The 45,547-nt window shown below is 38.8% G+C and carries 42 protein-coding genes, 1 tRNA gene and 1 pseudogene; 31 read left to right on the forward strand and 13 right to left on the reverse strand.

Annotated features, from left to right (window positions below; all coding sequences use genetic code 11):
- Positions 1 to 402: 402 nt before the first annotated feature.
- From trxA to PN497_RS17020, 3 genes and pseudogenes are all read left to right on the forward strand, one after another.
- Positions 403 to 741, forward strand: a pseudogene (gene trxA, locus PN497_RS17010) (thioredoxin); the annotation flags it as partial.
- Positions 742 to 1,006: 265 nt separating this feature from the next.
- Positions 1,007 to 2,077 carry an LOG family protein gene (locus PN497_RS17015; protein ID WP_096566729.1) on the forward strand — a complete coding sequence of 357 codons (1,071 nt, stop codon included), beginning with the start codon at positions 1,007 to 1,009 and terminating at the stop codon, positions 2,075 to 2,077.
- A 292-nt stretch (positions 2,078 to 2,369) separates the two neighbouring features.
- On the forward strand, positions 2,370 to 3,692 hold the full coding sequence (locus tag PN497_RS17020; RefSeq protein WP_096566730.1) for a D-alanyl-D-alanine carboxypeptidase: 1,323 nt from the start codon (positions 2,370 to 2,372) through the stop codon (positions 3,690 to 3,692).
- 86 nt (positions 3,693 to 3,778) lie between these two features.
- Here PN497_RS17020 and lptC read toward each other — a convergent pair whose 3' ends face one another.
- From lptC to metG, 3 genes are all read right to left on the reverse strand, one after another.
- On the reverse strand, positions 3,779 to 5,020 hold the full coding sequence (lptC, locus tag PN497_RS17025) for an LPS export ABC transporter periplasmic protein LptC (RefSeq protein ID WP_096566732.1): 1,242 nt from the start codon (positions 5,018 to 5,020) through the stop codon (positions 3,779 to 3,781).
- On the reverse strand, positions 5,020 to 5,649 hold the full coding sequence (locus PN497_RS17030; RefSeq protein WP_096572612.1) for a LabA-like NYN domain-containing protein: 630 nt from the start codon (positions 5,647 to 5,649) through the stop codon (positions 5,020 to 5,022). Before PN497_RS17030 ends, lptC begins: the two co-directional genes overlap by 1 nt.
- 150 nt (positions 5,650 to 5,799) lie before the next feature.
- Complete coding sequence (gene metG / locus PN497_RS17035) at positions 5,800 to 7,401, reverse strand: methionine--tRNA ligase (RefSeq protein WP_096566734.1); 1,602 nt, start codon at positions 7,399 to 7,401, stop codon at positions 5,800 to 5,802.
- Positions 7,402 to 8,387: 986 nt separating this feature from the next.
- Here metG and PN497_RS17040 point away from each other — a divergent pair.
- The gene (locus tag PN497_RS17040) at positions 8,388 to 8,711 is read left to right on the forward strand and encodes a DUF1825 family protein (RefSeq protein ID WP_096565025.1); all 324 of its coding nucleotides are present in this window, start codon (positions 8,388 to 8,390) and stop codon (positions 8,709 to 8,711) included.
- Positions 8,712 to 8,875: 164 nt separating this feature from the next.
- On the opposite strand, the gene PN497_RS17045 is transcribed toward PN497_RS17040, so the two are convergent.
- Positions 8,876 to 10,798, reverse strand: a complete 1,923-nt coding sequence (locus PN497_RS17045) for a transglycosylase domain-containing protein (protein ID WP_096565027.1) — start codon at positions 10,796 to 10,798, stop codon at positions 8,876 to 8,878.
- Positions 10,799 to 10,980: 182 nt separating this feature from the next.
- Between PN497_RS17045 and tyrS the strand changes: the two genes are divergently transcribed.
- The 4 genes from tyrS (at position 10,981) to PN497_RS17065 (ending at position 14,948) form a co-directional block, all read left to right on the forward strand.
- Positions 10,981 to 12,177 (forward strand): tyrosine--tRNA ligase, encoded by a 1,197-nt coding sequence (gene tyrS / locus PN497_RS17050; protein ID WP_272110721.1) that lies wholly within the window; start codon positions 10,981 to 10,983, stop codon positions 12,175 to 12,177.
- Between the two features lie 100 nt (positions 12,178 to 12,277).
- Positions 12,278 to 12,898 carry a Uma2 family endonuclease gene (locus tag PN497_RS17055; RefSeq protein ID WP_096565029.1) on the forward strand — a complete coding sequence of 207 codons (621 nt, stop codon included), beginning with the start codon at positions 12,278 to 12,280 and terminating at the stop codon, positions 12,896 to 12,898.
- A 443-nt stretch (positions 12,899 to 13,341) separates the two neighbouring features.
- Positions 13,342 to 14,055 carry an orotidine-5'-phosphate decarboxylase gene (gene pyrF / locus PN497_RS17060; RefSeq protein ID WP_096565031.1) on the forward strand — a complete coding sequence of 238 codons (714 nt, stop codon included), beginning with the start codon at positions 13,342 to 13,344 and terminating at the stop codon, positions 14,053 to 14,055.
- Positions 14,056 to 14,261: 206 nt separating this feature from the next.
- Entirely contained in the window at positions 14,262 to 14,948 is a 687-nt protein-coding gene (locus PN497_RS17065) for a hypothetical protein (RefSeq protein ID WP_272110722.1), read from the forward strand.
- On the opposite strand, the gene glgB is transcribed toward PN497_RS17065, so the two are convergent.
- On the reverse strand, positions 14,908 to 17,199 hold the full coding sequence (glgB, locus tag PN497_RS17070) for a 1,4-alpha-glucan branching enzyme (RefSeq protein ID WP_096565033.1): 2,292 nt from the start codon (positions 17,197 to 17,199) through the stop codon (positions 14,908 to 14,910). The genes PN497_RS17065 and glgB overlap by 41 nt on opposite strands.
- A gap of 730 nt (positions 17,200 to 17,929) precedes the next feature.
- Between glgB and PN497_RS17075 the strand changes: the two genes are divergently transcribed.
- Positions 17,930 to 18,478, forward strand: a complete 549-nt coding sequence (locus PN497_RS17075; RefSeq protein ID WP_096565035.1) for a peptidoglycan-binding domain-containing protein — start codon at positions 17,930 to 17,932, stop codon at positions 18,476 to 18,478.
- 350 nt (positions 18,479 to 18,828) lie between these two features.
- Here the strand turns inward: PN497_RS17075 and PN497_RS17080 are convergent.
- A tRNA-His gene (locus tag PN497_RS17080) sits at positions 18,829 to 18,901 on the reverse strand.
- 117 nt (positions 18,902 to 19,018) lie between these two features.
- Here PN497_RS17080 and PN497_RS17085 point away from each other — a divergent pair.
- Positions 19,019 to 19,399: a DUF4359 domain-containing protein gene (locus PN497_RS17085; protein ID WP_096565037.1), complete on the forward strand. Its 381-nt coding sequence runs from the start codon at positions 19,019 to 19,021 to the stop codon at positions 19,397 to 19,399.
- A gap of 102 nt (positions 19,400 to 19,501) precedes the next feature.
- Here PN497_RS17085 and PN497_RS17090 read toward each other — a convergent pair whose 3' ends face one another.
- Positions 19,502 to 19,690 (reverse strand): hypothetical protein, encoded by a 189-nt coding sequence (locus PN497_RS17090; RefSeq protein ID WP_096565039.1) that lies wholly within the window; start codon positions 19,688 to 19,690, stop codon positions 19,502 to 19,504.
- A 48-nt stretch (positions 19,691 to 19,738) separates the two neighbouring features.
- On the opposite strand from PN497_RS17090, the gene PN497_RS17095 reads away from it, so the two are divergent.
- Together PN497_RS17095 and cobA are read left to right on the forward strand one after the other, a co-directional pair.
- The gene (locus PN497_RS17095) at positions 19,739 to 20,470 is read left to right on the forward strand and encodes a sirohydrochlorin chelatase (RefSeq protein WP_096565041.1); all 732 of its coding nucleotides are present in this window, start codon (positions 19,739 to 19,741) and stop codon (positions 20,468 to 20,470) included.
- Complete coding sequence (gene cobA / locus PN497_RS17100) at positions 20,463 to 21,209, forward strand: uroporphyrinogen-III C-methyltransferase (protein WP_096565043.1); 747 nt, start codon at positions 20,463 to 20,465, stop codon at positions 21,207 to 21,209. The genes PN497_RS17095 and cobA overlap by 8 nt, the downstream gene beginning before the upstream one ends.
- Positions 21,210 to 21,268: 59 nt before the next feature.
- Here cobA and PN497_RS17105 read toward each other — a convergent pair whose 3' ends face one another.
- The gene (locus tag PN497_RS17105) at positions 21,269 to 22,348 is read right to left on the reverse strand and encodes a response regulator (protein WP_096565045.1); all 1,080 of its coding nucleotides are present in this window, start codon (positions 22,346 to 22,348) and stop codon (positions 21,269 to 21,271) included.
- A gap of 1,068 nt (positions 22,349 to 23,416) precedes the next feature.
- Here PN497_RS17105 and PN497_RS17110 point away from each other — a divergent pair.
- The 15 genes from PN497_RS17110 to PN497_RS17180 all read left to right on the forward strand — a co-directional run bounded on the left by PN497_RS17110 (position 23,417) and on the right by PN497_RS17180 (position 37,318).
- Complete coding sequence (locus PN497_RS17110) at positions 23,417 to 24,337, forward strand: RluA family pseudouridine synthase (protein ID WP_096565047.1); 921 nt, start codon at positions 23,417 to 23,419, stop codon at positions 24,335 to 24,337.
- Between the two features lie 672 nt (positions 24,338 to 25,009).
- Entirely contained in the window at positions 25,010 to 25,531 is a 522-nt protein-coding gene (locus tag PN497_RS17115; RefSeq protein WP_096565049.1) for a phycocyanin subunit beta, read from the forward strand.
- A gap of 103 nt (positions 25,532 to 25,634) precedes the next feature.
- Entirely contained in the window at positions 25,635 to 26,123 is a 489-nt protein-coding gene (gene cpcA, locus PN497_RS17120) for a phycocyanin subunit alpha (RefSeq protein ID WP_096565051.1), read from the forward strand.
- Positions 26,124 to 26,472: 349 nt separating this feature from the next.
- Positions 26,473 to 27,333, forward strand: coding sequence for a phycobilisome linker polypeptide (locus tag PN497_RS17125; RefSeq protein ID WP_096565053.1), 861 nt, complete (start codon positions 26,473 to 26,475; stop codon positions 27,331 to 27,333).
- Positions 27,334 to 27,383: 50 nt separating this feature from the next.
- Entirely contained in the window at positions 27,384 to 27,626 is a 243-nt protein-coding gene (locus PN497_RS17130) for a phycobilisome linker polypeptide (RefSeq protein ID WP_096565055.1), read from the forward strand.
- Positions 27,627 to 27,636: 10 nt separating this feature from the next.
- Entirely contained in the window at positions 27,637 to 28,461 is an 825-nt protein-coding gene (locus PN497_RS17135; RefSeq protein ID WP_096565057.1) for a HEAT repeat domain-containing protein, read from the forward strand.
- A gap of 109 nt (positions 28,462 to 28,570) precedes the next feature.
- Complete coding sequence (locus tag PN497_RS17140) at positions 28,571 to 29,179, forward strand: HEAT repeat domain-containing protein (RefSeq protein ID WP_096565059.1); 609 nt, start codon at positions 28,571 to 28,573, stop codon at positions 29,177 to 29,179.
- A 187-nt stretch (positions 29,180 to 29,366) separates the two neighbouring features.
- On the forward strand, positions 29,367 to 30,206 hold the full coding sequence (locus PN497_RS17145; RefSeq protein WP_096565061.1) for a phycobilisome rod-core linker polypeptide: 840 nt from the start codon (positions 29,367 to 29,369) through the stop codon (positions 30,204 to 30,206).
- 7 nt (positions 30,207 to 30,213) lie between these two features.
- Positions 30,214 to 30,336: a hypothetical protein gene (locus tag PN497_RS17150; RefSeq protein WP_272110720.1), complete on the forward strand. Its 123-nt coding sequence runs from the start codon at positions 30,214 to 30,216 to the stop codon at positions 30,334 to 30,336.
- Complete coding sequence (locus tag PN497_RS17155; RefSeq protein ID WP_096565063.1) at positions 30,318 to 31,061, forward strand: phycobilisome rod-core linker polypeptide; 744 nt, start codon at positions 30,318 to 30,320, stop codon at positions 31,059 to 31,061. The genes PN497_RS17150 and PN497_RS17155 overlap by 19 nt, the downstream gene beginning before the upstream one ends.
- 147 nt (positions 31,062 to 31,208) lie before the next feature.
- Positions 31,209 to 31,970 (forward strand): phycobilisome rod-core linker polypeptide, encoded by a 762-nt coding sequence (locus tag PN497_RS17160; RefSeq protein WP_096565065.1) that lies wholly within the window; start codon positions 31,209 to 31,211, stop codon positions 31,968 to 31,970.
- 464 nt (positions 31,971 to 32,434) lie between these two features.
- Complete coding sequence (locus PN497_RS17165) at positions 32,435 to 33,052, forward strand: DUF3859 domain-containing protein (protein WP_096565067.1); 618 nt, start codon at positions 32,435 to 32,437, stop codon at positions 33,050 to 33,052.
- A gap of 2 nt (positions 33,053 to 33,054) precedes the next feature.
- Entirely contained in the window at positions 33,055 to 34,770 is a 1,716-nt protein-coding gene (locus tag PN497_RS17170) for an asparagine synthetase B family protein (RefSeq protein WP_096565069.1), read from the forward strand.
- Positions 34,737 to 35,972: a diaminopimelate decarboxylase family protein gene (locus PN497_RS17175; RefSeq protein ID WP_096565071.1), complete on the forward strand. Its 1,236-nt coding sequence runs from the start codon at positions 34,737 to 34,739 to the stop codon at positions 35,970 to 35,972. Before PN497_RS17170 ends, PN497_RS17175 begins: the two co-directional genes overlap by 34 nt.
- A 47-nt stretch (positions 35,973 to 36,019) precedes the next feature.
- The gene (locus PN497_RS17180) at positions 36,020 to 37,318 is read left to right on the forward strand and encodes a toprim domain-containing protein (RefSeq protein WP_096565073.1); all 1,299 of its coding nucleotides are present in this window, start codon (positions 36,020 to 36,022) and stop codon (positions 37,316 to 37,318) included.
- On the opposite strand, the gene PN497_RS17185 is transcribed toward PN497_RS17180, so the two are convergent.
- A complete protein-coding gene (locus tag PN497_RS17185) occupies positions 37,315 to 39,054 on the reverse strand; it encodes an asparagine synthetase B family protein (protein WP_096565074.1) in 1,740 nt (579 codons plus the stop codon). The genes PN497_RS17180 and PN497_RS17185 overlap by 4 nt on opposite strands.
- 279 nt (positions 39,055 to 39,333) lie before the next feature.
- Here PN497_RS17185 and PN497_RS17190 point away from each other — a divergent pair, with 279 nt between their 5' ends.
- Positions 39,334 to 40,014, forward strand: a complete 681-nt coding sequence (locus PN497_RS17190) for a 5'-methylthioadenosine/S-adenosylhomocysteine nucleosidase family protein (RefSeq protein WP_096565076.1) — start codon at positions 39,334 to 39,336, stop codon at positions 40,012 to 40,014.
- A gap of 209 nt (positions 40,015 to 40,223) precedes the next feature.
- Here PN497_RS17190 and PN497_RS17195 read toward each other — a convergent pair whose 3' ends face one another.
- A complete protein-coding gene (locus PN497_RS17195) occupies positions 40,224 to 40,460 on the reverse strand; it encodes a hypothetical protein (protein ID WP_096565078.1) in 237 nt (78 codons plus the stop codon).
- A 394-nt stretch (positions 40,461 to 40,854) separates the two neighbouring features.
- On the opposite strand from PN497_RS17195, the gene PN497_RS17200 reads away from it, so the two are divergent.
- Positions 40,855 to 41,853, forward strand: a complete 999-nt coding sequence (locus PN497_RS17200) for a cyanophycin synthetase (RefSeq protein ID WP_096565080.1) — start codon at positions 40,855 to 40,857, stop codon at positions 41,851 to 41,853.
- An 80-nt stretch (positions 41,854 to 41,933) separates the two neighbouring features.
- Here PN497_RS17200 and PN497_RS17205 read toward each other — a convergent pair whose 3' ends face one another.
- Entirely contained in the window at positions 41,934 to 42,284 is a 351-nt protein-coding gene (locus PN497_RS17205) for a hypothetical protein (protein WP_096565082.1), read from the reverse strand.
- A 306-nt stretch (positions 42,285 to 42,590) separates the two neighbouring features.
- On the opposite strand from PN497_RS17205, the gene PN497_RS17210 reads away from it, so the two are divergent.
- Positions 42,591 to 43,526: a DMT family transporter gene (locus PN497_RS17210; RefSeq protein ID WP_096565084.1), complete on the forward strand. Its 936-nt coding sequence runs from the start codon at positions 42,591 to 42,593 to the stop codon at positions 43,524 to 43,526.
- 311 nt (positions 43,527 to 43,837) lie between these two features.
- On the opposite strand, the gene PN497_RS17215 is transcribed toward PN497_RS17210, so the two are convergent.
- On the reverse strand, positions 43,838 to 44,341 hold the full coding sequence (locus PN497_RS17215) for a pentapeptide repeat-containing protein (protein WP_096565086.1): 504 nt from the start codon (positions 44,339 to 44,341) through the stop codon (positions 43,838 to 43,840).
- Between the two features lie 29 nt (positions 44,342 to 44,370).
- Between PN497_RS17215 and PN497_RS17220 the strand changes: the two genes are divergently transcribed.
- Positions 44,371 to 44,877 carry a YraN family protein gene (locus tag PN497_RS17220; protein WP_096565088.1) on the forward strand — a complete coding sequence of 169 codons (507 nt, stop codon included), beginning with the start codon at positions 44,371 to 44,373 and terminating at the stop codon, positions 44,875 to 44,877.
- Positions 44,878 to 44,964: 87 nt separating this feature from the next.
- Here the strand turns inward: PN497_RS17220 and PN497_RS17225 are convergent, their stop codons facing one another.
- Entirely contained in the window at positions 44,965 to 45,354 is a 390-nt protein-coding gene (locus tag PN497_RS17225; protein ID WP_096565090.1) for a hypothetical protein, read from the reverse strand.
- Positions 45,355 to 45,547: the final 193 nt, after the last annotated feature.

Genomic DNA, 45,547 nt, shown 5'->3' on the forward strand with positions numbered 1-45,547 from the left:
ACTGGGGACTGGGGACTGGGGACTGGGGACTGGTGACTGGTGATTGGTGACTGGTGACTGGTGACTGGGAAGAATAATATGTTACTTCCTATTCCCTGTTCCCTGTTCCCTGTTCCCTGTTCCCTGTTCCCTGTTCCCTGTTCCCTGTTCCCTCAAACAAAAATTTTTTCCCAGCAAACCTAAACAATCACTGGAAAAATCCCAACTGTAGCCTACAATAGAAATAGCGGAGACAAATGTTTCCGTTCACTCCTCACACCACACTCCGCCCGGACTACTGTTCGGGCGGTTCCTTATAATTATCCATAAATTCCATAGCTTCTTTGCAAATGTACATCCTTCACTCCCAAGCTGATGTTTTTGCTATGGTAGAATTTTCACTAAACTCATAAATATAATAGGCAAAGGTTGTTAGGAATGTCAGCAGCAGCACAAGTTACAGATTCTAGTTTTAAGCAGGAAGTACTAGATAGCGAAGTACCCGTTTTAGTTGACTTCTGGGCTCCCTGGTGCGGTCCTTGTCGCATGGTGGCTCCTGTGGTTGAGGAAATCGCCAGTCAGTATGAAGGTCAACTCAAGGTAGTGAAAGTTAACACTGATGAAAACCCTCAAGTTGCCAGTCAGTATGGTATCCGCAGCATTCCCACATTAATGATTTTTAAAGATGGACAAAAAGTGGATATGGTAGTTGGTGCTGTGCCTAAATCTACCTTGGCTACCACTTTGGAAAAACATCTTTAAACCTCAACTGCTTACAAATTTAATTGATTTGTCGTGTTTTAGGTAAGTATTTGTTAATTGGTTTCTGAGGCGCAAAGTTTGCGTCTCTAGAAAACTTTCTGCACAACAAGACAGACAATTTGCAATTAATGATTTTTGGGGAACCCGGAAAAATCTTGACCCTATGACCACCTAAATTATACAAACCCCTTTTGGGTAAATGTTTCCGCTTGCGGCAGCGTAGGTAGTTCACATAAAATATAATGCCATTGTTGTGGCAGTTCTCATGACCTCTCAAGAGTCCTTTGAAATACTAGAGTCCCTCCAAGCTGATATTGCTGAATTAATAGATCGTCTACCGACCTTAAAACATCGGCAATTTATCCAGCAGGCACTTGCTACCATAGTTCGTTTAGCTGATAGTGAAATTGATCGTCTTGATTGGAAGATACTATCTGCGGCTTTAGCAGATATGGAAAGAGGCTTTCAACTCTTTTATGATTATCGACACACTCGCAAAGTTACTATCTTTGGTTCTGCTCGTTTAGCACCAGAAACCCCTGATTACCAAATGGCAGTTCAATTTGCTCGCGCTGTATCTCAACTAGGATTTATGGTGATGACAGGTGGTGGTGGTGGTATCATGCAAGCTGGCCAAGAAGGTGCAGGAAGAAACAATTCTTTTGGTTTAAATATTCAGTTACCTTTTGAGCAACAGGCTAACCCTTTTATTGAAGGTGATCCTAAACTCATTCACTTTAAATATTTCTTTACCCGCAAACTCTTTTTGCTCAAAGAAAGTGATGCTGTAGCTTTGTTTCCCGGTGGTTTTGGCACTCAAGATGAAGCTTTTGAATGTATGACATTAAGCCAAACAGGTAAATTCGGTCCTGTTCCTGTGGTTCTCATCGATCCTCCTGGTGGTGATTATTGGCACTCTTGGAGTAAATATATTGATGAGCAATTGGTGGCAAAAGGTCTTGTGAGTCCAGAAGATCCTAGTCTGTACACAGTTACAGATAATCTAGAGGTGGCTTGCAATGCCATTACCCGTTTTTACCAAGTTTATCACTCTAGCCGCTACGTAGGTGATCTATTGGTGATTCGTCTCAGACACGAGTTATCAAATGAATTGGTGGAACAATTAAATAATGAATTTAAAGACATTCTGGTTCAAGGCAAAATTGAAAAAAGTCAGGTATTACCTCAAGAAGGTCAAGATGAAACCTCTGATTTACCCCGCCTTGTTTTATACTTCAATCAAAGAGATTTGGGGCGTTTGTATCAGATGATTGCAGCGATTAATAAGTTAGGTATTCCTACCCCAGAGGAAACAGCCCATCCAGAAAGAAAGTAATTTGGTGATTGGTGATTGGTGATTGGGGACACTTCAACAAGCTCAGTGCATCGCTGGGGACTGGTGATTGGGGACTGGTGATTGGATAAAAATAACTAATAACTAATGACTAATAACTAATGACTAATGACTAATGACTAATGACTAATGACTAATGACTAATGACAACTGTTAATGATTGAGTTTTCCTGGTGGCAAGTTTTCCAGATAGTAAGAAGTGGAATTAAAAGGCATAATATGCCAACACTGCAAACAATTATTAGATATCTGAAAAAAGATAGAGGAATTAAATATGCTGGAATTATTAGGTTCAGGTTTGGTTTCACTTTGGCTCGATATGGCTGGAGTCAAAATCCAACCTGTAAATGCTTTACAAGCATTGGCTTGGCAAAGTAGTCCTGGCTTTGTTATTGCACCTGATCCCAACCCAGCCGGAGCTATGACAGTACAGGAATATCTCAAGGAGTTGATGACTTCTAAGCTGGTAACGGAAAATCTGATCCAGCAACAGGGAGTTTGGTTGCAGTCGGGTCCGATGTTAATGGCTAATCACCAAGGTACAATTCCTCTACCCGCAGCATCTTTAACTAAGGTGGCCACTTCATTAGCAACTTTTACAATTTTGGGACCAAACCATCAATTTGAAACTTTGATTAGTGCTACAGGTCCTATAGTTAATGGGGTAGTACAGGGTGATTTGGTGATTACTGCTGGTGGTGATCCGATGTTTGTCGGAGAGGAAGCGATCGCTGTTGGTAATGCTCTCAATAAAATCGGTATTAAGCAAGTCAAGGGAAATTTGGTAATTACTGGCAATTTTGCCATGAATTTCTATACTAATCCTACCGCAGCAGGTCAATTACTCAAACAAGCTTTAAACCACAAAAGTTGGAATCGTTCAGTAATTTACCAATATTCCCGAATGCCCAAGGGAACACCTAAACCCCAAGTAGTAATTAATGGTACGGTGCAGGTGACAGCACAACCTAACTCTAAACAAACTTTACTGGTACGTCATCTTTCTTTACCCCTACATCAACTCATTAAAGAGATGAATGTTTACAGTAACAACGACATAGCTGAGATGTTAGCTCAATCAGTGGGAGGGGCAAATGTAGTTAAATCTACTGCTGCTCAACTAGCTATGGTTCCACAGTCGGAAATTCAATTAATTAATGGTTCTGGTTTAGGAAGAGAAAATAAAATTTCCCCTAGAGCCGTCTGTGCTATGTTTATGGCACTACAACGCCAAGCATCCGCCCATAATTTGACCTTAGCTGATTTGTTCCCTACCTCTGGCTTTGATAATCGTGGCACAATGCAGTTTAGAAGTATGCCCTCGGCAACTGTGATGAAAACTGGAACTCTCAGCGATGTCAGTGCTTTAGCAGGAGTTTTACCCACACGCGATCGCGGTTTAGTCTGGTTTGCTATTATCAATCGCGGTTACAATGTCCCCAGTTTTCGCTCTGAACAAGATCAGCTTTTACAACATCTGGTGAAACAATTACAAGTATATACTGGTGTTCCTACAGCCCTGACTCCCCATTCACCTAAAAATTCTTTACCAAAATTAGGTGTACCCAGTCGTAATGAAATTGTTTATAGAGGTTAGTCATTGGTAATTGGTAATTGGTAATTGGTAATTGGTAATTGGTAATTGGGAAAAATAAAATTGATTACCCAGTCCCCAGTCCCCAGTCACCAGTCCCCAGTTTGGGGAATAATTTCTGTGATGACTCTATTACCCGAACCACCACCTTTAACAACAATATTTTCTGTTTCCAGATTACCGACTGCTGTTGTACCTTGAAAGTTTAATGGTGGTTCAACTTGACGATAAACTACATTTCCCTGTGCTTCTAATAATTTTTTCTCTAAATACCAAGTGAGTTGATTTGATTTTAAAGATTGACTCTTTTTGCCCACGGCATTTACATTGCCTGTTAAATAAACTGTTTTTTCTGGTATTTTCATTTCTGCTTTATTGCCAGTTACAGTGACATTTTCAGCTTGATGAACCACACGCACAGGGGCATTTGTTCTCACTATTTCTTGGTTAATATTCCAAGTCATTGAGTTACTAATTATCTGCATCGGTGGATTTAGTAACTGTAATTGGCCTTGGGGTTTAAGAGTAGCAACTTTAGTTTTTAGGTTGACTTCAGCACCATTTCCTCTACCACGATCAGTTATTTTATTATCTTGATAACGGTCAATTTCGATAGGGCGATCGCTAATTAATTTTTCTTCTTTAAGAAGCCAAACTAACTGCTCAGTTCGCATTTGTAATTGCGGATCACCTGATATAGCAACGACTTTTCCCGAAAATTCTATTCGCTGTTCACGGGTTTTTACTCTTGCTTCCTGTGCTGTGGCTTTTAATTGTTTATGATTACCATTAAATTGATTACGAACAATCAATAAATCTTCTTCAGGTCGCCATTCTAATTCATTACCTTGTAATACTACTCCATTCCGTGGATCTATAGCCAGAATTTTACCTTTGAGTAACAGTTGTTTACCATCTTGCTTAATATCGGCTGTTTCGGCTTTAATTGTATAAACTATTTGGCCATCTTGATAAAGTTCGCCTTGGGGATTTTGGGCTTCACCAATTTCTGTTTCTTTGGTATACTTGGCTTGTTGAGCTTGGACTTTCCAAATAGGTCTACCTTCTTCATCAAACTGTTCTAAAGCCACACCGAAAAAAGTTAACTTACTATCTGTATTTTGGTTAGCTGAACTTTCCTGTTCTGGTTTTACAGAAGATGGATTTCCGCAAGAATATAAGCCAAGTAACAATAATAAAATTAAAGACAGATAAGAGAAATTTCTCAGCATTTGTAAAATATAAGAATAGAAGCGGGGGGAGTGAGATTTACTTCCCCTCTGAAGTTGTGAACATTCTCTCCGCTGATTCCCGCCTTGTGGATTTTGCATTATTCTGGAATTTCTAAATGTCCTTGACTATCTCTAGGATCGTCCAAGAATCCCATACTAGATAATGGTCGATAGGGATAACCTGGACGGGGTGTTTTTTGAATATCTTCCTTGATAGCTTCTAAATCAATATAGCGATCGCTCACATTAATTAAGCTATCACTGGTCATCGATCTTAAACTCACCACTTCAACCCTGACACCCCGATAACTGACAGAATTTACAGCATAAGCCAAATCGCCGTCACCACTCACCAAAACTGCGGTATCATAGGAATCGACTAACGCCATCATATCCACAGCTATTTCCACATCTAGGTTAGCTTTTTTTGAGCCATCCGGTAACTGCACCAAATCCTTAGCAATGACTCGATAACCATTGCGACGCATCCACAACAAAAATCCCTGCTGTTTCTCATTTGTGCGGTCTACACCAGTGTAGAAAAAAGCCCGCAATAGTCGAGAACCTCCAGTTAATCGACACAGAAGCTTAGTATAATCAATTTCGATTCCTAACTGTAAAGCCGCATAAAATAAATTCGAGCCATCAATAAATATCGCCACCCGACCCCGATTTTCTAAAACCTGTTCCGGCGAAAAAATCGAGTCATTTTCCAAATTATTCAACATCATTGTCATACCTCGGTTGTTATCCATGTTATTGCCGATAGAAATCATTAACTTTTACACTCTTGCTAGATTGGCTTATGATAAATTCCGGGGACAACAAACAAAGTAGGCCCCCGATTCGGTTTTTACACTCAATCAAAATGGAAAGTGTTAATTGTTTTTTGGTAGTTCTATCCGTTTAAAAATTGGTTGAGGTGTACCCAACTGTTGTTTATCTGATAGTACGCCCCATGTTGCATGGGTAGTAAAAGGCGCAACCATTGAACTTTCTTTTTGATTGTTAAAATTGATTCCCCAGCCTAGTTGCTGATAAATATCGCTGCTAATGTTGGGAATAATTGGGGAAAGGAGATAAGCTGCTAGTCTTACTGATTCAAGAACCGTATACAGCACCGCTTCCACTTCTTCCTGTTTTCCCTGTTTATATAATGTCCAAGGTGCTTGTTCATCTATAAACTTATTGCTGGCTTGAACTAATGACAACACAACGTGGCAAGCTTCATTGAAAGCTAAAGCTGTATAAGATTGTTTCACCTGTTCCCCCAGCCCTAAACCAATCGCTTTTAAAGCATTCTCAGTGGGAATAACTTCTGGAGCGATTGATGGAACTTTACCAGCGCAGTATTTCTTCACCATGTTCAAAGTGCGATTCAACAAATTACCTAAATCATTGGCCAAATCTGCATTGAGAACATTAATGAACCTAATTTCATTAAAATCTCCATCCTTGCCAAATTCGATTTCCTTAAGGAAGTAATAACGAACGGCATCACTACCATAACTTTCAACTAAGGCTACAGGATCAAGGGTATTACCCAGAGTTTTCCCCATCTTTTGACCATCTTTAGTCAAAAATCCATGGCCAAATACTCTTTCTGGTAATGGTAAACCGGCTGACATCAGCATTGCTGGCCAGTAAACTGCATGAAACCGCAATATATCTTTACCAATCAGATGGAGATTGATCGGCCACCATTTTTCTAAAGCATTCGCTAAAGTTGGTTCTGCATCTGGTTCTAATAATGCGGTTACATAACCCAGCAGAGCATCAAACCACACATAAAGGGTATGTTGAGGATCTACAGGTACAGGAAAACCCCAATCCAGATTTACCCGCGAAATGGAAAAATCCTGTAAACCTTGACTGACAAAACTGAGGACTTCATTACGGCGACTGGCAGGTTGAATAAAATCTGGCCTAGACTGGTAAAATTCCTCTAGCGGGGTTTGATACTTGGATAACCGGAAAAAGTAATTTTGCTCGTCTCGCCACTCTACTTCTTTGGTAGTATGAATAGGGCAGCGTTTGCCGTCTAACAGTTCTCGTTCTTCTTTAAATTCTTCACAGGATACGCAGTACCAGCCTTTTTGTTGTCCTTGGTAAATGTCGCCATTTTCCCAAACTCTTTGGAAAAATTCTTTTACAATCGCGTGATGGTTTAAAGCGGTAGTGCGACTAAAGCGATCATATTGAATATTTAGAACCTGCCACAAGTTGATGAAACTCGGTACTATTTGATCACAAAATTCCTGTGGTGGTTTTTCTAAACTTGCTGCTGACCTCTGAATTTTTTGCCCATGTTCATCTGTACCGGTAATCAGCAGTACCTGATTTCCTAACAAGCGTTGAAATCTGGCTACTACATCCGCTGCCATTGTGGTGTACGCACTACCAATATGGGGAACATCGTTTACATAGTAGAGAGGTGTAGTCAGGGCAAAGGTTTTTGAAGTTTTATTTTCTAGATTCATAGGAATTAAAAAACAAATTATTAAACAGTTTTGTTGCTTAGTTGCTCCTGTAAAGCCAGGTAATTATATAATATTGCCACTATTTTTTTCAAACAATATCTTAATCTTAGCAAATTTATTACCTTAATCATTGTTTTGCCATATCTAGAAATTCTACTCATTGATCCTCAAATCACTGGAAATAGTTGTTGTTAATCATGTTGTAAACTGTTTATTCCTCAGTTGTGATCATCCATTCAACAAACCAAAATTCAAAAAAGCAAGCTAAATCTGTAATTTATACATTGCTCAGTGATAGTGCCTCTTATTGTTAACCATAGATGTGACAGTTGAAAGTAAAGAAATGTAAAAATCACATCAAGAAAAAATACGATATTTTTCACAAAAGATACAGTAACTAATGGGATAATTAATTGGTGCTGGGAACTGACTGGTTAAGGCAATTTTAGTTTTTAGTGTGGAGATTTGAGGCTGTAGTCAGAGAAATAAAATCTCAATACAATCTAAAATCTAAAATTTAAAATCTAAAATCTAAAATCTAAAATTGAATCACCAAACAATTACCTCGCTTGAGTGAGTTTGTGAAGGATCGGTTAAGCGATTTCACTTATTTATATATAATTCATTCAAACTTCACTAAAATCTGTAATCATAGTTTCAGACTTGGCCGATTTTTATCTCGAAAAGCTGATTTTAGTCATTAGTTAGTAGTCATTAGTTATTAGTTATTAGTCATTAGTTATTAGTCATTAGTTATTAGTTATTTTTACCCAGTCACCAGTCACCAGTCCCCAGTCACCAGTCACCAGTCACCAGTCCCCAGTCACCAGTCCCCAGTCCCCAGTCCCCAGTCAAGTAGTGAAATTTCTGTAAAAAACCGTACTTCCAGCGAATTTTGTTCTCTAGATTAGTCCTCTAGACTAAAATAAGACTAGAGACAAAACTTTCAGCTACTGAGTACAAGCACTCAGTTGAATATAAGTAAAATGGGATTCTTTGACTCTGAAATAGTTCAACACGAAGCCAAACAGCTTTTTGAAGATTACCAAGCACTGATTCAACTTGGCAACAACTACGGCAAATTTGACCGCGAGGGCAAAAAGCTGTTTATTGAGCAGATGGAATCTATGATGGACAGATATCGCGTCTTTATGAAGCGGTTCGAGCTATCAGAAGATTTTATGGCGCAAATGACCATACAGCAACTAAAAACTCAGCTAAATCAGTTTGGTGTTACACCACAACAAATGTTTGAGCAGATGAATATGACTCTGCAAAGAATGAAAGCTGAGTTGGAAAAACAGGTATGAGGGTATTGGTGATTGGTGATTGGTGATTGGTGATTGGGAAAAAATTTTAGATTTTAAATTTTAGATTTTAGATTGGAGTTCATGAAATACAATCCAAAATCCTAAATCCACTCACTGTATCACCCATTACCCATTACCCATTACCCATTACCCATTACCTCACTCTAATTTGCTTTAGGACGTGGAAACTGAGAAGGTGTTTTAAAGTTCTCTGATGGTACGCCTTTAAGGGCTTGCTCCATAAAATCACGCCAGATGGGAGCAACCATACCACCACCTGTAGCACCACTGGATAATTGTCGGTTATCATCTCTTCCCACCCAGACAGCAGTTGTGAGTTGTGGCACAGTACCCACATACCAAATATCTTTTTCTGAGGAAGTTGTTCCTGTTTTTCCTGCTGATGGTCTGCCTATATCTGCACCCTTACCCGTACCGCTACTAACCACAGATTTCATAATATCTATAGTTGCTGCTGATGCCCAGGGATCAAGCACTCGCTGGGGTTTTGGTGTGTTGTCGAGTAACACATTACCACTACTATCTGTAATTCTGACTATTACTGTTGCTGGTGATTGCCAGCCATAATTCGCAAAGGTAGCGTAGGCACTGGCCATTTCCAAGGGAGTCATACCAATAGCACCTAAAGGCAGGGAGGTAACGGGTTCCATTGGACTCATGATACCCAAAGTCCGACAGGTTTCAACAACTTTATTCATCCCTATGGCTTTACCAAGCTTAATTACAGGGATGTTGCGAGATTGAGCTAAAGCGGTACGAATAGACATTGCACCACTAAACCCACCATCGTAGTTTCTGGGGAAGTACCAACCATTGCCATCTCGGTAGCTAACAGGGGTATCTAATACGGTGCTATCTGGAGCATATTTACCAGTGGCAAAGGCAGCATAATAAACGAAAGGTTTAAAAGCCGAACCTGGTTGTCTGAGTGCTTGGGTAGCGCGGTTAAACTCACTTGCTCTAGAATCTACCCCACCAACTAGAGCTTTGACAAAATGTGTGCGGGGGTCAACTGCAACTAAAGCAATTTGGTTTCCACGCAACCCTTGACCTAGTAAATTTTTGTGCCACTTACTCACAGTTGATTCTGCCATCATCTGGAATTTGGCATCAACGGTGGTTTGTACCCGCATCCCGCCTTTAAGCATTGTATCCCTTCCAAACTTTTTCACCAGTTCCTGGGCTACGGTATTGCTAATATAAGGTAGGGCGCTACCTTGAAATGACCTAATTCTCCCTAGTTTAATTTCTTCCTTGATGGCATCATCATATTCTTTTTGGGTGATCCACCGCAAGTCTAACATCCGCCCTAACACTTCTTTTTGTTTTTGTTTTGCCTTTTTCATACTGGCAAAGGGGCTAAACTCTTCTGGGGCTTGGATCAAACCCGCCATCATTGCTGACTCACCCAAGGTTAAAAATTCGGCTGATTTATCAAAATAAGTCCGGGCGGCTGTTTGTACACCGTAGTTATTATGACCCCAATATACTTGATTGAGGTACATTTCTAAAATTTCGTTTTTCTCCAGAATTTGTTCTAAACGAATGGCTAAAACTGCTTCGGCTAATTTGCGAGTAAAAGCCCGCCGATGAGACAAAAACAGGTTTTTCACCAACTGCATGGTGATGGTAGAACCACCTTCTTTTACACCACCTGCTACCAAGTTTACTACTACAGCCCTTCCTACACCAGAAGGGTTAATGCCTTGGTGACTGTAGAAGTGACCGTCTTCACTGGCTAGTACAGCGCGTTTGAGGTTCGGAGAAATTCTATTTAAGGGTACTACTTCGCGGTTTGCTTCACCGTGAATGCTTGATATGAGTTTACCTTTAATGTCATATATGTATGTGGTTTCTGTGGGAGAAAAGCTGCGTAACTGTCTCACGTCTGGCAAGTTGCGGAAACTTATGGCCAGTCCCACCAGTCCCCCCGCTGCAATAGAACTTGACAGCAGTGTGAGCGATAGTAGGGTAGCGCCAGTTACCTGACCTACGCCTTTAAAAAATTCAAACCCAGATGAAGCCTGGTCTTGGGATTGCTTGTTTACAAAAGTCCTAGAAGACACGGCGGTTTTACTTCCTCACTAATAAATATAAATGTAATTGATGAAATGAAAAAAGTCGGTTAATTTTTTGCAATTATAGTAGTTTGGCAGAACAAAAAACGGATAATTTGCCAGTGGACTTTACCAACCTAATTTCTAAAGTGCAAAGTGTAGTTAATAGTGAATCTTATAGTATGGCTAGTATGGCGCAAAATTTCTCTTGGCTACATCGTGGTGTGGCAGAAATTTTTCCTCAACCTCATGATGCTGATAGTGAAACTGAAAGTTTGGAAAAGCGGTTGCTCAATGCTGACCGTCCTTTAAGGATCAAGTTGGGTATTGATCCTACGGGTGCGGATATTCATTTGGGTCATAGTATACCAGTAAGAAAACTGCGGGCGTTTCAAGATGCTGGTCATACGGCGGTTTTGATTATTGGTGATTTTACCGCAAGAATTGGTGATCCTACGGGTAAGTCTGATGTCCGTCGTCAGTTGACTGAGGTAGAGGTGGCACAAAATGCCCAAACTTATCTTGATCAAGTCCGTCCTATTTTAGATTTTGACACACCTGGGAGGTTGGAGGTACGCTACAACTCGGAATGGCTTTCCCGTCTAGATTTGGGGAAAATTCTGGAGTTGCTGTCTACGATGACTGTAGGACAGATGTTGGCCAAGGAAGGTTTTGCTGAACGTTATAAGAAAGAGAATCCGATTTTCCTCCATGAGTTCCTGTATCCACTGATGCAAGGTTTTGATTCTGTGGCTGTGGAGTCTGATGTGGAATTAGGGGGAACTGATCAAAAGTTTAACATTGCTGTAGGTCGAGATTTACAACGTCATTTTGGCTTAAAACCACAGTTTGGGCTATTATTACCTATTTTGATTGGAACTGATGGTGTACAAAAAATGTCGAAGTCTTTAGGTAATTATGTTGGTTTATCAGAACACCCTTCCCAGAAATACCAAAAGCTTCAAGCTGTGCCAGATAATTTACTGTCACAGTATTTTGAGTTGTTGACGGATTTACCTTTGGAAAGTTTGCCAGAAAACCCACGCGATCGCCAAGAATTTTTAGCCTGGGAAATTGTTCGTCAATATCACGGTGAACAAGCGGCTAATGAGGCTAGAGAAGCGGCGAAAAGTGGTGGTAAGGAGGGAGCATTACCGGAGTTTTCTTTGGCTGCTATACCTGATTTTCCGGCTAAATTAGCTTTTATTCTCGGTGCTTCTGGTTTGTGTAAAAGTACGGGGGAAGGTAAGCGTAAAATTCAAGAGGGTGGAGTCAGGATAGACGGTGATAAGATTAATGATGTGGATTTAATTTTTTCTCAGCCTGATGATTTATATGGTAAAGTGTTACAGGTGGGTAAAAAAAATTTTGTGCGGTTAGTAAAGTAGGAGGACAAGCAGTCAGGAGTTCAGAAGGAAAGAAAGAAGATCATTTTCCCTCTGCTCCTCTGCTGTTATAATGTGTCATTATCAGTAATTCTTAAAAGTTATGATTCAAACCCTAAATAAAATTGTCACCTTCGAGGAATTTGTTAACTGGCTTCCTGACAATTCCGACGCACATTATGAATTACATCATGGAGCAATTGTCGAAATGGCGCAACCAGTGGGAGATCATGAAGAAGTTAAAGGATTTTTAAATATCAAAATTAGTGCTAAAATTGATGGTTTAAATCTTCCTTATATGATACCTAATCAAGTTATAGTTAGACCTGAAGGTAAAGATTCTGGTTATTTTCCCGATTTGTTAGTTTTAAATCGTGCTAATTTAGCTAATGAACCATTATGGAAAAAACAATCAGTTATTAGTAATGGTGCTTCCATACCTTTAATCATCGAAGTTGTTTCCACTAATTGGCGTGATGATTATTATTTAAAGTACGCTGATTATGAAGAAATGGGTATTGCTGAATATTGGATTATAGATTATGCAGCTTTAGGAGGACGTAATTTTATTGGTAATCCCAAACAACCTACTATTTCTGTTTGTAATTTGGTAGATGGAGAATATCAAATCAGTAAATTTAGAGATGATGAACGGGTTATTTCTCAAGTTTTTTCTGAATTAAATTTAACCGCAAATCAGATTTTTCAGGCGGGGATGATGTAGATTAATCTTCACAAAAATTTCTGACATATTCTCTGAAAATAGGAGATAAATCAAACAATATGTTATCCCCTGTAATTTTGTGAATTAAATATCTTTTTTGTAGAGATTCTAACCCATTTTGTAGAGATTCTAACCCATTAATAAAATTAGTGGAAGATAATTCTAAGGTCAGAAGTGTTGAATGTTAAGAAATCTGTGATAAAAATAGCCCAAAATATATTAAAATTTGAGCAAGCTATATCAAAATATTGATTGGATCATGATTATAAATTCATTTCCCAAGATTGTCAAAGACATCCTCAAATCCTTGCCAAAAAATGATTATCCGGTTTTGAACACCCGTCTTTACGTGTTAGATAAATTCCGCGGATGGAAGATATCATGAGATGTTGACATTTTCACCCTTAATAGGACTACTATAACTGAATGTAATAACCAGAATTATGAATGATGAAAAAATTATTGTACCTTTAGATGTATCAGATTTAGAAAGTGCGATCGCTCTGATGGATCAACTTCCCCAGGTGTCTTTCTGGAAGGTTGGTTTAGAATTGTTTACTAGCACGGGTCCGGCTATTCTGGATGTGCTAAAATCTCGGCAAAAGCGGATTTTCCTAGATTTGAAGTTTCACGATATCCCCAATACTGTCGCCGGTGCTTGTCGTGCTGCTGCTCGTTATGGGGTGGATTTGTTGACAATTCATGCCACTTGTGGTAATGATTGCTTGAAGGCTGCTGTAGAAGCGGTGCAGGTGGGAGCGGAAAAAGCGGGAACTAAACCACCTAAGTTAATCGCTATTACTGTGTTAACTAGCATTTCGGCGCGAGATTTGGCGTTTGATTTGAAAATACCTCTGGAATTGCCGGAATTTGCTTTAGAAATGGCACTTTTGGCAAAAAATGCGGGTTTGAATGGGGCGGTTTGTTCTCCCCAAGAGGTGGCACAGTTGCGGGACAGTTGCGGTAAAGATTTTTTGCTGGTTTGTCCTGGGGTGCGTCCGAGTTGGGCTGAAAAAGGTGATCAAAAGCGATCGCTCACCCCTTCTCAAGCTTTTCAAGCCGGTGCTGATTTTTTGGTGATCGGTAGACCTATTACTGCTGCTGCTGATCCGGTTCTGGCTTGGGATAAGATTTGTGAGGAGTTAAATTTGGGTTAGTGAACAACTTTGTTAAATCTCACGCAGAAGCGCAGAGAACCCAGAAGGATGAAGTTTTAAAGAGATTTTTTGCTGGTGTTTTCTGATTTTTGTGGAGTGGGCATACTTCGACTTTGCTCAGTACAAGCGTCGATCAGCTTAGTACAAGTCTTACCCGCCCAAGTTATGCGATAATATTTTTTACAGGATGTGATTTTTTGAATTTGATGAATTTTAGAGATGAAGCAAGAAAAAATGGCTGGTTTGTTTTTAAGGACTTAGTATTTCTTTGTCCTTGCTGGCTTTTGCTTTCTTTTGTCTTCATATCTCCTGTTTTTGCTAAAAATTCCTCTGCTAAACCTGTTGATTTAAAGCTGAATGGTTATTGTTCTCAGCAAAGTTTAGAAGGTTTAACTACTCGTTTGATGTTAGATTTACCTAGTTATGCTAACCGCGACATTCAAAGATCCCGTCGTCTGAATCGCAATGTTGATATTTATCCTTATATTTTGGTGGCAGGTAAGCCAGAATTTGAACATTTACCTTTAAACCCTGGTATTAATACTGCCAATAATACTAACAAATATGCTTCTGAAGGAGTTGAGCAGATTTTTTTTACAACTCTGGAAAGACAGTATATTAACAAAAAAGCGGTGGAGTTGCAACAGTTCCATTGGTTGTTTTTGACGAAAACTACTTTGGGTTGGCAGGTGGTGATGATGTTTACTCAAACTGGTGAATATCCAGTAAAACCACCCTTAGCACCACCAAGAGATAGTAGTCAGGGGGCGATCGCTCAAGGTGTTAAACTTTGGTTACGGGATTGTGAAGCAGGAAGTGTAAACTACTCCCCGCAACATCCCAGTTTAAACCTTAACTCAGTGCTTCCGCAGTCTTTTCTTGATCCAGTTTGAGAATCAAAACTCCCAAAGGTGGTAAACACAAATCTAAGGAATAAGGACGATTATGTAAAGACCAATCATCAGTCCATTTTCCTCCTAAGTTGCCCATATTGCTACCGCCATATTTACGCGCATCGCTATTGAACAACTCAGTATAAAATCCTTTCTCTGGTACACCGATGCGATAGTGAGAATGGGGTTGGGGTGTAAAATTACAAATCACAACTACAAACTCATCAGAATCTTTAGCACGACGGACAAAAGAAACTACACTGTGACGGTTATCGCTACAATCAATCCAATCAAACCCTTCCCGCGCAAAATCCTGAGTATATAAAGCAGGTTCAGAACGGTAAAGATGATTTATCTCCTTAAAAAATGCTTTTAACTGTTGATGGGGTTCATGTTGTAATAACTGCCATTCCAAATCCGCCCACACATTCCACTCACTCCACTGGCCAAACTCCATACTCATAAACATGGTTTTCTTTCCAGGGTGAGCAAACATATAAGCAAATAAAGTCCGCACATTAGCTAACTTCTGCCATCTATCACCGGGCATTTTACCGATGATATTGCTCTTACCATGTACAACTTCATCGTGTGACAATGCCAACATGAAGTTTTCACTGTGGTTGTACCACATACTAAAGGTGACATTGTTTTGATGAAACTGCCTAAACCAAGGGTCCATGCTGAAATAATCCAACATATCGTGCATCCAACCCATGTTCCATTTCAGGTTGAACCCTAAACCACCTGTATAGGTAGGCCAAGACACCATAGGCCAAGAAGTAGATTCTTCGGCAATGGAAAGGACTCCGGGAAAATAACTAAAGATGTTGTGATTTACTTGACGCAGAAAATCAGCCGCTTCTAAATTTTCCCTACCACCGTACTGGTTAGGTAGCCATTCGCCATCTTTACGGCAATAATCGTTGTAAAGCATCGAAGCAACCGCATCAACACGAATGCCATCAATATGGTATTTATCAAACCAGAACAGGGCGTTAGCAACTAAGAAATTTCTAACTTCGTTGCGGGAGTAATTAAATACTAAAGTTCCCCATTCCTTATGTTCACCTTTGCGGGGATCAGCGTGTTCATAAAGATGAGTACCATCAAAGAAAGCTAAACCATGACCATCTTTAGGGAAATGTCCAGGAACCCAATCTACCAGTACACCAATACCATTTAAGTGACATTGGTCTACAAAATACATGAAATCTTCAGGACTGCCAAACCGGGAAGTGGGAGCAAAGTAACCTGTGACTTGATAACCCCAAGAACCATCAAAGGGATGCTCGGCAATGGGTAACAATTCTATATGCGTATATCCCAGGTCTTTGACATAGGGGATGAGTTTGGCTGCTAGTTCCCGATAGGTAAGGAAACGCGCCCCAGGATTGAGTTCTGAAGCAATAACTACTGGTTCTGTTTCGCCGTTGGGCAATTTTGCTGGTTCGCCACTAGCAGCGTGTAACCAAGACCCTAAATGCACTTCATAAACGGAAATTGGTTGAGTGAGGGGATCAGTATGTCTCCTGGTTTCCATCCAATTTTCATCAGTCCATCTGTAAGCATTTAAGTCACTGACAATAGATGCTGTTTTGGGACGTGGTTCTTGTTGGAAACCGTAGGGATCAGATTTTTCGTAAATGTGTCCGTCAAAATTTTTGATTTCATATTTGTAATGTTCTCCCACACCCAGTTCAGGAATAAATAATTCCCAAACCCCTGTGTGTCCTTTCCGCATTTGGTGTTTGCGTCCATCCCAGTGGTTGAAGTCTCCCAAAACAGAAACGTTGCGAGCATTGGGGGCCCAAACGGCGAAATAAACACCTTTGACACCATCAACTTCTGTAAGATGCGCTCCCAATTTTTCGTAAATGCGGTGATGATTTCCTTCTGCAAATAAATGCAAATCAAAATCTGTTAAATGGGGAGAACGGAAGGCATAAGGATCATAAATGACTCGCTCATGCTCTCCTTCTTTGATTCGTAATTGGTAGTTGTTAAGTTCTGGTGTTTCTATGGTGCATTCAAAAAAATGGGGATGATGCACCGTTGTCATGGGATATTCTTTGCGTCCTTCTGGAACTACTACATAAACTGCGCTGGCATTTGGGAGGTAAGCTCGCACAGCCCAGACGTTTTTACCTTCCTGTTCTATAAGATGTGAACCTAGTACCTCAAACGGATCATGATGCTGATTCCCAACAATGCGATTAACCTGCTCAGGAGCGATGGTACTGATGGACATGAAGCTACCTACTGGAAATAAGGTGATTAACTAAATTCAGTTTTTAAGAACTTAATATATATTGTTTACATTTATTTGCATTTTTGTCGTCACGGTTATCCTAACACCAGAATGTATCTTATTGGGAAATGGGGACTGGAAGAGGTATTTTGGTAACGGTGATGATAACCGCTTCCAAAAATTTTTGCCTGAAAAGGTGTTAGCTTTGCGGGACTCAGTCCGGTTTTACACCCAATTGTTGCAATTATGTTGCTGTACTATGGGTAAAATAAACTTTTTGTCAATATTTTTTTGCTAAAATTAACTAATAATTCCTGGACTGGTAAAGTGATAAAGTGATAAAACGTTATAAATATGACTCAGCAATAGCTTAATTGTGTAAATACAACATAGTAATATATACTACACAAAAATTGACAATTTGCATTTAGATATTACTGTTATCAACTGATAATTGACAATTGACAATTGATAAGTAGAAAGACGGGAAACAACCAAAGTATGTAAAGAAAAGTAAATTAACCTAAAAACCTCTTTTCTTCGATAGAATCATCGTTTACTATCATTAATCAAATTTCCCAATAAATAAGTTTTTACACTGTAATTGTTTGTCTCCTTTATTACTTTAGCTTACATAAAATAATTTGTTGGACGAGAGTTACAGTTTCACACTATTTGTTTGTCTACTCCTGGTTTATCCTTATAGGTACAAAATATCAGATAAACTAAAATGACTGAAATTGGCCTGCTAATGACGGGCGTATTAAGCACCACACAACCAAATTTGCCCCATTTGCCGGAGCAGCGACCATTGACAACGGAAAATGGCGTGCATAATTCAAAAAATAGTCAGTTATCTCAATTAACTTCTATTTCTCAAATCACACCACCTGAATTTATGACAGTAGACGGAAGGGACAAACCTCAAATTTCAGCACTGGCACATCAGCGGGATCATATATTAAAACAAATTCGACAAAAGCACCTGTCCTCAATATCTTTTGAGTTAGCTGATGCTCAGGATATCCCTACAAAAGAGCAGCTATTAGCACGATACCCAGCACATAACAGACAACCCATGCCAACTTTACGTTTTGGTAGTTCTGGTATGTCTGTAAGAATTATGCAGCGTTTATTGGTATCTAATGGCTATGGTATTCGAGTTGATGGTATATTTGGTCCTCTTACTGAAGCAGCTATTAAAGCTTTTCAAAGTCAACGTAATTTATTAGTAGATGGTATTGTTGGTCAAAAAACTTGGTGGGAGTTGTCAATTTAGGAGGCAGGAGGGAAGAAGTAGTATCTTATTCCCCCCAGTCCCCAGTCCCCAGTCACCAGTCCCCTACTAATTAACGATACTTATGCTGTATCTCCAGAAAAGAAATTATGGAACCTATTTATGGGGGCGGGTCGAAGCTTATGGGATATCTAGATGTCTGATTTTTCCGTTAAATTATCACCCATAAGCTTCGCCCCTACAACTTATGACAAATTAATACATTCTATTTTGGAGAGGTCTATTGTATTAGTCAGCACTGAGTAAAAACAGAGCCAATATTAATTTACTTTCCTTTTTGTTTTCTTTCCTCGCGTTGCTTGAACCCACGGAAAGTAATAATTTATTACCAGGGCGAACGACGGGACTCGAACCCGCGAGTGGTGGAACCACAATCCACTGCCTTAACCACTTGGCTACGCTCGCCATTTACTCTCTGAGCATAGCACGACTTTAAAAAATGATCAAGATTTTTTTTGACTGAAATTGACTAATTTTTTTGTAGTCTTTAAACTGTAGTCATTAGATCACAACCTGGTATATATGAAAGTATTGACTTTAATTGCATCTGTAGGCGCAGCAGGAATAGCAGTCTTGGGAGTGACGATGGCTACCACAAATCCACAACAGCCTAAATATGAAGAGTATGCAGTACAACGTTTGACAACTTACTTAAAAACAGATTTTTGTCAAAAAACACCGAATTTTTTGCAAAATCTGATACAATTTAATTGCAATCAGCTGGTTGATTCCGCTCAACCGCAAATTAAAGATATTATTTCTGCCACCACAAAAAGACAGAACTATATTGTTTTTAGTCTTTATACTACTGATTTAAAAATTGATAATTTAATACCTGGTTACAAATTTGAAACAGTAGGCGCATTTGACAACTTTTATACTTATAAAGCAGAAAAGAAATAGGGGATTGGTGACTGGTGATTGCTGACTGGTGACTGGGTTATTAACCTCCCTTACTTCCCCTACTTCCCCTTCCTCCCCATCTCCCTATGACTAATGACTTTTTCAAATATCGACATTGATATTTTCGATTTGTTTAGCTGCTTTTTCCCATAACTTGGCGTTTTCTTCATCATTCCAGTGAGTTCTGAGATTTTCTGCTTTTTTGTGGCAGATTCGTTCTAACATCTCTAAAATAGCACCTAGTGTTAGTTTGTCCACTAATTCTTCTAAAGAGTGCATAAATTCTTTCATAATAAATACTCCTTAACCTAAATTTTTAGTTAATCACATCGTCAGCCTATGTCATCTGCTTATCTTTTAGTATCTCACGGTAGTCGTGATCCGCGTCCAAATATTGCTATGCAGCAACTAGCAAAGCTGCTCAGTCTGAAATTACCAGATAGTGAACATTTAGTAGGGATAGCTACCCTAGAGTTAAATACTCAACCATTAAACCAGCAAATTCAAGATTTCGCGCAAAAGGCTTTAGCTTTTGGTTGCAAATGCCTAAAAATTATACCTTTATTTCTGCTACCGGGAGTTCATGTCATGTCAGATATTCCCGCAGAAGTGGAACTTGCACAAACAGCACTGGGTGAAAAGATCCAGATTGAGATTAAACCCTATTTAGGAAGTCATGGAAATTTAGCAAAACTGCTGACTTCAACAATAGCTACTATAAAAGCAGAGGCAGTAATTCTGTTAGCACATGGTAGTCGTCGTTCTGGTTCACAACAACCAGTAGAAGATATAGCTAGGAGTTTGGCAGCAGTAACGGCTTATTGGTCTGTATCTCCCAGTTTAGAAACAAAGATAAAAGAATTAGTAGCTGCTGGTAATCAGCAGATTGCAATTTTGCCATATTTTTTATTCGCTGGGGGAATAACTGATGCGATCGCCGAATCTTTAGAAAAGCTAAAATTAAAATTTCCTGGGGTAAAGTTGCAATTAGCACCACCTTTAGGAGTCAGCGCAGAACTAGCTGATATAATCTGGGATTTAGCAACAGAAGGGGAAAAAGTTTTTGGGTAAGGTTTATTTAATCGGTGCTGGTCCTGGTGATCCTGGACTCATGACTCTCAAGGGTAAAAGTTTATTGGAATGTGCGGATGTAGTTATTTATGATGCTTTGGTAAGTCCGCCGGTTTTGGCAATGATCAATCCCCAAGCTGAAAAAATCAACGCTGGTAAGCGCATGGGGAGACATTCGCTCTTACAGGAAGAAACTACCCAACTACTCATTGAAAAAGCCCAAGATCATGAAATTGTGGTGCGGTTAAAAGGTGGCGATCCTTTTATTTTTGGGCGTGGTGGGGAAGAAATGGCAGAGTTACTAGAATCGGGAATTTCTGTAGAAGTTGTGCCGGGGATCACAGCCGGCATTGCAGCGGCGGCTTATGCTGGTATTCCCTTAACCCACCGTCTGTATAGTTCATCAGTGACATTTGTAACGGGTCACGAAGCGGCGGGTAAGTATCGACCGACTATAAAATGGCAAGCGATCGCCCAAGGTTCAGAAACAATAGTTATTTATATGGGTATCCACAATCTACCTTATATTGTGGAACAGTTGAGTTCATCTGGGTTGAGTCTAGAGACTCCAATAGGTTTGGTGAGGTGGGGAACCCGGCCAGAACAAGAAGAATTAATTGGTGAGTTAGGGACAATTGTGCAACAAGTTGAAGAGACGGGATTTAGTGCGCCAGCGATCGCAGTCATTGGAGCAGTAGTCAAGATGCACAGTATTTTATCTAATTGTCGTCCAGTGTAATCTAGATCGAGAAAAACTTATATTTTCTACTTTCAATCATCTACTTTCAATTATCTGCTTTAAATCATGTGCTGAAAAACCGTTTTCAGTAAATCACTTTGATTTAAAGGCTTAGTCAAGCAAGCTGAAGCTCTAACGAGTTTTGCTTTAGCTTTATCTATCAAGCTGGCTTTTTCTGTCACCATAATTACAGGTGTATTTTTAAAATATGGCTGTTTCCGCAATAAAGAGCAAATTTCATAGCCATCTAAATTCGGCATCGTCACATCCAGAAAAATCATATCTGGTTTGGTATGGAAAATTTCCATCAAAGCTTTTACTGAATCTGTAACACCAAATACAGAAAATATTTGCTCATCTAAAAAACTTTTAATAGTATTTAACACCAAAGGACTATCATCCACACAGAAAATTGTGTAATGTTTTTTGTCCTTGGGTTGGGAATAAAATCTTTGATACTTGCTGGGAGTTGGTGGTTTATTGCCAATTGGGGGCAATTGTACTTCAATTTTAGGGCGTGTCTTTGGTTCATTGTCTGGCCAAAACTGCTCCGTAGCAACTCTGACACCTGCTGAAGATTGCTGACTATACTGCCAAAATTGTTCAGGAGAAACTTTTATCCCCGCCTGGCACTTTTCCACTAATAAGCGCAGATTCAAATGACAAAACTTGGGTAAATCATCCAAAAAGGTTTCATGGATAAACTCATAACTTCCCTCTTCGATTTGCAGAAATGAATCTAGAAATTCTAGAGCTAATTGTTCAATGAGCATTGCCGCTTGCATAGAGCTAATATATTGCTCATTCACCAACCAGCAAATAGCTAAATAATCTGGATTGGGAATAGCCTGATTTTCCACACCTCTTTCAAAGATGCTTTGTAACTGCTCATTAATACCCCTGGGAAGAGTAGAATTTTTCTGGGTCAACCTCTGCAAGTTGCGATACAGTGGCTCAAACATCTTCTCTGAGTAACAAGCATAAATTAATTTCCCCTCTTGTACATATATTGACCAAGCCCCGGAAGTGCTAAATACCTCTAAACAACCAGTAACCGACTTACTGGTGATTTTCTTCAACAGGGATAGAGGTTGTAGTTTTTGGAAAAATCTGTATCTACTAATAGGAAGCGTTTTCATTAGCATGGATTTGAATACAAATAAAAATTTGACATCACAATTTGTGAATCACCTGTAGAGGATTCACACCGGTCTTTTTGGACTTAATGCCAGATAAAGATAACGGTTTACATGGGAGTGAGTATAGCAAGTCTTTTCTCTAAACACACAATACCCAACACCCCACACCCCACTCACCCCTCACCTGGGCAAAAAGCAGAAATTATCTAAGCATTCCCCTATCAGCAGTCATATGGGCAAGATCCACATCCTGCACTTTTTCCATAAGGGCTGGTTGGCAATGCTCAATCTACGACATCATTGGATGTTATAGACTTTAATTTCCCTAATAAGATAAAGGTGTAAGACATGAGAATAGCAAAGATTTAGAAGCATTAAGTTCAGAAAAGTTACACCTTCTCTATTACTTCTAATTTGTTGTATTCCAGCCTTGAATGATTATGTGGTATATGTGTAGATGCTCAGTAATTACCTACTAATTTCACGTTACTATAGATTTAACAGGGAAATAAAAAACTATTTTAAACCTAATATAAAAAATTAAAGTTAATACAAAAATTAGTAATGAAAATAGCAGTTTATCAATTGATAATTGACAATTGACAATTGATAATTGTTTCATTCAAGGTTTAAAACCTCCCCTTTGAAGGGGAAAAAACCAAAAAAAATCCGCTTTTTCAATCCTCTGACTTTCAGGGAGAGGTCATTGTCAATTGTCCATTCTTGAAAAATACTATGTTTCACCTGATTTTGCTGATCAAACAAGATGTTTGTGCTTAAAATCAATAGTCCTTTTAAGCTAGTAAAGCTAATGACTACAAAGCAAATGTACTGTAAATTAGCTATACTATATCCCGGACTATTTCTACTCACACAGTGCTTAATTTATTCTTTTCCTCTTTCATAATTCACTATCAGGATGATTTAGGGTATTGGGGACTGGGGACTGGGGACTGGGGACTGGGTAATGGGTAATGGGTAATATTATTCCCAATCACTAATCACCAATCACCATTCCCTGATATCAGTAGAATTTTCATATACTTAGCTGTTTAAAATTAACCAACTGTGACCGCTATTAATCTTTTAGTCCAAGAGAAAACTGAACGTCTGGATCGTTATCTGTCATCTGCAATACCTGATTTATCTCGTTCCCGTGTACAACAGTTAATTGAACAGGGTCATGTTCAAGTCAATGATCAAGTTTGTACATCTAAAAAAATAAATCTCAAACTTGGCGATCGCATTTGTTTAGAAATTCCCGCAGTTCAACCGTTGGAACTGGTAGCAGAAGATATCCCTTTAGATATTCTCTACGAAGATGAGCAATTACTCATTCTCAATAAACCCGCAGGTTTGGTAGTTCATCCAGCACCTGGTCACGCAGATGGTACATTAGTAAATGCTTTGTTGGCACATTGTCCTAATTTACCGGGAATTGGTGGTGTGCAACGTCCTGGTATTGTTCACAGATTAGATAAAGATACAACTGGAGCGATCGCTATTGCTAAAACTGATATCGCCTATCAACACCTACAAGCACAACTACAAGCCAAAACAGCACGCCGAGAATATTTAGGGGTGGTTTACGGTGCGCCAAAAACCGAAAGCGGGACTGTAGATTTACCCATTGGTCGTCATCCCCAAGACCGCAAAAAAATGGCCATAGTCCCCATAGAAGAGGGGGGTAGGTCAGCCATAACCCATTGGCAAGTGAAAGAAAGGCTGGGGAACTACACCTTGATCCATTTCCAGTTAGAAACAGGGCGTACTCATCAAATTCGCGTCCACAGTGCCAAAATCGGTCATCCTGTAGTCGGCGACCCTGTTTATGGTTCTGGTCGTTCTATAGGGGTAAATTTGCCCGGTCAAGCATTACACGCTTGGCGACTCAAGTTACAGCATCCCATTTCTGGAGATTGGATTGAAGTAACCGCACCTCTGCCCCAAACCTTTACAAAGCTATTAGAAGTCCTCCGTCGTAGGTGATTGGTGATTGGTGATTAGTGATTGGGAATAATATTACCCAGTCCCCAGTCCCCAGTCCCCATTACCCAGTCCCCAGTCCCCACCTCCCTGAAATCCCCCCTGGGAGGTTAATTTAACAGGTTCTCAACAATATTTAGAAATGTAAATTTTACATTCTTTAATATAAACTACTGGGTCTAGATATGATCCCAAAATACCTGTAGTTGAGTATTGGTATATGGTTTCAGAATCATTAAATTAATATAAAATGTATAAAATTTCTTCTTATCTACAAACTTAATGAAGTTTTGTAACGAAAATTAGTAACTTTTCGGGTATACACCCCTTATATGTAAAGGACTTGAGGCTTTTCTTATTACCTGATCTTATTTATTCATAAATTGTAACAAATAAAGTCTCTATAGCAGTGTATAAACTAATCTGGAGGGGTTCAAAAACAGAGCAAAGTTAAACGAGGCAACCAATCCAATCTAGTTGGCTGGTTTCTCATAAAATTACCTCTGATTCTCATATTTCTGCCTTCAGGAAGATAGACGAGAAAATGAGAAAAGAAGTAGACAACAACTTAGCTTTGATTAACTCATTGTTTTTGAGCATCCATTCCTGATTGATAAAACAGCACCTGTTTCAATCAACACAACTCTCAACTAAGTAATTAGGAGATTAGAGTCCATGACATTAGATGTATTTTCCAAGGTTGTTACTCAAGCTGACGCTAGAGGCGAATTCTTAAGCACCGAACAACTAGATGCTTTGACAGCAGTTGTAGCTGCTGGTAGCAAGCGTTTGGACGTTGTTAACCGCATCACCAGCAACGCTAAAGATATCGTTACCAACGCTGCTCGTGCTTTATTTGAAGAACAGCCCCAATTGATCGCTCCTGGCGGTAACGCTTACACCAACCGTCGCATGGCTGCTTGTCTGCGCGACATGGAAATCATCTTACGCTATGTTACCTACGCTGCATTGGCTGGTGACGCTAGTGTTCTCGATGACCGTTGCTTAAATGGCTTACGTGAAACTTACCAAGCTTTGGGTACTCCTGGTGCTTCCGTAGCTGTTGGTGTTCAAAAAATGAAAGAAGCTGCTATCAATATCGTTAACGATCCCAACGGTATCACCAAAGGTGATTGCAGTTCTTTAGTTTCTGAATTGGCAAGCTACTTCGATCGTGCTGCTGCTGCTGTTGTTTAATCAACGTTGTTTAATCAACAAGTACAAACAAGTACAAGTAGTCTACAGCTAAAAATCTAGCTATTCCAACAAGATACGAAACCAATCAAGGAGAAATTAGACCATGAAAACCCCAATTACCGAAGCTATCGCATCTGCTGATACCCAAGGACGTTTCCTGAGCAACACAGAATTACAAGCTGTTAACGGTCGTTTTGTACGTGCTGCTGCCAGCATGGAAGCTGCTCGTGGTTTGACAGCTAACGCTCAAAAGCTGATTGATGGTGCTACTAACGCCGTATACAGCAAATTTCCCTACACCACCTCTACACCAGGCGCTCAATTTGCTGCTGATGCTCGTGGTAAGTCTAAGTGCGCTCGTGACGTTGGTCACTACCTCCGCATCATCACCTACAGCTTGGTTGCTGGTGGCACAGGTCCTTTGGATGAGTTCCTAATTGCTGGTTTGGCTGAAATCAACAGCGCATTTGATTTGTCTCCTAGCTGGTATGTTGAAGCTTTGAAATATATCAAAGGCAACCACGGTTTGAGCGGACAAGCTGCTAACGAAGCTAACACCTACATTGACTACGCTATCAACGCTCTCAGCTAGATAGCTTCTTGCCCGGAGAAGGGTACAAGTGCTGGATGAAGTTTATCCCTTTGGGGTTAAATCAGTTTTCGTGGGGAATCTCTTTTCACTCGACTAGACTGAATCACCTAGCAGTTGGATCTCGCTCCGGGCATAGTTTTATGTATGTTAGGTGACAGGTGACAGGTGACAAGTGACAGGTGACAGCGATAATAGTTTTCTGATCACTAAAGTTTGTATCACCAGTTAATTAATGTCCTGATTACCTTATCTGTGGCTATAGCTAACAAATAACCAACTTGATGCAACCAGCAATTGGTTAGAAAGAGCAGTATTGCTAATCAAAATTGCTAATCAAAGGGGAAAAACAATGGCAATTACAGCAGCAGCGTCTAGGCTGGGAACTGAGCCTTTTAGTGATTCACGTCGAGTTGAACTACGCCCCAAAGCCAGCCGCGAAGAAGTGGAAATGGTGATCAAAGCCGTTTATCGCCAAGTTTTAGGAAACGACTATATTCTGGCTTCAGATCGCTTGAAGAGTGCAGAGTCACTTTTGCGTGATGGCAATTTGAGCGTGCGTGAGTTTGTGCGGAGTATAGCTAAGTCAGAACTCTACAAATCCAAATTCTTCTATAACAGTTTCCAAACTCGGTTGATTGAACTCAACTATAAACATTTGTTGGGTCGCGCTCCTCTGAATGAGTCTGAGGTGACATACCACTTAGACTTATATATTAACGAGGGTTACGATGCAGAAATCGACTCTTATATAGATTCGATGGAGTATCAAAACAACTTTGGCGACAATGTTGTTCCATATTATCGCGGGTTTGATTTTCAACCAGGACAAACATCTGCTGGTTTTACCCGGATGTTCCGTTTGTACCGTGGATATGCCAATAGTGATACTGCTCAGGTAGAAGGTAGCAAATCACGTTTGGCGAGGGAATTAGCAAGTAACAAAGCTTCCTCCGTTGTCGGTCCATCCGGTAGCAATAATAATTGGGCATTCCGTCCCACTGCGGATAACGCTCCCAAACAAAACTTAGGTAATGCTGTAGGGCAATCGGATCGCGTTTACCGAATTGAAGTAGCGGGCATACGCAATCCAGGATTCCCCAGCGTGCGCCGCAGCAGCACAACTTTCATTGTACCTTATGAGCGCCTTTTAGACAAAATGCAGCAAATTCACCGATCCGGTGGCAAAATTGTCAGCGTTATATCCACATAAGGTAGAGTGCTGTTTGTTGGTATACCCCATCAAGAGGAGATTTAGAAGTAATGTTCGGTCAAACTACACTTGGTGCTAGTAGCGTTTCTTCATCTGCAAGCCGTGTATTTCGTTATGAAGTTGTGGGCTTAAAGCAAAACCAAGAAACCGACAAAAATAATTTCAGCATTCGTCGTAGCGGTAGCGTATTTATGACCGTACCCTACAGCCGGATGACTGAAGAAATGCAGCGGATCAGCCGCTTAGGTGGCAGAATTGTCAAAATTGAACCTTTGACTGTAGCAGAATCATAAAGCCCTGGTCATGATAGAACCCAGTACGTCAGAATATTCTGCCGAAAATGGGGCGCAGTTGACACCAGAGCAAGCGATCGCCAACCTGCAATCATCAGATTTAAGTCTCCGCTATTATGCCGCTTGGTGGTTGGGTAAATTTCGAGTCAGTCAGCCAGAAGCCGTAGACGCACTGATGACAGCGTTAGAGGATGAAGCTGACAAAACAGAACTAGGAGGTTATCCACTCCGAAGAAATGCAGCCAGAGCATTAGGAAAATTGGGCAGTCCTAAAGCTATACCGGGCTTGATTCAGTGTTTGGAATGCTCAGATTTTTATGTGCGGGAAGCAGCAGCCCAATCTTTAGCAATGCTGAACGCTAAAGCAGCATTACCAGCACTGATCAAAATGCTAGATGGGGGTGTTGCCAAGGCCGTGCAAGTACCAGGCCGCCCCCATCTTACCCAACCATATCAGGCAGTGTTAGAAGCCTTGGGAGCTATTGGTGCAACTGAGGCTATTTCCCTAATTCAGCCTTTTTTAGAGCATCCAGTCACAAGGGTGCAATGCTCCGCAGCTAGGGCTATGTATCAACTCACCCAAGATTCTCAGTATGGGGAATTTTTGGTGACAATGATGCAAAACAGTGATCTGAAATTGCGGCGCTCTATTTTGGGGGATTTGGGAGCGATTGGGTATATGGCTGCTGCTGATGCGATCGCCCAAGCTCAGGCAGAAAATAGTTTTAAACTCATGGCGCTTAAAGGATTGTTAGAACATCAACTTGCGGATGGATTAGATTGCGTTTCTGATCAGGCAGTCCGAGTCATGCACCTGATGGATTCACTTTTATAAGTTGGTGATTGGTGATTGGTGATTGGTGATTGGTGATTGGGAAGAATAAACTTTTGCCTCTTGCCTCTTGCCTTCTTACTGTCACCTTCCAACTACTGACCACTGAGACATGAATGAACTAATTAATGCTGTCAACCAAGCGGAAACATCAGCGCAAATGGTGACAGCAGTGAAGAACCTAGCAGCAGCTAAAGATCCAGAGGCCATTTCTACCTTAATCGCTGTTTTTGGTTACAATAACCCAGCAGCAGCGGTGGTGGCAGTAGCAGGACTCACAGAATTGGGAGAAATAGCAGTACCCCAATTGCTAGAACAAATTGATGATTATAACTATGGCGCACGGGCTTATTCGATTCGCACCTTAGCAGCGATCGCTGATCCCCGTGCTTTAGATGTGTTAATCACCGCTGCTGCTACAGACTTCGCGCCTAGTGTGCGCCGTGCTGCTGCTAAAGGATTAGGAAATTTAAACTGGTCTCAATTAGGCATTGCTGAACGTCAGACAGCTATCAATCGCGCTTTAGAAACACTGCTGTTAATTTGTCAAGATACAGACTGGTCAATTCGTTATGCTGCCATTGTTGGTTTACAGTCTTTGGCAAAAATAGCGGAGGTTCGAGAAATCATCTTAACTCGATTCCAAGAAATGCTGGCTCATGATAGTGAAAAAGCTGTTTGCGCTCGCATTCAATTGGCTTCTAGAACACCGATTCATTAATCGTCAGGGCGAAGCATTTGGGTGATAACCTATCGCTGAAACCAGTTCATATTTTGTCCGAATGCTTCGCCCCTACAAGGTAAAAACAGATTACCTAGCATTACTGAATCGACACTCTAGCCAATTAGCTTCTACCAGTTTGGGATTTTAAATTTCAGCATCACCATAAAACAAGGTAAAAGTCAAGATGTCAATACCACTTTTAGAATATTCTCCTTCTTCACAAAATCAGCGTGTCGAAGGTTACGAAGTTCCCAACGAAGACACCCCAACCGTTTATAAACTGAACTACGCCACATCAGATCAAGATGTTGATGCAATTATTTGGGCAGGATATCGGCAGATTTTTAGCGAACATCTGATTTTAAGCAGTTATCGTCAAAAATTTTTAGAATCTCAACTGCGAAACCGGGCTATTACTGTTCGTGATTTTATCCGGGGTTTGGGTAAATCAGATGTTTTCCGCAGCCAAGTAGCAGAGGTTAACTCTAACTATCGCTTAGTTGATATTATCCTCAAGCGGTTTGTGGGACGGGCAGCTTACAACAAAGATGAAGAAATTGCTTGGTCTATTGTTATTGCTACCAAAGGCGTACATGGCTTTATTGATGCGTTGTTAGACTCTGACGAGTACCTCAACAACTTTGGTGATGATATCGTACCTTATCAACGTCGTCGCTTTGGTTCACGTCCTTTTAACTTAGTTAACCCCCGTTACAATGCCAATTGGCGCGATACCCAAAGTATGCGTTCTTTTGGTTATCGTTCCTTCTACAGCATCCGCACTTCGGGAACTCTCACCACTGAAGATATCCGCAAAGCTATTCCAGCTAACTTCTTGGCAATGGCTGGAAACATCATTACTCCCGAACGCAACTACCAAAGAACAATTGCTGCTGTGACTTCTCAAGTGAAAACTTTGGAAATTCCCGACACTTCACGGGATGTCACCACAGAGGAAGTAACCATTAAACCAGTAGCAGTTTCTCTACCTTACAGCTATATCCCGGCGATCGCGAAAAATTAGGGCATAGGTGACTGGTGACTGGTGGACAGGAAAAAGTTTACCAATTACCCATTACCAATTACCCATTACCCATTACCAATTACCCATTACCACTTACAAACAACATAAAATATGGCAATACCTTTACTAGAATATAAACCCAGTTCACAAAACCAACGGGTTGCTGGTTACGAAGTACCCAACGAAGATACTCCCAGAGTTTACCGCATTGAAGATTATGCTTTTGGTGGTGAAGTTGAAGAATTGATTTGGGCTGCTTATCGCCAACTTTTTAGCGAACACGTCATCCTCAAATTCTACCGCCAAAGTAATTTAGAATCTCAGGTAAAAAATAAAGCTATTACTGTCCGTGATTTCATCCGGGGTTTAGCTAAATCTGACGCTTTCCAGGATTTGGTAATTAAAACCAATTCTAATTATCGCTTAGTAGAAATTGGACTCAAGCGGTTGTTAGGTCGTGCGCCTTATAACAAAGATGAAGAAATCGCTTGGTCTATCAAAATTGCTACCGATGGCTGGGATGGTTTTGTGGATGCTTTGATAGATTCTCAAGAGTATCAAAGCTGCTTTGGGGAAAATATTGTTCCTTACCAACGCCGACGCTATAAAGATAGACCCTTTAATTTAGTCACACCCCGCTATGCTGACTATTGGCGGGATAAGCTAGAAGCTGAACGCTACAAACCCGGTAGTATCAGTGACTTCATGAAAATGGCTGCTGCTGTTAATATCAGGATTGTTACTTACACACCAGTTAGCACAGCTAACATTGCAATTCCCGATACTACTAGGGAAACAGTACCCACAGGTGTTCCTGTGTCTATCAGTCCTAGTGCTAGTTTCCCAGTTCGTTAAATCTCTTAATTAGGTATGTAACCTAATGCGGGAAAATAGTTAAAGTGCGAATTGGGAATTTGAGTGATCAAACCTAATTCTGTTTTGAAACAAACCCAATTCTGTTTTTAAACGAAACGAATTTATCAACAAGAGGAAAGACGCAGCATGGCACTGCCATTACTTCAATACAAACCATCTACCCAAAACCACCGCGTTAGCAGTTTCGGTGTTGCTGATAAAAACGAAGATACTCCTTATATCTACCGTTTAGAAGATGTTAGTTCTTACACTGACATTCAAAGCATCATTTGGGCTTCCTATCGCCAAGTTTTCAGCGAACATGAAATTTTGAAGTTTAACCGCCAAATTACTTTAGAATCTCAACTGAAAAATGGTTCTTTGTCTGTTAAAGACTTCATTCGTGGTTTAGCTAAATCCGAAGCTTTCTATCGTTTAGTTGTTTCTGTTAACAACAACTACCGTTTAGTAGATATCACCCTCAAGCGGATTTTGGGTCGTTCTGCTTACAACAAAGAAGAAGAAATTGCTTGGTCAATTGTTATTGGTACTAAGGGTTTTGATGGCTTTGTTGATGCTTTGGTAGACAGCGAAGAATATAACCAAAACTTTGGTGATAACACCGTACCTTACCAACGTAAACGCATGGAAGGTCGTCCCTATAACTTGGTTACTCCTCGTTACGGTGTGGACTTCCAAGAAACAGCAGGTACAGTCAGAACCGACTGGCGCTTTGTGTTGGAAAACTTCTACACTGCAAAGGCGAAAACAAAACGTCTCAGAGAAGGCGATCCTGGCAAGTTTGCAGATATGGCCGCTTCTCTGTCTGGTAAGGGTAACTATGCTCAAAGAATCTCTTCTTTTGACATTGATTACTTGAATGAAGTTCCTTATCGTGGTAGACGCTAAAATCGGTAATTCTCTAATTACCTATTGATTACCTAAACTTTCTACTGGGTCTGGTTTTTACTTTGATATGATAACGAGTTGGCGGTTTCTATGTTAGCTAGTTATGGTGTTAGGTGAAAACTGGACCCTTGGTTTTAGGGGCAGAAGGTAGGAGGTTGGAAAAACAAAGATAATGCTTGCTGAAAATGAAAAAAATAAAAAAATAGCTCTGTTAAGGGCGAAGCATTCAGGCGATAAATTAAGCTGTTGTGCATTTAATTTGTATAAGTGGAACAGGCATCTTGCCTGTTAAACAAGAGTTCAGAACATTAGGGTTATACAATTTAGCTGTGTAACAGCTTATCAATTTTGATCACAGGTTATTTTCCGAATGCTTCGCCCCTACGACTCCTGACTGCTGACATAAATCACACTTAAATCCTATTATCTTTTATCCACCAGTAAAAAAGTAAGTCGATTGCAATATGAACCAGCGAATAACGCAGGAACAGTTAAATCAAATTATTGCTGAAGTTCAAGGTTTACAATTACGTCAAGAAGCTGAATTTGACCAACAGCAAATTCAGCAAATTTTACAAGAGTTAAATTTACCTCCAGAGTTGTTAGATGAAGCTTTGATTCAGTTGCGTCGTCGTCAAGCTTTGGAGGTTCAACAACGTCGTAATAAGTTGATAGCTTTTGGGGTGGTTGGGGCAATTATGATTACTGTTGGAAGTTTAGTATTTTTTAATCAACAACAAGCTTCCTTATTAGCTAATGTTTCTGCTCAACAAGATAGAATTACTTTGGCTGATGAAGTTGATATAAAAACTGTTTCTCGTCAAGCTAATGGTGAAGTTTTTTATCGTGTAACTTTGAAAGATGCACCGATAGGTAAAAGGTTATCTCTTAGTTGTAATTGGATTGATCCTAGTGGAAAAATTGTGAAACAAAATGCTTATGATACTAAAGATATAACTACTTCTATTTGGAATACTCATTGTAAGTATACGATTAATTCTACTGCACCTGTGGGTAATTGGCAGGTGGAAATGTTGCTGGATGGGAGAAAAATTAGTGAAGAAATTTTTGTTGTGCAATAGTTATGTTATCCTATCATTTTATCGGTTATTGGGGTGAGAAGAATGAAGAAAAACTCACGCAGAGACGCACAGACGCAGAGAGAGGAGGGGAGGGAGAAAGGTTTGTTTGGAATGTGGTTTATGTGGGTTGTGAGTCTGTACCGGAGATAGAAGGAAATACTATTGCTGCTGTTTCTGCTTCGGGGTTTTCTGATGCTGATGTTTGGGTGAGGGTGGAAGATGATAGTTTGATTTTGGGTAGGGAGGTTTTTGGTAAAGTTCCTTTATTTTGGAGTTGTCAAAATAATACTGTTTGGTTTGCTTCTCGGTTAGATTTGCTTTTGGAAATAATGGATAAACCGGAAGTTTGTATTTCTGGTTTATATGGTTATTCTTGTTTTTCTTATGTTCCTACTCCTGTAACTTCTGTTAGTGGGGTGTTTTCTGTCGGTGCGGGAACTGAGGTGATTTTTAATATTGATAATGTTGGTAATTATCAGGTAATAAATAATTACAATTATCAATGGTATGAATCTCAGGAACAAATTACAGATGAAAATACCGCAGTTTCTCAATTACAAAGTTTATTAAAAAATGCGGTAGAAAGGCAAGTTGCTGATGTAAAAGATGAACCTGTGGGGGTTTTTCTTTCTGGGGGTTTGGATTCTTCTATTGTTGCTGCTTTGTTGGTACAATTGGGGGTGAAGGTTCGCGCTTATAGTTTAGATTTTGGTGAATTTGGAGTTTCTGAGTATTGTTATGGGAAACAGGTGGCAGAGTTTTTGAATATTCCTATTATTAAGGTTGATGCAAGTCCGAAAAATATTAAAAATGCAATTGTTCCTACTGTTAAAGCTTTAGATTTACCTTTTGGTGATGGTGTGACTGTTCCTTTATATCTTTTAAATAAAGTTGCTTCTCAAGAAACTAAAGTGATTTTTAATGGTGAGGGTGGTGATCAATTATTTGCCGGTTGGACTAATAAACCTTTAATTGCTGCGGGTATTTATCAAGGTGAACATCCCCATAAAAATGAAGATTTTATTTCACAATATTTGCGAACTTTTCACCGTCTCTGGGGTTATGAATCTAGGGTGTATCAACCGGATATTTATGCTCAGATTCAAGGTTTAAATGCTCAGGAATGGCTGTTGGATGGGTTAGATAGTCGTTTTTGTCCTTCGTTGTTACATCGTCTGCGTCGTGCTAGTTTGATGTTAAAGGGAGCGCAAAATATTCATCCCCGTGCAACTGCGTTAAGTTTTGTGCATGGTTTAAATGTGCGATCGCCTTTTTGTGATTTAAATTTAGCAAAATGGACTTTTCAACTATCTGGTGAACTCTGTTTACAAGGTGCTTGTGAAAAGTATATTCTCAAACGCGCTGTAGAAAATTTGCTACCATCGGAAATAGTCTGGAGACAAAAGCGGGGTATGGGTGTTCCCCTAACCTCTTGGTGTGTAAATAATTTTTGGCATGATCTTGGTAATTGGTTAAATCCGGGTATACTAGAAGCGGAAAATATTTTTTACCCTGATATAGCAACAAAAATTATTACCGGAGAACTGGGAGGACATATTCAAGGACGACGCATAGGTGAGATACTTTGGTTACTTATTATGTGGGAACTTTGGTATTTTCACGTTTTTGGTGTAAAACTAGGATCAAAGTCTTGGAAGCATCCGTTTTTATTACCTCGTGGTTTATGGAAATATTACAAGAAACTGCAAAATTATTAACTCCATTTTCTCAAGAACTTGCTGAGGAATTATTAAATATTTACGGTTCTCCTTTATATGTTTATGATGGTGATATTTTAAATCAAACTATTTCCCATATTACTAACTCTTTCCATTATCCTCAAACTCGGTTTTATTTTGCCAGTGTCACTAATGGAAATATTGCGTTATTGAAGATATTTAAAAATGCTGGTTGGGGACTTCATGCTAATACACCAGGTGATATTTATTTGGGTTTAAATGCTGGTTTTGTACCTTCAGAAATTGTCTATAGTGGTAGTAATTTAAGTCAGGAGGAGATGGAACAGGTTTTAAATTGGGGTGTAAATACTTTAAATTTGGATAGTATTTCTCAGTTGCGTTTGTTGTGTGAGGTTTTATTATCTCACGCAAAGACGCAAAGACGCAAAGAGAAGGAAGATTTAAAGATTGGATTAAGGTTGAATGTTTCTGAAGATAGTCGCATTGGTGTTAGTATAGCAGATTTTGATCAGGCAGTTTCTATTGCTAGAGATGCTGGTTTAAAAATTACAGGATTGCATTTTTATCGAGGTACGGGAACTAATGCGACTTCTGCTTTTACTAATGTTATTGATGAGGTAATATCCATAGCAGAAAATTTACCAGATTGGCAATATTTAGATTTTGGTGGTGGTTTTGGTTATCCTTATCATCATGATAGAATTGCTTTTAATTGGGAATTTTTTGGAGATGAGTTAAGTCAAAGAATTGGCAATTTAGGGAAAAATATTAATTTGATTATTGAACCAGGACGCGCTGCTATAGCTGGTTCTGGAACTTTGTTAGGTCAAGTTGTATCTGTAAAATGGCAAGGTAATAAACAAATTTTAGGTGTAGATTCTACAGTAGCTAATCTTTCTGTTCCTGCTGTTCATGGAGGTTATCGAGAAATTGTAAGTTGGAAAAATCAAACTTATGAAAAGTATATCACAAATTATATCACGGATGTTTGTGGAAATACGACTTATTCACGGGATTATTTAGCTAAAAACTGCCAACTTCCCGCTTTAGAAATTGGTGATATAATCGCTATTTTAGATGTGGGTGCTTATGGTTATGCTATGTCTTCTCATTTTTTACATCGTCCCAAACCTGCGGAGGTGTTATTAGAAAATGGTACTCATCGGTTAATTAGAAAACGAGAAGATTACAGTGTTTTACTGAATAATCAAATAGTTTAAATATCCTACCAATTACCCATTACCAATTATCCATTACCAAAAAACTTATGAAATGTATTAACTGCGGAACTGATAACAATTTAAAAGATAGAACAGCAAACAACGGAAGATGTAAACAATGTCATCATCCTTTTGTTTTTGAACCCACAACAATGGGGACTTTGAAAATTACAGATCCCATGTTTGGTAAAATATTGGCAGATATTTCTGCTAATGATACTTTATATTTTACACCTAAGCAGCTTTTATATTTTTTAGATAATCGCATCCGAAACAAAGCATTTCAAACCCGTAGTTTTGTGTTTTTATATTTCTTTTTCAATATTTGGGTTACTCTCTTTGTCGGAGGAATAACAAGTGCTTTTTTACCTAATTCTTTTCTGGTTGCTAATTTAGTTTATCAAGCAGCGACTATTTTCTACTTATTTAATAACACCAAATCAAGTAAATTAACTACTGCAAGTCGCAAAGCAAGTGCTAAAACTTTACGCATTGTGGGAATATTAATTCTAGTATTGGGAATATTGGTAAGTTTAACCGTAAACTCGTTTCCTATTTTTTGTATGTTGGTCATTTTAGGAATGTTGTCAATATTTTTAGGAACTAGACAGTTAGGAAGAGTGGGAAATTTACCACAGGAATTTTTAGTTACTCAATCTTATGTAGATGGGTGGTTAGAAAATTGGCAAGCTATTAATGGTAGAATTAATAAGGTTTTACATGAACCACAAAATCAAATTTCACCTGCATCTATTAACCCCGATGTTACTGCTTATAGTTTTGATAGATTGGTTGTTTGTGATAGTGCTAACATTGCACAATTATTAATTGCTAATAATTTTCATTTTGAAAATAATTGTGCAATTCTTAGTGTTAATGGTTATCCCCAAAGCATTTTCGATACAACAATGGAAATGCTACGACGTAACCCCAATTTACAAGTTTTTGCATTCCATGATTGTAGTCCTAAAGGTGTGAGTTTGGTCTATCATCTCCGCACCAGTGAAAATTGGTTTTTAAATAGTGAGGTGACTATTATTGATGTGGGTTTATTACCGCGTCAAATTCTTGCTAATAAGCGAGGTATGTTTATTCAAAATGCAGAGTATTTAGCTAAAAAATCCAAAGAATTACCGTTAGAAATTCGTCAGAATTTAACTGCGGAAGAGTTAACTTGGTTGGATGCAGGTAATTTTGTAGAATTAGAATCTTTTTCACCACAGATGTTGATTAAAGTTCTGCGAAGTGGTATTTCTGGAAGTTTGAATTTAGCAAGTGATGATAGTAGTTTTATGGTAGTTACTGATTCAGGTAATGATATTTATATGGTGGAAAGTTTTGGTTAATTTTTTACTTGTTTATTTACCTGCAACCAAATTTCCAAACTTACCAATAACCATAGTTTAACACCATAACGCCCCCAAATATCACCTTTAAAATCTAACCAGTTTCGCAAAATATCCTGATTAATATAAGCGGAAATCTCACTATTTCTATTTAACAACAATTTCCGCGCTTGTTTTTGCCAATATTTCCTAAATCCTAATTGTACAGGAACCATCATTCCACTTTTAGGACGCTGAATAATTGTATCTGGTAAAATATCACTGACTGCTTTTTTCAAAACTGCTTTTTCTTCCACTCCTGAAAGTTTATATTCTGGGGGAATTTGCATACTCAAGTCAACTACTCGCTGATCAAATAATGGTGATAAACCTTGTAAATTTGCTGCTTGGGTTAAGTTATTTACCTTGGTGAGAATATGATCTGCTCCTTTAAATTTAATATTCAATTTCATTAATCTATTTAAATAATTAATATCGGCATTTAAATCATGGTAAAATACAGAAGATTCGTTTTTTACACTTTGCCAAATTTCCGGTTTTAATAGTTGTGGTAAGTCTAAAGCACATTTTTGGAAAGATATTAAATAAGCTGTTAAAGCATCTTGATTATTAATTGTACCATATAAACTATTAATCAACATTGGTTGATTTTTTGGACCTCCAAAACAAGGATCTCCTCCTTCTCCATTTAATGTAATCTCTACATTTTCTCTCGCTAGTTTACCTATTAATAAATTTGGTACTGTTAAAGGATCACCGATAGGATCATCTAAATATAACATTGTTTCTGGTAAACGTTCCCACATTTCCCGAAGGGTAATTTCTAAAATGTGATGTTGTGTTTGACAATGTTGTGCAACTAAGCTAGAAAATTCTAATTCATTGGGTGTTTCTGTACCAAAATGAATGGAATAAGTATGCACTGGTGCGTTATGTAATTTTGCTGCTAATGCGGTAATACTGCTAGAGTCTAAACCACCAGAAAGAAATACTCCTAAAGGTTGATTTTCTGGTAAATATTCTTTGATAACTTGTTTTAATAAAGCATTTAATTTCTCGCTATACCATTCTAAAGGTTGATTAACATCTATTACTTTTTCTTGGAGTTGCCAATAATGATAAACTTGATTTGAAGGCATTTCTATAAGTGTGCCAGGACGCATTTCTTTAACATTTTGCCAAAGTGTTCTTTCTCCTGGAACAAATGCACAATAAAGATAATCTCTTAATGCTATTAAATCTAAGTCATTGTTTCTATGAGGTGCAAGGGTGGTTAATTTGGGAGCAATCCAGCAAGTTGAACCTTTAGTTGTATAATATAAAGTTCGACTACCTATGGCATCTCTGACTAAATATAATTCTTGCTTTTCTCGATCCCAAACTACTAAGTTAAACATCCCTAATAATAGGGTTAAACATTGAAAATTATACTTTTCCCAAAGTTGTACAATTATTTGTTGATTACTGATTTTTTGGGGAGAATCAATATTTATTCTTTGGAGGAGTTCTAAACGATTACTTAACCATATATCACCAACTAATACAAATCTTTCGTTAAGACTAATGGCAAAATTTTCGGAAGCGAAAATAACAGCAAATTGTTGATCTTGCCAGGTAACATCTGCTTTTAAAGCATCTACATTATTATCTAATTTTCCATAAGCTACATACCAAGTAGGTATTACTTCCAAATTAGAATTTATTGATTGAGGATTTTGAAAAAGATTAAAAAACATATTAAATTAACTATGAAGGCACTTAGACACAAAGCAGTTTATACAGTTTCTTTACGAGGCTGCGCTAAATTTTCTGACCTCTTTCTTTGTGTTCTTTGCGTCCTTTGCGGTTCGTTATATAATTTAGCGCATCTTCATACAGAATTGGTATTACCAAAGAGTAAGCTGTTGTGCATTTAATTTGTATAAGTGGAACAGGCATCTTGCCTGTTAAACAAGAGTTCAGAATATTAGGATTATACAATTTAGCTGTGTAACAGCTTATTAAAAATAACAGGAATGATTAACACAATTTTAGTACCCCAAGGAGCAGAAAACCAAGCCGTTTGTCGTGGTTTAAGTCGTGTTAAAGGTTTGCAACCACAGGTGATAGCAATACCCCTGGGAATGAAATCACTGTACCAGTTTTTGGAAAAAAATTGTCAACATTTAAATCAACTCAATCAACGCGTGCTGCTAATGGGTTTATGTGGCAGTTTAAATGAGCATTACAAGGTTGGTGATATAGTTCTCTATCGAGATTGTATGTATCAAAGAAATCTGCAAAAGTGCGATCGCACCTTGATCACAGAGATATATAACCAACTTGGGGATAAAGTAGCTTTTGTTCAGGGATTAACGAGCGATCGCGTCATATCCCTAGCAGCAGAAAAACAAAATTTACATCTACAATCTGGCGCTGATGTTGTTGATATGGAAGGATTCACATTCTTAGAATTTTTCCAGCCACTGGGGATATCAACCGCAATATTACGAGTCGTTAGTGATGATACTCTCTATGATATACCTGACCTGACAACAGCCATTAGTGCCGATGGTTCACTTCAACCTCTACCCCTGGCCTTAACATTCATCCGTAAACCCCTAGCTGCTACCCGCTTGATTCGTAGTTCCTTACAAGCACTCAAAATATTAGAAACCGTAGCTTACTGTTTAGCCAGTTCCTCAACTCGGATATAGATCCCCGATTTCTTTGCGAAGTCGGGAATCTGAGGATCACTTCAATAATGGACAATTAACAATGAAAAATTGACAATTACCTCTCCGTTGAAAGGAGAGGCTTGAAAAAGCGAAATTTTTGGCTTTTTACCCTGTAAACGGAAGTTTTAAACCTTGAATGAAAAAATTGCCAATTGTCAATTATCAATTATCAATTGATAACTCAAAGCTTAAATCGCTGCTGCTTCCCATTGAGAATCAAAGAAAATCTCGAAAGAACCATCAGGTATGAGTTGACGCAAGTGCTGAATATAACCATCTGCATCTGAACGACTACGGAATCTGGCAATAATTATACGCTCTTGATTCGCAACCACACGAGCTATAGCCCAACTATTCAGCCGATTTCTATAAGAAATTGCTGGATTTTTTGATTTGGTATCTTTGTCATCTGTGTTTTGTGGCATGATTATATTATCCGTATGAATTTGATTGATTGGCGTTAGTGTGTCTCTTAGGGGTAATAACACTAGCGCCTTTAATTGACGATGCCACTTTGTTATTACATAATTCTTGGATTGTCAATACTTAGTGCAACAATTTGTTTTTACTAGGCAATAAAACCTAGAAAATATTATTTCCAGAATTTTCACGATACACAAATAAAGTTAATATTAACAGTGCTGAATGCTTGGTAAATAAAACAACATTTTTCGTTAAAAATTTACCTCTTACTTAGACAAAATTACATATCAATTTGTAAATCATTGTAGCATGAATCTACAATTTGTGAGAATATATATTGCGTATTGCCCCCTACTAATCTGGGAAATCATCTGATACATTAAACAGGAATGTTGTATGAAATTCACTGCATCAATTTTAAAAAAAGTTGCTACAGAAATGGGCGCTACTGTTGTAATAGAACCTGAATATGAACTAATTGGACATATTACGTTTAAAAATGGGAAAATAACCGTTTTTGATAACACGAGATTCAATATTAATGGTTTTGGTTCGGCAAATTTAGCACAAGATAAAGCCTTTTCTAATTATTTTTTGGGTAAACTTGGTTATCAAGTTACGGAAGGAAAAACATTTTTTAATGATAAAATGTGTGCAAAAGTCGCCAACCCCAGAAATATCCATGATGGTTGGAACTATGCCCAAGAATTAGGATTCCCTGTAATTGTTAAACCTTTAAATCTCAGTTTAGGAATTTTAGTTACTAAAGTATATAATAAACAGGAATATTATCAAGTAGCAGAAAAAATACTTGCTACTCAGTCTGTCTTAATTGTAGAAAGATTTTATCAAGGTAATGACTTTAGGATTTTAGTTTTAGATAATGAAGTTATAGCGGCTTATCAAAGAATACCTTTATCTGTCACTGGTGATGGTAAATCTACTATTTTAGAATTACTACAAAATAAACGTGAACAGTTAATCAAAACAGGGGAAAAAATATTAATTGATGTCGAAGATTTCCGCATTATCAAGAAATTAAACAAACAAAATCTGAGCTTTGATAGTGTACTTGCTGAAGATACTTTAATTTATCTTTTAGACAACGCAAATCTATCTACAGGTGGTGATGCAATAGACTTCACGGAAAATATTCATCCTGATTTTCAAAAATTGGCGATTAATATCACTAAAGATATGGGTTTGAGATTAGCAGGTGTAGATATTCTCACCGCTGATATTACTCAACCCATAGTAGATTATACTGTAGATTATACTCTGTTGGAAATTAATAGCGCCCCTGGTTTAGCTCATTATGCCTTACTGGGAGAGCAGCAAATACAGAAAGTAGAAGATTTATATCGGAAAATTTTGCAAGCATTAGAAAACGAATAAATGTGGTAAGGAGTTAGGAGTCAGGAGTCAGGAGTAGATTCAATCCAAAATCCAAAATCTAAAATCCAAAATCGAATGACTCACCAATTTTTACCTAACAGAGATTCAAATTCTGCTTGTAAAGCTGTAATTTCCCCAACTCTAGCCACCAGCAAATTATCTTTACCAGCATCTTGTAATCTAGCTTTCCAATATTGAATAGTCTCTGCATTATTCAACCAAAATTCAATCACTGTATCTACCACTTGATCTAAATTCCAACTACCAGCAGTTGGAACTGATTCTACAGATTCTAGAAACGCATCTAATGTACAAGTTTGAGTTCCCAAATATTCAACTTTTTGGTGTAGAGGTTTTTCTAAACTTTGTTGTTGGTGATTGAAAAAGTATAAAATTGGAGATACTCCTACAATGTCAAAAGTATAGTTCATGCCCATCCTCCAAATCTGTTGAGTTGTTAGTCTATTGACTGGAATCTGTAACCTATTTAATTTTTTATGAGTGATTTCAGCATCAAATGTGATTGCTATATAGTCAAATATAACGACAAAAAACAGAAATTACAAGTTCAATCTACTGATTTTAAAATTTTTTAAAATTTTTTAAAAAATTAGCACTTGTGAACTGAGAGTGCTAATTTTGAGTGCCATTATTATTTAATATATATTTGATATATTATAAAAATAGTTTCCAGGCTTATTTGGGGAGTTAAGATCATTTTTAATAGTTTCTTAGTTATTGGCTTAACTAATGGTAGAGGTGAATTAGCAGCCTTGTCTGCTGCCTGTTTATGGGCGATCGCTTCCGTGGTATATGGAGTATTAGGGCAACGCATTCCGCCCTTACAGCTAAATTTAATCAAAGGCATAATAGCGATCGCCCTGTTGCTAATTACAATCGTCATCAGCGGTGATTTTCTACCCACCCTTGCACCCTTAAACTTATTATTTCTACTCCTCAGTGGTGCAGCGGGTATAGGTTTAGGAGATACAGCTTTTTTAGCAGCTATTAACAGACTAGGCGCACGTCGAGTTTTGCTGTTGGGAACTTTAGCCCCTCCCATGAGTGCGATCGCTGCTACAATTTTTCTCCAAGAAAGTCTGAACATCAATGCTTGGTGTGGTATTTTACTCACTATTTTGGGTGTTGCTTGGGTTGTTACCGAAAGAGTCAGTAATAATGGTGAAGGTGCAACCACACAACTATGGCCAGGAATAGGGTTAGGTTTGTTAGCAGCAGTAGCTAACGCCATCGGTGCTGTTTTTTCCCGTGCAGCATTTACAGGTACGAATATTTCCCCTTTGTGGGCAGCATTATTCAGATTAATTGCCGGAGTATTAATAATTTTAATTTGGGCATTTTTGCCCAATCAGAGAAATAACGTCTTTGTATATCCTTATTGGCAGTCAAAACGAGTTATATTAGCCAGTTTTTTAGCTGCTTTTTTAGGCACTTATTTAGGAATTTGGTTACAACAAACAGCCATTAAATTAACTAACGTGGGTATTGCCTCAACCCTCATGCAAACCAGCCCTATACTTGTAATTCCCATTGCTATCTTTATGGGTGAAAAAGTCAGTTTGAGAGCTATTATAGGGGTAATAATTGCAATTTTCGGAATTAGTTTATTAGCTTCCATCACTTCACCCATCTCAGTTAGAAACATTCTCTAGAACACCGATTTATTAATCGTAAGGGCGTATAGCATTCGGATAGAATATGAACTGCTTTCAGCGATAGGTTATCACCCGAATGCTTCGCCCCTACAAGGTAAAAACAGTAAAAACAGATTACCTAGCATTACTGAATCGACGTTCTAGCTTAGACCGGAACTTAAGTTCCGGGCGGGTTTGGAAGCTAAACAAAAAAGCTATTTGTGGTCTGAGTTGACACCAATGAGCATTGCTAAACCCCTACACAGGAGTCACAATGTTTGATCAAGCTGACCATTAACTCCTGACTGCTGATAGCCGAATAGTAGTAACTACGGACAGAATAAAGTATCTCTTGTATCCCTACCCGTGACAGGATTAGTACCTTTAGCCAACTTGCATAATTTTTTTTGCTCATCTGAACGCAGCAACACATCAGTAAAATCTGCTCCGTCAATTATAGCACCATCAAATTTGGCACTAGCCGCAAATGCACCTTCTAAAACAGCATTAGTCAAATTGGCTTTAATCAAACGTGCAGAATCCAAGGTAGCATTAGTTAAATCAGCCCCCGTTAAATTTGCTGATTCTAGATTTGCAGCAAAAAAGCTCACACCACGCAAGTTAGCACCACTAAAATTACTCTGACGAAGGTTAGCCTTAGTAAAGCTAGAGTCTGTTAAATCACGTCCAGAAAAATCTGCTTCTATCAAAATTTCTTTGTTGTATTCTAGTGCTAAAGCTGGTGATGCTAAACCTATTAATGCCGTTATGGGAATGAGCGCCCAAAGCAGTAAACTGAGGATAAGTGACAAAAAACGATACTTAATATTCATGGTATTTTTTGTATTGGGTTTATTAATTCATGTCTAAACCTCCTCCATCTAATTATGCTGATATTGGTAACATAGGAGAAGACCTAGTAGCACAGTGGTTAAAATCTACAGGTTGGGAAATTCTGCACCGTCGCTTTTCTTGTCGCTGGGGAGAAATTGATATTATTGCCCAGTACCATGATACAAAAGAAACAGCAAACAAGCAAACTACCAATCATCAAAACTCAATACTGGCATTTGTAGAGGTAAAAACCCGCAGTGCTGGTAGTTGGGATGCTGGAGGTAGAAACGCTATCACCCCAAAAAAACAAGCAAAACTCTGTCACACAGCAGGAATATTTTTAGATCAGTATCCTGAAAAAGCTGATTATTCTTGTCGTTTTGATGTCGCTATTGTCTTTTGTCAACCCTTGTCCCAAAATCTTCAGGGGGCAAGATTTACCCCAGAAACCCTAGCTAATTTATCAATACCAGGATATGACTTTAAGCTGCTCGAATACATTCCAGCAGCTTTTGATCTATCAACCATAAATTGATAATTAGTAATTGGTAATTGGTAATTGGTAATTGGTAAACTTCCTTCTGTCACCTGTCACCTGTCACCTGTCACCTGTCACCTATTTTCAAGCCAAAGTTTCTGGACAATAGCCCAAACCTTGGACAAACTGTTGTCTGAATGCTTCGATTTCTTCTTTTTCTGGACTACCATGAGATACAATAGCTACTTGGTAGCGACGCATTACGTCCACGGGATACTGTCCCGCCTCCAAGCTCCAAAGTGCCATTTGTATCCTCATAGGTGGCTCATAACTAATTCCTAATTCATTGAAGAAAGCCCGAAAATCACCATCTTCTTGGGCTGAGATCGGTTCTCTAAGTTTAATCCTCACTACCCAACCATCAATTTGATGAATTACGGTGATAAAAGAAACAGGAGTTTGGGGTCTGTTGTGCAGGTGTTGAACTACCCTGAGCGTTAGACTAGCATTTGCCAGGTAATATAAATATTCCATGATGGTGTTTGGGATCAAATCTAATCCTACATCTATATCTTCCTGGTTCAAGGATAGTTCCTGCTAGGGTAAAAGTCCCCGTTTTTATATGGGGAGATTTACCCAATTTTGATGATTGGTGATTGGTGATTGGGGACTGGTGACTGGTGACTGGTGACTGGTGACTGGTGACTGGGGACTGGTGACTGGGGAC

The organism is Sphaerospermopsis kisseleviana CS-549, assembly GCF_028329225.1.
Taxonomy (GTDB): Bacteria; Cyanobacteriota; Cyanobacteriia; order Cyanobacteriales; family Nostocaceae; genus Sphaerospermopsis; species Sphaerospermopsis kisseleviana.

What these genes read in the sequence shown, in the direction of transcription:
- PN497_RS17015 (WP_096566729.1), top strand. Translation starts at nt 1,007, where the DNA reads ATGACCTCTCAAGAGTCCTTTGAAATACTAGAGTCCCTCCAAGCTGAT.
- PN497_RS17020 (WP_096566730.1), top strand. Translation starts at nt 2,370, where the DNA reads ATGCTGGAATTATTAGGTTCAGGTTTGGTTTCACTTTGGCTCGATATG.
- lptC (WP_096566732.1), bottom strand. Translation starts at nt 5,020, where the DNA reads ATGCAAAATCCACAAGGCGGGAATCAGCGGAGAGAATGTTCACAACTT.
- PN497_RS17030 (WP_096572612.1), bottom strand. Translation starts at nt 5,649, where the DNA reads ATGTTGAATAATTTGGAAAATGACTCGATTTTTTCGCCGGAACAGGTT.
- metG (WP_096566734.1), bottom strand. Translation starts at nt 7,401, where the DNA reads ATGAATCTAGAAAATAAAACTTCAAAAACCTTTGCCCTGACTACACCT.
- PN497_RS17040 (WP_096565025.1), top strand. Translation starts at nt 8,388, where the DNA reads ATGGGATTCTTTGACTCTGAAATAGTTCAACACGAAGCCAAACAGCTT.
- tyrS (WP_272110721.1), top strand. Translation starts at nt 10,981, where the DNA reads ATGGCGCAAAATTTCTCTTGGCTACATCGTGGTGTGGCAGAAATTTTT.
- PN497_RS17055 (WP_096565029.1), top strand. Translation starts at nt 12,278, where the DNA reads ATGATTCAAACCCTAAATAAAATTGTCACCTTCGAGGAATTTGTTAAC.
- pyrF (WP_096565031.1), top strand. Translation starts at nt 13,342, where the DNA reads ATGAATGATGAAAAAATTATTGTACCTTTAGATGTATCAGATTTAGAA.
- PN497_RS17065 (WP_272110722.1), top strand. Translation starts at nt 14,262, where the DNA reads ATGAATTTTAGAGATGAAGCAAGAAAAAATGGCTGGTTTGTTTTTAAG.
- glgB (WP_096565033.1), bottom strand. Translation starts at nt 17,199, where the DNA reads ATGTCCATCAGTACCATCGCTCCTGAGCAGGTTAATCGCATTGTTGGG.
- PN497_RS17075 (WP_096565035.1), top strand. Translation starts at nt 17,930, where the DNA reads ATGACTGAAATTGGCCTGCTAATGACGGGCGTATTAAGCACCACACAA.
- PN497_RS17085 (WP_096565037.1), top strand. Translation starts at nt 19,019, where the DNA reads ATGAAAGTATTGACTTTAATTGCATCTGTAGGCGCAGCAGGAATAGCA.
- PN497_RS17090 (WP_096565039.1), bottom strand. Translation starts at nt 19,690, where the DNA reads ATGAAAGAATTTATGCACTCTTTAGAAGAATTAGTGGACAAACTAACA.
- PN497_RS17095 (WP_096565041.1), top strand. Translation starts at nt 19,739, where the DNA reads ATGTCATCTGCTTATCTTTTAGTATCTCACGGTAGTCGTGATCCGCGT.
- PN497_RS17105 (WP_096565045.1), bottom strand. Translation starts at nt 22,348, where the DNA reads ATGAAAACGCTTCCTATTAGTAGATACAGATTTTTCCAAAAACTACAA.
- PN497_RS17115 (WP_096565049.1), top strand. Translation starts at nt 25,010, where the DNA reads ATGACATTAGATGTATTTTCCAAGGTTGTTACTCAAGCTGACGCTAGA.
- cpcA (WP_096565051.1), top strand. Translation starts at nt 25,635, where the DNA reads ATGAAAACCCCAATTACCGAAGCTATCGCATCTGCTGATACCCAAGGA.
- PN497_RS17125 (WP_096565053.1), top strand. Translation starts at nt 26,473, where the DNA reads ATGGCAATTACAGCAGCAGCGTCTAGGCTGGGAACTGAGCCTTTTAGT.
- PN497_RS17130 (WP_096565055.1), top strand. Translation starts at nt 27,384, where the DNA reads ATGTTCGGTCAAACTACACTTGGTGCTAGTAGCGTTTCTTCATCTGCA.
- PN497_RS17135 (WP_096565057.1), top strand. Translation starts at nt 27,637, where the DNA reads ATGATAGAACCCAGTACGTCAGAATATTCTGCCGAAAATGGGGCGCAG.
- PN497_RS17140 (WP_096565059.1), top strand. Translation starts at nt 28,571, where the DNA reads ATGAATGAACTAATTAATGCTGTCAACCAAGCGGAAACATCAGCGCAA.
- PN497_RS17145 (WP_096565061.1), top strand. Translation starts at nt 29,367, where the DNA reads ATGTCAATACCACTTTTAGAATATTCTCCTTCTTCACAAAATCAGCGT.
- PN497_RS17155 (WP_096565063.1), top strand. Translation starts at nt 30,318, where the DNA reads ATGGCAATACCTTTACTAGAATATAAACCCAGTTCACAAAACCAACGG.
- PN497_RS17160 (WP_096565065.1), top strand. Translation starts at nt 31,209, where the DNA reads ATGGCACTGCCATTACTTCAATACAAACCATCTACCCAAAACCACCGC.
- PN497_RS17165 (WP_096565067.1), top strand. Translation starts at nt 32,435, where the DNA reads ATGAACCAGCGAATAACGCAGGAACAGTTAAATCAAATTATTGCTGAA.
- PN497_RS17170 (WP_096565069.1), top strand. Translation starts at nt 33,055, where the DNA reads ATGTTATCCTATCATTTTATCGGTTATTGGGGTGAGAAGAATGAAGAA.
- PN497_RS17175 (WP_096565071.1), top strand. Translation starts at nt 34,737, where the DNA reads ATGGAAATATTACAAGAAACTGCAAAATTATTAACTCCATTTTCTCAA.
- PN497_RS17180 (WP_096565073.1), top strand. Translation starts at nt 36,020, where the DNA reads ATGAAATGTATTAACTGCGGAACTGATAACAATTTAAAAGATAGAACA.
- PN497_RS17185 (WP_096565074.1), bottom strand. Translation starts at nt 39,054, where the DNA reads ATGTTTTTTAATCTTTTTCAAAATCCTCAATCAATAAATTCTAATTTG.
- PN497_RS17190 (WP_096565076.1), top strand. Translation starts at nt 39,334, where the DNA reads ATGATTAACACAATTTTAGTACCCCAAGGAGCAGAAAACCAAGCCGTT.
- PN497_RS17195 (WP_096565078.1), bottom strand. Translation starts at nt 40,460, where the DNA reads ATGCCACAAAACACAGATGACAAAGATACCAAATCAAAAAATCCAGCA.
- PN497_RS17200 (WP_096565080.1), top strand. Translation starts at nt 40,855, where the DNA reads ATGAAATTCACTGCATCAATTTTAAAAAAAGTTGCTACAGAAATGGGC.
- PN497_RS17205 (WP_096565082.1), bottom strand. Translation starts at nt 42,284, where the DNA reads ATGAACTATACTTTTGACATTGTAGGAGTATCTCCAATTTTATACTTT.
- PN497_RS17215 (WP_096565086.1), bottom strand. Translation starts at nt 44,341, where the DNA reads ATGAATATTAAGTATCGTTTTTTGTCACTTATCCTCAGTTTACTGCTT.
- PN497_RS17220 (WP_096565088.1), top strand. Translation starts at nt 44,371, where the DNA reads ATGTCTAAACCTCCTCCATCTAATTATGCTGATATTGGTAACATAGGA.
- PN497_RS17225 (WP_096565090.1), bottom strand. Translation starts at nt 45,354, where the DNA reads ATGGAATATTTATATTACCTGGCAAATGCTAGTCTAACGCTCAGGGTA.